This window comes from Polaribacter sp. (assembly GCF_039939415.1).
Taxonomy (GTDB): Bacteria; Bacteroidota; Bacteroidia; order Flavobacteriales; family Flavobacteriaceae; genus Polaribacter.
Window position 1 is genome coordinate 1 of the sequence record NZ_JBDVJE010000053.1, and the last position, 57,671, is coordinate 57,671.

The 57,671-nt window shown below is 28.7% G+C and carries 39 protein-coding genes and 1 other RNA gene (1 of these 40 running past the window's edge); 22 read left to right on the top strand and 18 right to left on the bottom strand.

Features of this window, described 5'->3' with window-relative positions; translation table 11 throughout:
- Together ABJG40_RS08825 and gyrB are read right to left on the bottom strand one after the other, a co-directional pair.
- A partial coding sequence (locus ABJG40_RS08825; RefSeq protein ID WP_348024223.1) for a DUF6588 family protein occupies window positions 1-612 on the bottom strand: 612 nt, incomplete at its 3' end.
- A gap of 186 nt (window positions 613-798) precedes the next feature.
- On the bottom strand, window positions 799-2,736 hold the full coding sequence (gene gyrB, locus ABJG40_RS08830; protein ID WP_348024224.1) for a DNA topoisomerase (ATP-hydrolyzing) subunit B: 1,938 nt from the start codon (window positions 2,734-2,736) through the stop codon (window positions 799-801).
- A 382-nt stretch (window positions 2,737-3,118) separates the two neighbouring features.
- Here gyrB and ABJG40_RS08835 point away from each other — a divergent pair, with 382 nt between their 5' ends.
- From ABJG40_RS08835 to ABJG40_RS08890, 12 genes are all read left to right on the top strand, one after another.
- Window positions 3,119-4,387: a porin gene (locus ABJG40_RS08835; protein WP_348024225.1), complete on the top strand. Its 1,269-nt coding sequence runs from the start codon at window positions 3,119-3,121 to the stop codon at window positions 4,385-4,387.
- A gap of 274 nt (window positions 4,388-4,661) precedes the next feature.
- Complete coding sequence (locus tag ABJG40_RS08840; protein ID WP_348024226.1) at window positions 4,662-4,931, top strand: hypothetical protein; 270 nt, start codon at window positions 4,662-4,664, stop codon at window positions 4,929-4,931.
- A 1-nt stretch (window position 4,932) separates the two neighbouring features.
- The gene (locus ABJG40_RS08845; RefSeq protein WP_348024227.1) at window positions 4,933-6,333 is read left to right on the top strand and encodes an amidase family protein; all 1,401 of its coding nucleotides are present in this window, start codon (window positions 4,933-4,935) and stop codon (window positions 6,331-6,333) included.
- A complete protein-coding gene (gene gatB/aspS, locus ABJG40_RS08850; RefSeq protein ID WP_348024228.1) occupies window positions 6,333-9,662 on the top strand; it encodes a bifunctional amidotransferase subunit GatB/aspartate--tRNA ligase AspS in 3,330 nt (1,109 codons plus the stop codon). Before ABJG40_RS08845 ends, gatB/aspS begins: the two co-directional genes overlap by 1 nt.
- A gap of 224 nt (window positions 9,663-9,886) precedes the next feature.
- Window positions 9,887-11,278: an anthranilate synthase component I family protein gene (locus tag ABJG40_RS08855; RefSeq protein WP_348024229.1), complete on the top strand. Its 1,392-nt coding sequence runs from the start codon at window positions 9,887-9,889 to the stop codon at window positions 11,276-11,278.
- Between the two features lie 85 nt (window positions 11,279-11,363).
- On the top strand, window positions 11,364-11,939 hold the full coding sequence (locus tag ABJG40_RS08860; protein ID WP_348024230.1) for an aminodeoxychorismate/anthranilate synthase component II: 576 nt from the start codon (window positions 11,364-11,366) through the stop codon (window positions 11,937-11,939).
- A gap of 92 nt (window positions 11,940-12,031) precedes the next feature.
- Complete coding sequence (gene trpD, locus ABJG40_RS08865; protein ID WP_348024231.1) at window positions 12,032-13,021, top strand: anthranilate phosphoribosyltransferase; 990 nt, start codon at window positions 12,032-12,034, stop codon at window positions 13,019-13,021.
- 269 nt (window positions 13,022-13,290) lie between these two features.
- Window positions 13,291-14,079 (top strand): indole-3-glycerol phosphate synthase TrpC, encoded by a 789-nt coding sequence (gene trpC, locus ABJG40_RS08870; RefSeq protein ID WP_348024232.1) that lies wholly within the window; start codon window positions 13,291-13,293, stop codon window positions 14,077-14,079.
- A gap of 1 nt (window position 14,080) precedes the next feature.
- Entirely contained in the window at window positions 14,081-14,788 is a 708-nt protein-coding gene (locus ABJG40_RS08875; RefSeq protein WP_348024233.1) for a phosphoribosylanthranilate isomerase, read from the top strand.
- Between the two features lie 57 nt (window positions 14,789-14,845).
- Entirely contained in the window at window positions 14,846-16,030 is a 1,185-nt protein-coding gene (gene trpB, locus ABJG40_RS08880) for a tryptophan synthase subunit beta (RefSeq protein WP_348024234.1), read from the top strand.
- A 92-nt stretch (window positions 16,031-16,122) separates the two neighbouring features.
- Complete coding sequence (gene trpA / locus ABJG40_RS08885) at window positions 16,123-16,890, top strand: tryptophan synthase subunit alpha (RefSeq protein WP_348024235.1); 768 nt, start codon at window positions 16,123-16,125, stop codon at window positions 16,888-16,890.
- An 88-nt stretch (window positions 16,891-16,978) separates the two neighbouring features.
- The gene (locus ABJG40_RS08890) at window positions 16,979-20,140 is read left to right on the top strand and encodes a S41 family peptidase (protein ID WP_348024236.1); all 3,162 of its coding nucleotides are present in this window, start codon (window positions 16,979-16,981) and stop codon (window positions 20,138-20,140) included.
- A gap of 72 nt (window positions 20,141-20,212) precedes the next feature.
- On the opposite strand, the gene ABJG40_RS08895 is transcribed toward ABJG40_RS08890, so the two are convergent.
- Entirely contained in the window at window positions 20,213-21,049 is an 837-nt protein-coding gene (locus ABJG40_RS08895) for an FKBP-type peptidyl-prolyl cis-trans isomerase (protein ID WP_348024237.1), read from the bottom strand.
- A 152-nt stretch (window positions 21,050-21,201) separates the two neighbouring features.
- Here ABJG40_RS08895 and ABJG40_RS08900 point away from each other — a divergent pair, with 152 nt between their 5' ends.
- The gene (locus ABJG40_RS08900; protein WP_348024238.1) at window positions 21,202-23,418 is read left to right on the top strand and encodes an FUSC family protein; all 2,217 of its coding nucleotides are present in this window, start codon (window positions 21,202-21,204) and stop codon (window positions 23,416-23,418) included.
- A gap of 16 nt (window positions 23,419-23,434) precedes the next feature.
- Here the strand turns inward: ABJG40_RS08900 and ABJG40_RS08905 are convergent, their stop codons facing one another.
- From ABJG40_RS08905 to ABJG40_RS08920, 4 genes are all read right to left on the bottom strand, one after another.
- Complete coding sequence (locus ABJG40_RS08905) at window positions 23,435-25,048, bottom strand: amidohydrolase (protein WP_348024239.1); 1,614 nt, start codon at window positions 25,046-25,048, stop codon at window positions 23,435-23,437.
- A 9-nt stretch (window positions 25,049-25,057) separates the two neighbouring features.
- Window positions 25,058-26,491, bottom strand: a complete 1,434-nt coding sequence (locus tag ABJG40_RS08910) for a M20/M25/M40 family metallo-hydrolase (protein WP_348024240.1) — start codon at window positions 26,489-26,491, stop codon at window positions 25,058-25,060.
- A 63-nt stretch (window positions 26,492-26,554) separates the two neighbouring features.
- A complete protein-coding gene (locus ABJG40_RS08915; protein WP_348024241.1) occupies window positions 26,555-28,318 on the bottom strand; it encodes a hypothetical protein in 1,764 nt (587 codons plus the stop codon).
- Window positions 28,318-31,389: a tetratricopeptide repeat protein gene (locus tag ABJG40_RS08920; protein WP_348024242.1), complete on the bottom strand. Its 3,072-nt coding sequence runs from the start codon at window positions 31,387-31,389 to the stop codon at window positions 28,318-28,320. Before ABJG40_RS08920 ends, ABJG40_RS08915 begins: the two co-directional genes overlap by 1 nt.
- A gap of 161 nt (window positions 31,390-31,550) precedes the next feature.
- Here ABJG40_RS08920 and ABJG40_RS08925 point away from each other — a divergent pair, with 161 nt between their 5' ends.
- The 3 genes from ABJG40_RS08925 to ABJG40_RS08935 are packed head-to-tail and all read left to right on the top strand — an operon-like array spanning window position 31,551 to window position 33,923.
- A complete protein-coding gene (locus ABJG40_RS08925; protein ID WP_348024243.1) occupies window positions 31,551-32,237 on the top strand; it encodes an ATP-binding cassette domain-containing protein in 687 nt (228 codons plus the stop codon).
- Complete coding sequence (locus ABJG40_RS08930; protein WP_348024244.1) at window positions 32,237-33,115, top strand: glycosyltransferase family A protein; 879 nt, start codon at window positions 32,237-32,239, stop codon at window positions 33,113-33,115. Before ABJG40_RS08925 ends, ABJG40_RS08930 begins: the two co-directional genes overlap by 1 nt.
- On the top strand, window positions 33,108-33,923 hold the full coding sequence (locus ABJG40_RS08935) for a 2OG-Fe(II) oxygenase (RefSeq protein ID WP_348024245.1): 816 nt from the start codon (window positions 33,108-33,110) through the stop codon (window positions 33,921-33,923). Before ABJG40_RS08930 ends, ABJG40_RS08935 begins: the two co-directional genes overlap by 8 nt.
- A 2-nt stretch (window positions 33,924-33,925) precedes the next feature.
- On the opposite strand, the gene ABJG40_RS08940 is transcribed toward ABJG40_RS08935, so the two are convergent.
- A complete protein-coding gene (locus ABJG40_RS08940; protein ID WP_348024246.1) occupies window positions 33,926-35,005 on the bottom strand; it encodes a glycosyltransferase in 1,080 nt (359 codons plus the stop codon).
- A 471-nt stretch (window positions 35,006-35,476) separates the two neighbouring features.
- Window positions 35,477-35,869, bottom strand: a transfer-messenger RNA (tmRNA) gene (ssrA, locus tag ABJG40_RS08945).
- A gap of 243 nt (window positions 35,870-36,112) precedes the next feature.
- Here ssrA and ABJG40_RS08950 point away from each other — a divergent pair.
- Window positions 36,113-37,321: an NAD(P)-dependent oxidoreductase gene (locus tag ABJG40_RS08950; protein ID WP_348024247.1), complete on the top strand. Its 1,209-nt coding sequence runs from the start codon at window positions 36,113-36,115 to the stop codon at window positions 37,319-37,321.
- Window positions 37,322-37,543 carry a DUF3820 family protein gene (locus tag ABJG40_RS08955; protein ID WP_348024248.1) on the top strand — a complete coding sequence of 74 codons (222 nt, stop codon included), beginning with the start codon at window positions 37,322-37,324 and terminating at the stop codon, window positions 37,541-37,543.
- Between the two features lie 279 nt (window positions 37,544-37,822).
- On the opposite strand, the gene ABJG40_RS08960 is transcribed toward ABJG40_RS08955, so the two are convergent.
- Complete coding sequence (locus ABJG40_RS08960) at window positions 37,823-38,350, bottom strand: hypothetical protein (RefSeq protein WP_348024249.1); 528 nt, start codon at window positions 38,348-38,350, stop codon at window positions 37,823-37,825.
- A gap of 34 nt (window positions 38,351-38,384) precedes the next feature.
- Here ABJG40_RS08960 and ABJG40_RS08965 point away from each other — a divergent pair, with 34 nt between their 5' ends.
- Window positions 38,385-38,756, top strand: a complete 372-nt coding sequence (locus tag ABJG40_RS08965) for a DUF1801 domain-containing protein (RefSeq protein WP_348024250.1) — start codon at window positions 38,385-38,387, stop codon at window positions 38,754-38,756.
- Between the two features lie 104 nt (window positions 38,757-38,860).
- On the opposite strand, the gene kdsA is transcribed toward ABJG40_RS08965, so the two are convergent.
- A complete protein-coding gene (gene kdsA / locus ABJG40_RS08970) occupies window positions 38,861-39,679 on the bottom strand; it encodes a 3-deoxy-8-phosphooctulonate synthase (protein ID WP_348024251.1) in 819 nt (272 codons plus the stop codon).
- Between the two features lie 68 nt (window positions 39,680-39,747).
- Here kdsA and ABJG40_RS08975 point away from each other — a divergent pair, with 68 nt between their 5' ends.
- Window positions 39,748-40,737: a M28 family peptidase gene (locus ABJG40_RS08975; protein ID WP_348024252.1), complete on the top strand. Its 990-nt coding sequence runs from the start codon at window positions 39,748-39,750 to the stop codon at window positions 40,735-40,737.
- Between the two features lie 56 nt (window positions 40,738-40,793).
- Entirely contained in the window at window positions 40,794-41,093 is a 300-nt protein-coding gene (locus tag ABJG40_RS08980; protein ID WP_348024272.1) for a TfoX/Sxy family protein, read from the top strand.
- A 32-nt stretch (window positions 41,094-41,125) separates the two neighbouring features.
- Here the strand turns inward: ABJG40_RS08980 and ABJG40_RS08985 are convergent, their stop codons facing one another.
- Together ABJG40_RS08985 and ABJG40_RS08990 are read right to left on the bottom strand one after the other, a co-directional pair.
- Window positions 41,126-41,572, bottom strand: a complete 447-nt coding sequence (locus tag ABJG40_RS08985) for a hypothetical protein (RefSeq protein ID WP_348024253.1) — start codon at window positions 41,570-41,572, stop codon at window positions 41,126-41,128.
- A gap of 50 nt (window positions 41,573-41,622) precedes the next feature.
- Window positions 41,623-48,228 carry an MG2 domain-containing protein gene (locus ABJG40_RS08990; protein WP_348024254.1) on the bottom strand — a complete coding sequence of 2,202 codons (6,606 nt, stop codon included), beginning with the start codon at window positions 48,226-48,228 and terminating at the stop codon, window positions 41,623-41,625.
- A 171-nt stretch (window positions 48,229-48,399) separates the two neighbouring features.
- On the opposite strand from ABJG40_RS08990, the gene ABJG40_RS08995 reads away from it, so the two are divergent.
- On the top strand, window positions 48,400-49,752 hold the full coding sequence (locus tag ABJG40_RS08995; protein ID WP_348024255.1) for a Mur ligase family protein: 1,353 nt from the start codon (window positions 48,400-48,402) through the stop codon (window positions 49,750-49,752).
- Here ABJG40_RS08995 and ABJG40_RS09000 read toward each other — a convergent pair.
- The 5 genes from ABJG40_RS09000 to ABJG40_RS09020 form a co-directional block, all read right to left on the bottom strand.
- Entirely contained in the window at window positions 49,736-50,830 is a 1,095-nt protein-coding gene (locus ABJG40_RS09000; protein WP_348024256.1) for a nucleotidyltransferase family protein, read from the bottom strand. The two genes, ABJG40_RS08995 and ABJG40_RS09000, sit on opposite strands and share 17 nt — an antisense overlap.
- Window positions 50,820-51,959, bottom strand: a complete 1,140-nt coding sequence (locus ABJG40_RS09005) for a hypothetical protein (RefSeq protein ID WP_348024257.1) — start codon at window positions 51,957-51,959, stop codon at window positions 50,820-50,822. Before ABJG40_RS09005 ends, ABJG40_RS09000 begins: the two co-directional genes overlap by 11 nt.
- A gap of 85 nt (window positions 51,960-52,044) precedes the next feature.
- Window positions 52,045-52,212, bottom strand: coding sequence for a hypothetical protein (locus ABJG40_RS09010; RefSeq protein ID WP_348024258.1), 168 nt, complete (start codon window positions 52,210-52,212; stop codon window positions 52,045-52,047).
- 25 nt (window positions 52,213-52,237) lie between these two features.
- The gene (locus ABJG40_RS09015) at window positions 52,238-56,245 is read right to left on the bottom strand and encodes a lamin tail domain-containing protein (RefSeq protein ID WP_348024259.1); all 4,008 of its coding nucleotides are present in this window, start codon (window positions 56,243-56,245) and stop codon (window positions 52,238-52,240) included.
- A gap of 117 nt (window positions 56,246-56,362) precedes the next feature.
- Window positions 56,363-57,671, bottom strand: the 3' portion of a protein-coding gene (locus tag ABJG40_RS09020; protein WP_348024260.1) for a potassium transporter TrkG. The gene runs 191 nt beyond the window's last position; only the last 1,309 of its 1,500 coding nucleotides appear in the window; its start codon lies beyond the right edge, outside the window; it ends in the stop codon at window positions 56,363-56,365.

The window sequence follows — 57,671 nt, forward strand, 5'->3', positions numbered from 1 at the left end:
TAAAGGAGTTTTGTCTAGTGGTCCAAACCAGTTTGTAATTTCTTTTTTAAGTCCTAAACCTAACATTTTTACAGAGCCATCATCTTCTCCAATATTAGTTTCAGGAACAAATCTTAACATTCCTTCTAATTTAAAAGGTAATCCAACACTTAGTTGAACGATTGGTGCAGGAACAGCTTTAGCAGGCAAGTCAGCTAAGACTCCTCCAGGAGAATTAAATGTAGCACTTACATCTTGACCGTCAATTTCTGTTTTTACAGTCATAGATGTTGTATTTGCTGGTCCTGCAAAAGTTGAAGCAGTTGTAGACGAGGAGCTTACAGAGGTTAAACCTAATGCAGAGATATTAAATAACTCTTTTTCTGATGGTATTGCTGCTCCACTAAGCCCTATTGCTAAATCAAATCCAAAAGTTTTATGAACTTTTGCTGTGTGATACCATCCGTTATTCATTGCATTTATAAAGCCCTCCATACCAGGTGCAAAGTAAGCTTCCATAAGTTTTTCAGAATCTGCTGCATCAGCTAAAAGAATAGCTTCAAAACCTTCTTGTGCATTTGTGTTAAATGATAAGGTGAATACACCTATAAAAATTATAAAATACTTTTTCATTTGTATAATGTTTAGTTAATATTTGTTTAGTGTTTTGGTTTTAATACGAGCTAATATATAAAAATATGTTAAAATAACTAAGGTTCAGTTATTATTTTATTAATAAGCTAAAAAATAAATGACTTTTCTGCAAAAAAAAACTCAACATTGTTGAGTTTTTTAGTAGTATATTAATAAGGTAATTTGTTAAGCATCAATATTAGCATATTTAGCATTACGTTCTATGAAATCTCTACGAGGAGGAACTTCATCTCCCATTAACATAGAAAACACTCTATCTGCTTCAGTAGCATTGTCTATAACAACTTTACGTAAGGTTCTAAACTCAGGATTCATTGTGGTGTCCCAAAGTTGTTCTGCATTCATTTCTCCAAGACCTTTATATCTTTGAATATTAACAGATCCACCCAGTTTTTGAGCAATTAAATCACGTTGGTTATCATCCCAAGCATATTCTCTTTTTTGTCCTTTTTTAACTAAATAAAGAGGTGGTGTAGCAATGTAAATATAACCTTGCTCAACCATTTCTCTCATGTATCTAAAGAAGAATGTTAATATTAAGGTAGCAATATGAGATCCATCAACATCGGCATCACACATAATAACTACTTTATGATATCGAATTTTTGATAAATTTAAAGCTCTTGGATCTTCTTCTGTACCTATAGAAACACCTAAAGCTGTAAACATGTTTTTGATTTCTTCGTTTTCAAAAACTTTATGTTGCATTGCTTTTTCTACATTCAAAATTTTCCCACGAAGTGGTAAAATGGCTTGAAAGTTTCTATCTCTACCTTGTTTAGCTGTTCCACCTGCAGAATCACCCTCAACTAAGAAAATTTCACATTGAGCAGGGTCAGTTTCAGAACAGTCAGATAATTTACCAGGTAAACCACCAATAGACATTACAGTTTTACGTTGTACCATTTCTCTGGCTTTACGTGCTGCATGTCTTGCTGTTGCTGCTAAAATTACTTTTTGAACAATTGTTTTTGCGTCATTAGGATTCTCTTCTAAATAGTCAGTTAACATTTCTGATACTGCCTGAGATACTGCAGAAGAAACCTCTCTGTTACCTAGTTTGGTTTTAGTTTGACCTTCAAATTGTGGTTCACCAACTTTTACAGATACAATAGCTGTTAATCCTTCACGAAAATCATCACCAGCAATCTCAAATTTTACATTTTTAAGTAATCCAGATTCGTCTGCATATTTCTTTAAGGTATGAGTTAAACCTCTTCTAAAACCAGATAAGTGAGTTCCTCCTTCATGTGTGTTTATATTGTTCACATAAGAGTGTAAGTTTTCTGAATATGAAGTATTGTATACCATAGCAACTTCTACAGGAATACCATTCTTTTCACCCTCCATAGAAATTACTGTAGCTGTTAATTGCTCTCTAGTAGAATCTAAGTATTTTATAAATTCTGGCAAACCTTCATCACTATGAAAAGTTTCTGAAATAAAGTTCCCTTCATCATCAGTAGCTCTTTTATCTGTTAAAGTGATGGTGATACCTTTGTTTAAATACGCCAATTCTCGCATACGAGTTGCTAGCGTTTCATAATTGTATTCTGTAGTTTGAGCAAAAATAGATTTGTCTGGTAAAAAAGTTACAATAGTACCTGTAAAATCGGTATCTCCAATTGTTTTTACTGGGTATAGAGTTTTTCCTTTAGCGTATTCTTGTTGCCAAACTTTTCCTTCTTTGTGTACTGTTGCAGTTAAATGGTCAGATAATGCGTTTACACAAGAAACACCAACACCATGTAAACCACCTGATACTTTATAAGAGTCTTTGTCAAACTTACCACCAGCACCAATTTTTGTCATTACAACTTGTAGTGCAGAAACACCTTCTTTTTTGTGTATTCCAACTGGAATTCCACGACCATTATCTTTAGTTGTAATAGAATTATCTTCGTTAATGGTAACTTCAATCGTATCACAATAACCACCCATTGCTTCATCAATAGAGTTATCTACAACTTCATATACTAAATGATGTAAACCACGTACGCCAACATCTCCAATATACATTGATGGACGCATTCTTACGTGCTCCATACCTTCCAGTGCCTGAATACTGGAAGCATCATAATTATTTTTGTTTTCTTCGCTCATTATATATGTATTATATTTCTGAAATTATCATTGGTAAATTGTATAAAATACAACCTATCAAATATAGTTAAAAACATAGGTTTTAAATCTGTTTTGTTAATAAAAGTGAAAATTGTTCATAATTATTAAAGTGGCTTAAACGCGTTAAAATGAGTTTTAAAAACGATTTGGAGTTAAATTATGTGACTAATTATTTGGTTATTGATTAAAGTGGCTTATTTGACTTAATTTGGGTTTTAGATTTTGTTTCAAAAATTCAAATTAAGTCAAATAAGTAAACGATTTAGTAGAAAAGAAGAATATTTGTTTAAATATGATGTTTGTCACTTTATACAAAATATTAACATCATAGTTTTGTGGTTAATTTAAGAATAAGATTAAAATGAAATTAGTACAGAGTAACATGAAAAAGTTTTTGGTAGCTATAGTTTTATTGTCATCAATATTTGTAAATGCACAAGAAAAAACAGAATTTAAACCTACAATAAAGTGGAATGTTAGAGCACAGATTTGGATGCGCTATTCAGAATTAAACGAAGGGTCTTTAATTAATGGAGAGTCTGCAAGTGGTTATTCAGATGTTTCTATAAGAAGATTAAGAATTCCTGTTACTTCTCAGTTAACTCCAAAATTATATTTTTATTCTATTATTGGTGGGAATAACTATAATTTTAAGTCGAAGAATTTTCCAATGAGAATTTTAGATTTATATGCAGAATATGCTTTTAATGAAGCTTTTGAAATTGGAATTGGTAAATCTGGATGGCAGGGTTTAAATAGATGGAATGTTCGTTCTAATAAAACTTTAATGGGATTAGATTCACCTATTTTTGCATTAAATACTGTTAATAAAGCAGATGAAATAGGTAGAATTTTAGGTGTTTGGGTAAAAGGACAAGTTGGAAAGATTGATTATAGAATTAGTTTTGGAAGACCAATTGCTGTGACTAGTGTGCCATCTGGTAAAGTTGATTTTGCTAATAATATGCCAAGAATTAAAACTTCTTCATACGTAAAATATCAAATTTTTGATCATGAATCAAATAAGTCTGCATACCAAACAGGTACTTATGTTCAAGATAAAAAAGTTTTTAATATTGGAGCAGGATTTCAGTTTCAAGAAAAAGCAATGAGTGATGGTGATGCTTTGTTAGCAGCAACTAATGTATATGACATGAAGCATTGGGCTGTAGACTCATTTTTAAACTTACCTTTAAGCAATGAAGCTGCAATTACTGCATATTTAGGTTTTTATGATTATGATTTTGGTAAAGATTATATTAGAAATGTAGGTGCTAACAACCCTACTTCTGGAGGAGGGTCTGATTTTAACGGTGCTGGAGTTGCTTTTCCAATGATTGGTACTGGTACAACTTGGTATACTCAATTTGGTTATGCTTTTAAAAAATCTAAGTTTTTAAGTTATCCAATGGTTATACAACCTAATTTTGCAATTCAAAGTTCTAATTGGGATGCTCTAAATGAACAAATGACTGTTTATGATTTTACAGTTAACTTTTTAATGGATGGTAAGCATGGAAGAAAATTAAGTTTAGGGTATCAACACAGACCTATTTTTGATGCAACAACTATAAAACAGAAAAATTCTAAAGGAATGTTTGTTATACAATATCAAATATCTTTGAAGTAAATTTAATAAACTATACATAGATTTCGTTATTTTAATGTATTCATACATTTATAGTTCATTTTTTAAGAATCCATTAACTATATATAAAAACTTAAAAAAGAAGTTTTTAAAAGAGATATTCTATCTATATTTGTCAGCATTAAATCAAAAATGACAAACAATAATAACAATCGTAATTTCAATAATCCTAATTTTTAGGGAAGGAAGGTTGTTGTTTAGAAATATATAAAGCCTTCCGAATTCGGAAGGCTTTTTTAATTTAAAAATCGAAAAGATGAGTAAAATGATGACAGTCGACGTTCTGTCGAGTATTAAAGGAGCAAAAGAGTCTGAAACTGTAAGTAAGTTGTTTGATGTAATTAAAAATGCAAATACATCAAATAATAACTCTTTTAATATAAATCATAACAATGCTGTGTCTTTAGATGATTTAAGAGAAGATATTGTGATTGATAGTCCGCAAATAGAAAAGGATATCATCAAAGAAAATTTTCCGAAAGAAAAAAACGGATTTTTAGTTGTTTCTAAAGTGATAGAAGAATAATATGGAGTCGCAAATACATAAAATTCATCAACAATTGGTGAACAAAGAAATTTCTTGTACACAATTAGTGCAAGAAAAATTAGAGTTATTAAAGCAGAATACACATAATACTGTTAATTCACTTTTAGGTAGACAAGCTTTAGAATTAGCCCAAAAGGTTGATGCTAAAATTGCAAACGGAGAAGAAATTGGTTTGTTAGAAGGAATTCCGTTTGGAATAAAAGATGTGTACATGGTACAAGGAACTTATACAACAGCTAGTTCAGATTTGTTAAAAAAATACAAATCGTCTTATACTGCAACTGCCATTCAAAAATTGTTAGATGCAGGTGCTATTCCGTTAGTAAAAGAAAATTGCGATTCTTTTGGACACGGGTCATCATCAGAAAATACCATTTTTGGAGCTGTAAAAAATGCAGTGAACCCAACTTTAGTTGGTGGAGGTTCTAGTGGAGGTTCTGCAGTAAATGTTGCCAAAGATTATACGGTTTTTTCAATTGGTGGAGATACAGGAGGTTCTATTCGTCAACCTGCAGGTTACAATAATGTCTACGGATTAAAACCTACTTACGGAAGAATTTCTCGTTACGGAATTATGGCATACGCATCATCTACAGATTGTGTTGGACCTATCGCAAAATCCATAGAAGATATTAGAATTGTTTTAAATGTGATGAGTGGTAAAGATGTAAAAGACCAAACTACATACAAATCAGAAACAATTTTAAAAGAAGCTGTTTTAAATGCTGATGAAATAAAAACCGTTGGTTATTTTAAAAACTTTATAGAAAATGATGCAATTGATGCAGATATAAAAGCCAATTTTTTAGCATCAATAGAAAAAATTAAAGCCAAAGGAATTGAGGTAAAAGAATTAGATTTCTTTGAGTCTGATACTTTAGTTTCTACCTATTATACTTTGGCAATGGCAGAAACGGCATCAAATTTATCTAGATTAGATGGTACAAATTACGGAAATAGAATAGAAGGCGATAATTTAAAAGATACGTATTCAATTACACGTTCTGATAATTTTTCTGAAGAAACAAAACGTAGAATTGTTGGTGGAAATCAAGTGTTATCACAAGGTTTTTCTGATGAAATTTATTTAAAAGGACTGAATTTAAGAGATCAGATTTCTGAGAATTTTGAAAAAGATTTTAAAGAAGTAGCTATTATTTTATCACCAGTTACACCACAAGCACCACCAAAAATTGGTGATAGTTTAAAAGATCCGTTGGCAATGTACTTGTCAGACGCTTATACGGTTGGTTTTAGTTTAGGGCAATTACCAACGTTAACAGTACCACAAGGAACTGCAACAGGATTACAAATTACCGCAGCAAAAAATAATGACGAACTTGTTTTGAAGTTTGCTAACTTCTTAAAAGATACGATATAATGGAATTGGAACAATTAAATGAGCTTATAGAAAAGCACGATTTAGAGTTAGTAATCGGTTTAGAAACACACGTTCGATTAAATACAAAAACTAAGTTATTCTGTTCTTGTGCAAATCAAGAAGTAGAAGAACCAAATCAAAATATTTGTTCTGTTTGTACAGGTCAAATGGGAGTTTTACCATCTATTAATAAAGAAGCAATTACCAAAGCTATTTATTTTGGTAAAGCAGTAAAATCTACTTTTAATAATGAAGTGATTTCTTGGGATAGAAAGCATTATGAGTATCCAGATAATCCTAAGAATATTCAAATTACACAGTTTCATAATCCTGTAATTCCAGACGGACAAGTTTCTTGTTATAGAAATGATGGTTCTCAATTTACAGTTAGTTTAACACAAGTTCATATTGAAGAAGACGCTGCAAAATTAATGCATGAAAAGAAAGTTTCTTTAGTCGATTTTAATAAAGCAGGTGTTCCTTTAATTGAAATTGTAACAGATCCTTGTATTCGTCATATAGAAGATGCATCAACATATGCACAATATATTCAGAGAATTGTTCAGAATTTAAAAATATCTGAAGCAAATCTTGAAAAAGGAGAGTTTAAATCGGATGTTTCTGTGTCGCTTCGTAAAAATCACACGTATGATTTAAACCCAAGAACAGAAATTAAAAACTTGAACTCGTTTAAGTTTATGGTAGATGCTTTAAAGGAAGAAATTGAAAAGCAATTAAACTATTATATAGAAAATAACGCGTTTAGACCAGATCAAACAACGGTTTTATGGGATGCTGACTTAAAGCAAACCAAAACAATGCGTAAAAAGGAATTTGAAGCAGATTATCGCTTTATTTCTGAACCAGATTTACCACTTGTAAATATTAAACAAGTTGTAGAAAGTATAGATGTAGATGTTAGTTCTTTACCTTTTGCAGTAGAATCTATTTTGATAAAAGGTGGTGTTTTACCTCAAGATGCAAAGTTTTTTACTGCTGATGCTTTACGCTCTAAAACATTCGTAGAAATTAATAATGCCATTAAAGATCCTTCTTTTGTTGCTAAAACTTTAGTAAATAATTTGGGAGCAGATGAGTATGAAAATATTCATAGTGTAGCGCAATTAATTGAAATTTTCCAATTATTTAAAGATGATAAAATTACATCTGTTTTAGTTCAAAACGGAATTACATCTTACTTAAAAGATAGAAATTTCGACTATAATAAATACTTTGAAGAGAATACAATATCAGAGGATAAAATTAAGGATGCTGTTTTAAAAGTAATTGTAGAAAATGAAGCAATTGCAAATGATATTAAAGGAGGAAACCAAGGTAAAGCAGGAATTCTTGTTGGTAAAGTAATTGGAATTATTGGAAAAGGAGCTTCAGGAAAGGTTATTAGACAAGAAATTTTAGATAACCTTAAAGGTGATACAGTAAGTGTAAAATCTGATGTTTCAAGTAATAAGAACGAAGTAAGTAGCAAGAAATCTGAGGATAAAGATGAAGAAACGCTTCCAGAAATCCCTATTATCATAAAAGAAGAATATAGAACTCATAAAATATCTCAATTATCAGAAGATACAATTAACGAAGAAGTTACTTTGTCTGGTTGGGTTTCTAGTGTTAGAGATCACGGAGAATTAATTTTTATCGATTTAAGAGATTCAAGTAATCAAGTATTTCAAGTACGTTTAAGTAGAGAAACTTTCCCGAATTTAGATGAATTGGTAAAACTAAAACCAGAAACGGTAATTATGGTTACTGGTATTGTGGTACAAAGAAATGAAGATGATTATAATGCAGGTTTAAGAACGGGTAAGTTAGAATTAGAAACATCAGCTTTAGAAATTTTAAACCTATCTAAAACATTGCCTTTTGAAATAAAAAGAGCCATGAAAACGAATGAAACTACTCGTTTTCAATACAAGTTTTTAGATCACAGAAACGATGAGGTTCGTAAAGCAATTGTAAACCGTCATAGAGTCATTAAATTATTGCGTGATATTTTAGATGAAGAAGAATTCTTAGAAATAGAAACACCTATTTTAACTGCTGGTACAGATGAAGGAGCAAGAGAATTTATTGTGCCAACAAGAAAACAAGCAGGTTCTTTTTACACATTGCCACAAGCACCACAACAATTTAAACAAATGTTGATGGTTGGTGGATTTGAAAAGTATTTTCAAATAGCTCGTTGTTTTAGAGATGAAGATTCTCGTGGAGATAGACAACCAGAATTTACACAATTAGATATTGAAATGGCGTACGCAAGTATGCAACAGATTATCGATTTAAATACCAAAATGTTTAATGAAGTTGTAAAGAAAATTTATGGTAAAAAATGGATTTTACGTCCGTTTGAAGTAATTACGTATAAAGAAGCGATGGATAAATATGGTTGTGATAGACCAGATTTACGTTATGGTTTAGAAATGCAAGATATTACAAACATTGTAAAAGATACTACTTTTCAAGTTTTTAGCAAACCGATTGAAGAAGGCGGAATTGTAAAATGTATTAAAGTTTCTGCAGAAGAACAAGGGAACAAAAGAATGTCTAAAGGTCAGATAGAAAACTTAACGGCTATTGCACAGCAAAATGGTTTGGGTGGTTTGGCGTATATTATTGTAAATGAAAACGATTTACAATCACCAATTATTAAGTTTTTAGGTGAAGAAATTGCAGCAAATATTATAAAAGCTACAGATGCTCAAATAGGAGATATTGTATTTTTCTCTGCAGCAGATTACGCAACAGCAAACAAAGCATTAGATGCTGTTCGTCAAGAAATGGGACGTTTATTAAAGTTGATAAATCCTAAGGAATTAAGACCTGCTTGGGTTGTAGATTTCCCGATGTTTGAAAAAACGGATGAAGGAAGATGGACGTTTACACACAATCCTTTTTCTATGCCAGCAGTGTATGATTTAGAAAAACACATGACTGGAGAAGGAGAAGAAATCGGAACTATCATCGCGCAACAATACGATTTAATCTTAAATGGTTATGAAATTGGTGGAGGTTCTGTCCGTGCACACAAAGCAGAAATTTTAGAAGCAACCTATAAAAATATGGGTTACAATAAAGAGGAAATGATGAAAAGTGTTGGAACCATGTACAAAGCGTTTCAATATGGAGCACCACCTCATGGAGGAATTGCATGGGGAGTAGATCGTTTAATGATGATTTTAGAAAAGAAAGCTTCTATTAGAGAAGTAATGGCTTTTCCTAAAACAGGTTCATCAGAAGATTTATTATTTAATGCACCATCTATTCTATCTGATAAGAAAGTTGAAGAGATGAATGTAAAAATTATGAGATAATTTTTAAGATAAAGTTTGTCTAATCAAAAATCTATGTTATTTTTGTTCCATCAATGAAGAATATTTTAAACAATACATGGTGGTGGAACTCTCTTAATAAATAAGTGAGAAAAAACCTATATGTATATAACATAACAAAAAAGGCTTATCTCACGATAAGCCTTTTTTTTGGTTCTTTTTTCAAGTACCAAAATCAATAGATACTGAAACAAGTTAAGCATAAAATGAAAAAAATACAATTTAAAACAATACATAAAACGAAAATGGCAGATACAGTTACACCTGTAGGGCTGTATTTACGTTTTAGAGATAAATACGCTAATACTTTGTTGTTAGAGAGTTCAGATTATCATAGTAAAGACGAAAGTTTCTCTTTTATTGCGATTGATCCTGTAGTTTCTATAAAAGCAGAAAATCATCATTTAAGTTTTTCTCATAAAGGAGTTGAGTTAGAAAATCAGAAAATAGGAAGAAATTTTAATTCGATTTTCGAAAGTTATAGTCAAGCAATAGATTTAGATTGTCCTGCAGAATTAAAATCATTCAATGGTTTGTATGGTTACACAACTTATGATTCTGTTCAGTATTTTGAAAATATTGAATTAAGTGTAGCTGAAGCTCCGTCTGCAATTCCATTAATGCAGTACAGTTTTTACAGATTCATTATTGCTATCAATCATTTTAATGATGAAATGACTTTGATTGAAAACATTGAAGAAGGAACTGATTCTCGTATAAAAGAAATTCAAACCATTATTGATGCTCAAGCATTTAATACACAAGATTTTGAAATTGTTGGCGATGAAACTTCTAATATTAAAGGAGAAGAATTTATAGAATATGTTAAGAAAGCAAAATCTCATTGTAAAAGAGGAGATGTTTTTCAACTCGTTTTATCACGCCAATTTCAACAGAAATTTCAAGGAGATGAATTTAATGTGTATAGAGCATTACGTTCAATAAATCCATCACCTTATTTATTTTATTTCGATTATGGATCTTTTAAATTAATGGGGTCTTCACCAGAAGCACAAATTAAAATTTCTGCAGGTAAAGCAACCATCAATCCAATTGCTGGTACTTTTAGGAGAACTGGTGATATGGCAAAAGACATTTTGTTAGGTAAAAAATTATCAGCAGATAAAAAAGAAACTGCAGAACATGTAATGTTAGTAGATTTAGCAAGAAACGATTTAAGTAAACACGCAGATAATGTAGAAGTAGAAGTGTTTAAAGAAGTGCAATATTTTAGTCACGTAATTCATTTAGTTTCTACGGTTTCAGGTCAGTTAAAAGGAAATCCAATAGAAATTGTTGGAGATACTTTTCCTGCAGGAACATTAAGTGGAGCACCAAAATATAAAGCAATGCAATTAATTGATACCTATGAGAATCAATCTCGTGGATTTTATGGAGGTGCAGTTGGTATTATAGGTTTAGATGGTTCTGTAAATTTAGCGATTGCCATTCGTTCTTTTGTGAGTAAAAACAACGTTTTGTATTACCAAGCAGGAGCAGGAATTGTAATTCATTCAGACGAAGAAAAAGAATTACAAGAAGTAAATAATAAGTTAGCAGCGTTAAAAAAAGCGTTGATTTTAGCAGAAAATATTTAGGGCGTTTTAACAGGCTTTCCACTATATCTTTTTTCAGAAAAAGAAAAAAGGATGCCGTTTCAATCCCTAACGCAAATTGAGAATTATGAAAATATTAATTTTAGATAATTACGATTCGTTTACCTATAATTTGGTACACATGGTTGAGAAAATTACAGGAAAATTTCCTGCAGTTTTTAGAAACGATGAAATCAGTATTGCAGACGTAGGAAATTACGACATGATTATGTTATCTCCAGGACCAGGAATTCCAGATGAAGCAGGAATCTTAAAAGAAGTAATTAAAACCTATGCAGGCATAAAACCAATTTTTGGAGTATGTTTAGGTTTACAAGCAATTACAGAAATTTTTGGAGGAACAATTATCAATTTAGATGAGGTTTTTCATGGAGTTGCCACAGAAATGAAAGTAACAGATGCAAATGCGACTATCTTTAAAGATGTTCCAGAAACATTTTTAGCAGCACGTTATCATTCTTGGGCTGCTACAGATGAAGGTTTCCCAGAAGAAATTGAAGTTACAGCAAGAGATGAAGATGGATTAATTCAAGCAATTGAGCATAAGATATTTCCAATTTCTGCAGTTCAGTTTCATCCAGAATCTATTTTAACAGATGTTGGTGAGCAATTGGTTACTAATTTTATCAATGCAAATTCATAGAATATAAAATGTCTCCTCTAGCGCAGTCGAGAGGTTAATTTAGTTCTCGACTGCGCTCGAACTGACAAAAAACTGAAATAAATTCAGCATAAATGAAAGCAATTTTAAACAAATTATATAATCACGAAAGATTGTCAAAATCTGAAGCAACACAAATCTTAAAAGATATTGCTGCAGAAAAATACAATGATGCACATTTAGCATCATTTATGACGGTTTTTATGATGCGTCCGATTACTGCTGATGAACTTTCAGGATTTAGAGATGCGTTAAAAGAACTATCTATAAAAGTAGATTTATCAGATTATAATACCATTGATATTGTTGGAACTGGTGGTGATGGAAAAGATACGTTTAACATCTCAACTTTAACATCATTTATAGTTGCAGGAACAGGACAAAAAGTAGCAAAACACGGTAATTATTCTGTGTCTTCTCAGTCTGGTTCTTCAGATATGCTTGAAAGTTTTGGTTACAATTTCACCAATGATGAAAGTATTTTAAGAGAACATTTAGAGAAAGCAAATATTTGCTTTTTACACGCTCCAAAATTTCATCCAGCAATGAAAGCTGTAAGTCCAACAAGAAAAGCGTTAGCATTAAAAACGTTTTTTAATATGTTAGGCCCTTTGGTAAACCCAAGTTCACCAAAAAACCATATGTTAGGTACTTTTAATTTAGAAGTTGCACGTTTGTATAATTACATTTTACAAGAAGAAAACATCAATTATGGTATTATTCACGCATTAGATGGTTATGATGAAATTTCATTAACAAGCGGATTTAAATTCTTTACGAAGAGCGGAGAACAAATTATAAATCCTGAAGATTTAGGACAAAAAAGAATTCAGCAATCAGAAATTTTTGGAGGAAGTTCTGTTGCAGATGCAGCAAAAATTTTCAAATCTATTTTAGAAGGGCAAGGAACTGAAGCACAAAATAATGTGGTATTAACAAATGCTGCTTTTGCTTTAACTATTGTTGATGAAACAAAACCTTTTGAGGTTGCTTTTAATGAAGCAAAAGAGTCACTTTTTGGATTGAAAGCAAAACAAACATTAGAAAAATTAGTAAGTCTTTAAGATGACAAAAAAGAAAAAAAATATAATTCTAATTATACCTGGTTTTTTAATAATGGGTGCAGCAGTTGGTTTGCAAACAAAAGAGGTTATAAAACAAACGTTAATTGGTCTGTTAGTGGGAATTATAATTTATTTTTTCTTAAAGTACAGAAATAAAAAAAATAGTAAATAATGTCACCTCGAACGAAATGGAATGAAGTCGAAAAATCTCTCGTTCATAATTTTGAGATTTCTCCATAAAGTCGAAATGACAAATTAGTATAAAAAAAATGACAATTTTAGATAAAATAATCGCATTTAAAAAGAAGGAAATTGCTAAGATTAAAGCAGAAGTTCCTGTTCAAAACTTAGTTAAAAGTCCAAGTTTTGGAAGAGAAACTTTTTCATTAAAAAAATCTTTGTTAGAAGTTGGTTCTACAGGAATTATTGCAGAATACAAACGTCAATCACCTTCAAAAGGAATCATTAATGACAAAGCAACAATTGCAGACGTTACAAATGGTTATTTAGATGCAAATGTTGCTGCGCAATCTATTTTAACAGATACTTCATTTTTTGGAGGAACCATGGCAGATTTAATGGAAGCAAGAATCATTAATCAACAAAAACCAATTTTAAGAAAAGATTTTGTTGTTGATGGATTTCAAATTGTAGAAGCAAAAGCGATTGGTGCAGATGTAATTTTATTAATTGCCTCTTGCTTAACATCAACAGAATTAAAAAACTACGGAAACTTAGCAACAGATTTAGGTTTAGAAGTTTTATACGAAGTGCATACACAAGAAGATTTAGATAAAATTAACGATTTAGACAATAAAATTATCGGAATTAACAATCGTAATTTAAAGACTTTTGAAGTTGATTTAGAACATTCTATAAAATTAGCAGGTCAAATTCCTGATACATGTTTAAAAGTTTCTGAAAGTGGAATTTCTGATCCAAAAATAATAACAGGATTAAAAGAATTTGGTTTTCAAGGTTTCTTAATTGGAGAAAATTTTATGAAAACAGAAAACCCAGGAGAAGCTTGTCTAGATTTTATCAATCAAATTAGATAATATGAAACTGAAAGTCTGCGGAATGAAATATGTAGAAAATATTCAGCAAGTTGCTGAATTACAACCAGATTATTTGGGATTTATTTTCTACGAAAAATCAAAACGAAATTTTGAAGGAATCATTCCAGATTTTTCAAATTCAATAAAAAAAACAGGTGTTTTTGTAAACGAATATATTGAGATTGTAATTTCTTTGGTTGAAGAATATCGATTAGATGCTATTCAATTACATGGAGACGAATCTGTTGATTATGTTATCAATTTAAAAAAACAACTAGCAGAAAATAGAGCTTTATTTATTGAAGAAAATAAGACGATAAAAAAGAAGAAAAATCAACATTATATTTCTAAAAATGAAGTTGAAATCATTAAAGTATTCGGAATAAAAAACGAATTCAATTTTGATGTTTTAAAACCTTATTTAGAAGTTGTGGATTACTTTTTGTTTGATACAAAAGGTAAAGAAAGAGGAGGAAACGGAACTAAGTTTGATTGGTCTGTTTTAGAAAAATATCCTTTTGAGAAACCATTCTTTCTAAGTGGTGGAATCGGATTAGAAGATGTTGAGGAAGTTAAAAAAATAATGAGATCTAATTTACCGATTTACGTTTTAGATGTAAATAGTAAGTTTGAGAGTAAACCAGGAGTTAAGAAGATAGAAGAATTAAAAGAGTTTAAAAAGAATGTCATTACGAACGTAGTGAAGTAATCTACTTATTAATTAAGAGATTGCTTCGTTCCTAGCAATGACAGAATATTATAAAATATGAAATCAAAATTTCACCCAGACAAAAATGGTTATTACGGACAATTTGGAGGAGCATTCATTCCAGAATTGTTATATCCTAATGTGAAAGAATTAGAAGATAATTATATTCAGATTTTAGAATCTGATGAGTTTCAGGAAGAGTACAAATCTTTATTAAAAGATTATGTAGGTCGCCCAAGCCCATTGTATTTGGCAAAACGTTTGTCTGAAAAGTACGGTGCTTTTATTTACTTAAAACGTGAGGATTTAAATCATACTGGAGCACATAAAGTAAACAATACCATTGGACAGATTTTAGTAGCTAAAAAGTTAGGTAAAACGAGGATTATAGCAGAAACTGGTGCAGGGCAGCATGGAGTGGCAACAGCAACAGTTTGTGCATTAATGGGGTTAGAATGTACTGTTTTTATGGGCGAAAAAGACATTGAACGTCAAGCACCAAATGTTGCTCGAATGAAAATGTTGGGAGCCAAAGTTGTGCCAGCTTTAAGCGGAAGTAGAACCTTAAAAGACGCTACAAACGAAGCGATACGTTATTGGATTCAGCATCCAGAAACTTTTTATTTAATAGGTTCTGTTGTTGGTCCTCATCCTTATCCAGATATGGTGGCACGTTTACAGGCGGTCATTTCAGAAGAAATGAAATGGCAGTTAAAAGAGAAAACAGGAAAAGAAAATCCGGATACAATTATTGCGTGTGTTGGTGGAGGTTCTAATGCTGCTGGTGCTTTTTATCACTATATGGATGATGAAGAAGTCGAGTTAATTGCAGTAGAAGCATCTGGTTTAGGAGTAAATTCTGGTGAAAGTGCAGCAACTTCTCAATTGGGAGAAGTAGGAATTATTCATGGTTCTAAAACCATTTTAATGCAAGATGAATATGGTCAAATAGTTGAGCCATATTCTATTTCTGCTGGTTTAGATTATCCTGGAGTTGGTCCTTTGCATGCTTATTTATTCGATTCTAAAAGAGCAAAATTTATGGATGCAACTGATAAAGAAGCATTAACAGCTGCTTATGAGTTAACGAAGATTGAAGGAATTATTCCTGCTTTAGAAAGTGCACACGCCTTGGCAGTTTTACCAAAAATAGATTTCAAAAAAGACCAAGTTGTAGTTGTTAATTTATCTGGTAGAGGAGATAAAGATCTAAGTACATTTATTAAACATTTAGAAGACTAATTTTTTTAAAATTGTCACCTTGAGCGCAGTCGAAAGGTTATGGCAATTTAATAAACAGTTCTCGACTGCGCTCGAACAGACAATAAATAATTATGAATTCAATCGAAAAGTTATTTCAGAAAAAAGATAAAAATTTATTATCTATTTATTTTACTTGTGGATATCCACAATTGGATGACACAACTAAAGTGATTTCAGAATTAGAAAAAAATGGTGTAGATTTTATTGAAGTTGGTTTGCCTTATTCAGATCCATTAGCAGATGGACCAACAATACAAGATAGTAGTCAGCAAGCTTTAGAAAACGGAGTTAACTTAGATATTATTTTTGAGCAATTATTATCAATTAAAGAAACCAACAAAACTCCTTTAGTTTTAATGGGATATTTAAATCAGATGCTTAAATATGGTGAGGATAAATTTTGTCAAAAAGTAGTAGATTGTGGAATTGATACATTAATTCTTCCTGATTTACCAATGGTAGAATTTGAAAATCATTATAAAAACTTGTTTGAAAAATACGGTCTGACAAGTGTGTTTTTAATTACACCTCATACATCTGATGAAAGAATTAGAAAGATAGATTCTTATTCAAAAGCTTTTATTTATGTTGTAGCTTCTGCGTCTATTACTGGTGCAAAAGGTGATATTTCTAATAATCAAGTTACATATTTCGAAAGAATTAAAAGTATGAATTTACAAAGTAATTTAATTATAGGTTTTGGTATTTCTGATAAGAAAACTTTTGCAACTGCTTGTAACTATGCAAACGGAACTATAATTGGTTCTGCTTTTATAAAAAATTTAGGCACCAATGGAATTGATGAAATTCACAATTTTATTAAACCTATAATTAGTTAAGGAAAATATAAAGTTTTCTTAAAGTATTTTAGTTTTAGTTTCTGATTTAATATAAAGTTTAGTTTTGTTTACTTAAACAAAACTAAACATGATTAAAAAAACTATTTTTATCTATTTGATGCTATGCAATATCTCATTTGTTTTAGCACAAACCTCATTAATTAGAACACCAAATCTAAGTCCAAATGGTAATGAAGTGGCATTTTCTTATCAAGGTGATATTTGGGTGTATAATCTAAATACAAAAAAATCTAACAGAGTTACTGTCCATGAAGCATATGAAAGTAATCCTATTTGGAATACAAGAGGAACTCAATTGGCCTTTTCATCTAACAGAAAAGGAGCTAATAATGTTTTTACAGTTGCAAAAATAGGAGGTATTCCTAACCAAATTACTTATTATCCAACAGGAGATACACCTTATGATTGGACCAAAGAAAACAATATTATATTTACTACAAATAGAGTAATGAAAGGCCCAGAATGGGATAAACAGACTTATCATGTAAACGCAAAAGGAGGAACTCCAGAAAGAACAATTACTGCTTTAGGGGAAATGGCTACAGTATCTCCAAATGGAAATTTTATAGCATATGTTAAAGGTGCTTGTAAGGTTTCTAGAGAAGATTACACAGGTTCTGCACAAAGAGATATATGGATTTTTAATAAAAAATTCAATAAATACATACAGATTACAGATACAAATAAGAATGATCATTCTCCAGTTTGGGATGCACAAGGAAACTTGTATTATATAGGAGCTGAAAGTGGTAGGTATAATATTTACAGACAATCTATTTCAGTAAATGGAACTAAAAATGGAGCACCAAAAAAAATAACAAGCCAAACAAAAAATGGTGTAGTTTCTTTTTCTGTTAGTAATGATGGAACAATTCTATATTCTACATTATTTAATGTGTATTTGTTAAAAAATGGAAAAGCAAATAAGTTAAAAATAAATTTAGCTTCAGATTATCGTTTTGAACTAGAAGAAACTGAAACAACAACAAGTGATGTTTCAACTTTTGATATTTCTCCAAATGGTAAGTTGGCAGCATTGGAAATTAAAGGTGAGATTTTTGTTAAAGAAAATAATAAAGATAAAAAGAACACCAAAAATGTAAGTAATCATCCTTTTAGAGATAGAAATCCACAGTGGATAAGTGACAAAGAAGTGTTATTTATTTCAGATAGAGACGGACATAATGAAATTTATGTTTCAACATCTAAAGATACTTTAGTTGGTTTAGAAAGAAGTTTAAAAATTGAAACAAAAAAATTAACCAAAAGTAAAGAAGATGTTTATAATTTGTTGGTTTCTCCAGATCATAAAAAAATATCTTATCAAGTTGGACGTGGTAATTTAATGGTTGCAGATTATAAGAAAGGAAAAATTACAAATATTGTTCCTTTTTCTGAAGGATGGTCTGCTCCATCAGGAGTAAGTTGGAGTCCAGATAGCAAGTATCTAGCATATTCACAACAAGACTTAGATTTTGATAGTGAAATTTTTATTCAATCAGTAGATAATCCAAAAGAAAAATTAAATGTTTCTATGCATCCTAGAAGCGATCGTTCACCTTCTTGGAGTTCAGACGGTAAAATGCTTTCTTTTGCTTCTAATAGGAGTGGAAATAGAGGTGGTGTAGATTATGATATTTGGATGATTTGGTTAAAAAAAGAAGATTGGGAAAAAACAAGATCTGAACGTGAAAATGGAGATTATTATAAACTAAAATCAGAAAAAAAATCAAAGAATAAAAAAATAGTAAAGGTTAGTATTGATAAAGATAAAATTTATGATAGATTAGTTAGGTTAACAAGGTTGCCTGATGATGAATTTGGAGGAACATTTAGTCCTGATAATAAATACGTTTATTATTCAGCTACAAATCCAGCAACTAATAGTAGAAGTTTTTACAAAGTAAAATTAACTGGAGGAAGTCCAAAAGAAATAAAAGGAACTTCAAGAATTAGTGGTTTTTCAGAGATAAATGGTAAATTTTATTTTACTTCTAGAGGTAGGTTAAATGAGTTAAACCCTAAAACAGATAGAGTTACTTCTATGTCTCATTCAGCAAAATATACAACTGATTTTTCTGCTGTAAACGCTCAAATGTATGAAGAAGGCACAAGGGTTTTAACAATGGGGTTTTATGATCCTAATTTTCATGGATATGATTGGAGTGGTTTAGTAAAAAAATACCAGCCATTAGCATTAAAAGCAAGTACAGCTCAAGATTATTCTTTTGTGTTTAATACTTTACTTGGTCAATTAAATGCTAGTCATATGGGGTATAGAGCAGGAGCACCAGAAAGAACTAATAGTGATCAAATAGGTCTTTTAGGTTTAGAAGTGAAAAATACATCAAAAGGTGCTGAGGTTGTTTATGTATTAGAAAATTCTGTTGCAGATAAATCTAACGTTAGTATTAAAAAAGGAGAAGTAATTGCTCAGGTAAACAACACAAAAATAACTAAGAATACAAATTTTTATAGTGCATTAAAAAACACAAGTGGAGACGAAATACTATTAACTTTAAGTAATGGTAAAGAGATTATTGTTAGAACATCTGGTAGTTTAAGAACTTTACAATACCAAGCTTGGGTAAATTCAAGAAAAAAATTAGTAGAAAAATTCTCTAAAGGAAAATTAGGGTATATTCACATTCAAAGTATGAATGAGCCTAGTTTTGAAAGTTTTGAGCGTGAGTTAAAAGCGAGCGGTTATGGTAAAGAAGGTATTGTTATAGATGTTAGGTATAATGGCGGTGGTTGGACTACAGATCGTTTAATGGCAGTTTTAAATGTGTATCAACATGCATATACTGTTCCAAGAGGAGCTGCAAAGAATTTACAAAAAGAAAATAAAAAGTTTACTAAACATTATCCTTTTAATGAACGTGCTATTTTATCTGTAAATACAAAGCCAACTATTGCATTATGTAATGAAAATAGTTATTCTAATGCAGAAATTTTTTCGCACGCGTATAAAAACTTTGGATTAGGTAAGTTAGTTGGTCAGCCAACTTTTGGGGCAGTAATTTCTACGGGAGGTTATGGTTTAACAAATGGATATGTTAGAATGCCTTTTAGAGCTTGGTATACAGCAAAAACAGGTGAAAACATGGAGAATGAAGCACCAGCTGTTCCAGATTATTTGATTAAAAATACTCCAGGTTGGGGAGATAGAGGAGAAGATGATCAACTTAAAAAGGCGGTTGAAGTTTTATTAAATGATATAAAATAGAACATAAATTTTTATATAAAAAAAAGCGAAACTTAATAAGTTTCGCTTTTTTTATGAGATTTTGAATGTTGTTTAATTTACAGAAATTAACTTTACATCAAAAGCTAAAACGGTATATCCAGGGATAGAACTATATCCGTATTCTCCATACCCTAAAGTATAAGGAATTAATAAAATACCATCACCACCTTCTTTAAAAAGTTGCAGACCTTCTGTCCATCCTTCAATTACTTCATTTAAATTAAATGTTGCTCCACTAACAGTACTTTCATCAAAAACAGTTCCGTTTAAGAAAGAACCTTTATAAGCAACAGTTACATTAGAAGTATTTGTTGGTTGTGCTCCAGTACCTTCGTTATTAATAACATAATATAAACCAGATTCAGTCTTTGTGGCAGTTAAATTATTGTCTTCAATATATTGTAAGATTGCTGCTTCATTTTGTTCTTTATAATTATCGTAAACAGCTAAAATTTCAATTTCAAAAATTAAAACAGTACCACAAGGAATAGATCCAGAAGAGTTTCCTGCTTCTCCAAAACCTAATTCATGAGGAATAATTAAAGTTCCTTTTCCTCCTTCTTTAAATAATTGAATTCCTTCACTTAGTCCTGGTATTAATGAGCTTAAGTTAAGTGTTGTAGATTCACTTTCGCTATTATCAGTACCATCTAAAAAATATGCTTTATATTTTAAATCTACAATTGAATTTTCAGTTGCAATTTTTCCAGTGCCTTCATTGTCTACAATATAATATAAGCCAGAATCCGTTTTTGTAGTAGTTAACTCGTTGCTATTAATATATTCAATAATATCTTCCTCTGTTTGAGGTGTACAACTAACTTCCTCTTCTTTTGTGCAAGAAGCAAAAAGAATTACCGATAAAAATAGTGTTAAATAGTATTTCATTTTATGTTTTTAAAATTTTTATGCAAATATAGAATAAATACAAATCATTATATATTTTGATAATATAAACTATTTATAATTTTAAAGTATAATTAGCATCTATTGATAGACTTCCTTAAAAATCTCCTTAACTTTGATTATTAATTTTATGTATGGTTAAAAATTTAATTAGGTATTTTAAAAGTATTCATTTTATTAAAGCATTTTTAGTTGCTTTTGCAATGGCAATTCCTGTTCTAGTTTCAATTTATTTTTTTGATAATTTTGAGATTGGGTTCAGCATTGCTTTAGGAGCTATTTTTGCTGCTCCATCTGATATTGCAGGAAGTTTAAAACATAAGTTTTACGGTATTTTAGCTTCTATAATTTTAGTATTTGCTATTACCTTATTAATAGGTTATTTCAGTAATTATCTTTTTGTAATTTTTCCTTTGTTAATTATTTTAGTTTTTTCTGTCTCTTATATTTCTGTATTTGGTTTTAGAGCTTCTTTGGTGTCATTGGCAGGTTTATTGTCATTGGTTTTAGCATTTGCATATCAAAGTACAGAGATTTCTATTTTTGAACATTCTTTATTTATAGCTTTAGGAGGTATTTGGTATTTGTTTTTAACAATTTTAACTCAATTAATATTTCCGCAGGTTCAAACAGATTATTTGTTTGTAGAGTTACTTAAAAAAACTGCTGAATTTATAAAGTTTAGAGGTAGAATTTTAGTTGAAAGGGATGATAGAGGTGCACTTTTAGAACATAACTTTAAACTTCAAACGGAGCTAAATGAACTTCATGAAACGATAAGAGAAGTTATTTTAGAAAAAAGATCAAGTTCTGGTTTTAGCAATAGAACAAGACGCCAACAATTGATTTTTTCTAAAATAATGGAAATATATGAACTAGCTATTTCAAATACTGTTGATTATGAAAAAATTGATGTTTTATTTAAAGAACATCCAGAGAAAATTGATGAGTTTAAAGTATTAATTTTTGAAATTTCTAAAAGATTAAATCATATTTCTAAAGTTATTTTAAAAGAAGAAAAACTTATTTTTAATAATAATTTTAAAGTTATACTTAAAAAAATACAAAACCATATTCAGATTTATAAGGTAAATACAGACTTGTCTAAATCTAGAGAAGGAGTAATACTTTTAATAAACTTTAAAACTTATCAAGAAAAACAAATAAGAAACTTAGTTGATATTGCAAGGATATTAAACAAATATTCTAAAAATAATAAAATTAGGGAAATAAAAGACGCACAACAGTTTATTACAGCTCAAGATTATGATTTTAAAAAGCTGAAAGAAAATTTTAGTTTAAAAGCACCAATATTTAGACATTCTTTAAGATTAACTGTTACCATGTTAATTGGTTTTATTATTGGCTTTGCTATAGAAATGCAACAATCTTATTGGATTTTGTTAACCATAGTAGTAATTATGAGACCCAGTTATAGCTTAACAAAAGAAAGGTCTAAACACAGGGTTATTGGTACGTTAATTGGTGCTGCAGTTGGTGTGGGTATTGTATTTTTAACTCAAAACCCAGTTGTATATGTTTTAATAGCAGCATTATCATTAATAATAGGTTTTTCTTTAGTAAAGCAAAATTATAGAAATGGAGCTGCTTTTATAACACTATATGTTATTTTTATGTACGCTTTAATTCATCCTGATATTTTAACGGTTATACAATTTAGAGTTTTTGATACTCTAATAGGAGCTTCTTTGGCTTATGTTGGTAATTATTTCTTTTGGCCTGCTTGGGAATCAAAAAATATCAAAGAATTTTTTATTCATTCAATTGAAGGTTTTTTAGAACTTTTAAAACAAATTGATTTATTATATCACCAAAAAGGTGAAGCATCTACAGAATTAAAATTAGCTAGAAAAGAAGCGTTTCTTCAGGTTGGTAATTTAAATGCAGCTTATCAAAGATTGGCGCAAGAACCAAAATCTAAACAAGAAAATATTGGAATAATTTACGAATTGATAACAATTTGTAATACTTATTTATCATCACTTTCATCTTTAGGAATGTTTATAAGAACTAATGAAACAGGTGATGTGCCAGATGAGTTTGAAGTATTTGTAAAGCATATTGTTTCTAATTTAGAAAAAACCATCTCTATTTTAAATAATACTGAATCTAAAAATAGTTTAGCAAATGAAAATTTAGAAGTTGCAACAAAGAATTATGAAGAATATTTTTACAAAATTTCAATACAAAGAACTAAAGAAATCGAAAAAGGAATACCAGTTTCAAATGATATGAGAGTTCAATTACGTGAAACGCAATTAGTTTTTGAACAAGTAAGATGGTTATTTAATTTATCAGAAAATTTAGTAAAAAATGTTAAAAAGATTTAAAACAAAAGAATAGGTTTTAATACACTTTTTCTCCATTAAGATAGGTTAAAATCACTTTTGTTTTTGGAATTTCACTTCCTTCAATTTCCATAATATTTTGATTCAGAATCACAAAATCTGCAAATTTACCTACTTCAATAGATCCTTTTTCGTTTTCTTCAAAGTTAGAATAAGCAGCCCAAATAGTCATGCCTTTTAAGGTTTCTTCTCTAGATAAAGCGTTTTCCATTTGAAATCCGTTTTCAGGGTAATTATTGATGTCTTTTCTAATAGTTGCTGCATAAAAAGTTAAAAACGGATTTACCTGTTCAACCGGAAAATCTGTTCCCAAAGCAATTTTCCCATAACTTTTTAGTAAATCTTTAAAAGCATAAGCTCCTTTTATTCTTTCTTCTCCAACTCTATCTTCTGCCCAATACATATCTGAAGTTGCATGTGTAGGCTGTACAGAAGGTAAAATATTATCAAACTTTGCAAAGTCTTCTTTAGCAATAATCTGAGCATGTTCAATTCGCCAACGTCTATTTTTTTTGTTTTTTAAAACGTTTTTATAAGTTTTTAGTAACCAGGTGTTTGCAGAGTCTCCAATAGCATGTGTATTCATTTGAAACTCTGAATCAGCAATTTGTTTTGCTATTTCTTGATATCTTTTTGGTGCATAAATTAAAGCTCCAAAATGATTTTCTCTATCAGAATAAGGCTTTCTCATTGCAGCTCCTCTAGAACCTAAAGCACCATCTCCATAAACTTTAAAAGAACGTACATTTAATCTATCTGTTTTTATTTTTCCATTATCAATGTAATAATCTATCTGGTTTTGTTTATCACCAGAAACCATAGCATAAATACGCATTTTTAAACTTCCTACTTGTTGTAAGCTGTCTATTAACTCAATTACATTTCTATCTAAACCTGCGTCATCTACAGTTGTTAGTCCGTAAGAAAAAGATATTTTTTGAGCATCTAGTAAACCTTGAATAGCTTCTTCTTTTGAAGTTCCTGGAAATTGAATAAAATCCATTGCAGTATCAATTAAAACACCTGTTATTTCTCCATTTTTCATTATTATTTCCCCACCAGAAACTTTAGTGTTTTTAGAAATTTTTGATAAATTTATTGCTGCCTGGTTAACCAAAAGTGCATGACCATCAACTCTACCAATTGCCACAGGAGTATTTGGGAATAATTTATCTAACTTCTCTTTAGTTGGAAACTCTTTTACATCCCAATCATTTTGATCCCAACCACGACCAGTTATAAAATTAGTTTGTTTCTCTTTTTGGAAAGCTACCAGTTTTTGTAAAACTTCATCATAACTTTTTGTACCAGTTAAATCTACCTTTTGTTGTTGTAATCCCATTCTGTAGAAATGACAATGTGCATCTATTAATCCTGGAATAATTGTCTGTTTTTTTGCATCAATAACAGTTGAAGAAACGTAGTTTTTTGTAATTTCTTCATTTGTGCCAATAGCTAAAAATTTTCCATCTTTAATAGCGAAAGCTTCAATTTTATCAAAATTATCATTTACTGTATAAGTGTTAGAATTGATGATAATTGAATCTACTTCTTGTTTTTTACAAAGTGTAAATAAACTAATCGTTAAAAAATAAATAAATAGTTTTTTCATACTCTAAAATTAAGGCTTAATAGGTGTGTTGTTGTATAAATATTTATCCATTAAGTAAATGATACTAGCCATAGAAGCACTCCCTAATTCTAGTTCACGCTTATTTACTTTGTCAAACGTATCTGTACTTGTATGATGATAATCAAAATAACGTTGAGAGTCTGGTCTGTAACCTACTAATGTTACATTTTCTCCCTTTAATGGACCAATATCTGCACCAGAACCACCTTTGTCTAAATCGTGTAAACCATAAGGAGATAAAAGTTTTTTCCAACTTTGTAAAAGTTTTGTATTTACAGCATTTGCATCAATAGAAAAGCCTCTTGGAGTATGACCACCAGCATCAGATTCTAAACCACCAATATGATTTTCTTTATTGAGTTTAGCTAGTTCAGCATATTTTTTTGCACCTCTTGTTCCGTTTTCTTCATTCATAAAAAAGACAACTCTTAATGTGTTTTTTGGTTTAATGTTATTTTTTTTGAATAAATAAGCAACCTCTAAAGATTGTACAATTCCTGTTCCATCATCATGAGCGCCTTCACCTAAATCCCAAGAGTCTAAATGACCACCAACAACCATAATGTTTTCTGGAGTTTCTGTACCTTTAATTTCACCTACAACATTAAAAGAAGGTGCATCTGGTAAGTTTTTACAACTTTGTTTAAAATAGAATTTTAAATTAGGATTTGTTTTTAAATCATTACTTAAAATATTAGCAGCTCTAGAGCTAATAGCTGCTGTAGGAATATATTTTTCTTTAGGTAAATCTCTATAGCTCATTGTACCTGTATGTGGATAATCATCAACTCCATTAGTCATAGAGCGTACAATTACACCTTTGGCTCCAAATTTTCCACAAATTGCAGCACCTGCAACTCTTTGATCTACACAACCGCCATAAGCTTTAAAAGTGTTAATTAATGTATTGTCAAAAGGACGATTGAAAAACACAATTTTCCCTTTCATTTTAGCTCCTAAAGATTTTGCCTCATCTAAACTTTTTACATCAAGAACTTCTGCTGTAACTCCATTTTTTTGGGTAGCAATAGAAAAGCCTAAAGCACATATTGGAACATTTTTTTTTGTTCCGTTTAAAGTGTAATTGGCAACTTCTTTTTCTCCACGAACCCAATGTGGCACCATAACTGGTTGTAACCAAACAGAATCTAAACCAATTTCTTGCATTAATTGTTTTCCCCAAATAACACTTTTAGCTGCTTCTGGAGATCCAGATAAACGACCACCAATATTTTGAGTTAAATCTCTTAACCATTCATAAGATTTACCTTCTGTTAACGCACTATTAAACAATGTTTTAATTTTAGTAGAGTCAATTTTTTCTTCTGAAGAAAAATTAGAAGGGTCAACTTTTTTTTCTTGATTTTGATTACAGGAAATAATAAAAATTGCTCCTAAAACTAGTAGAGATAGTTTTTTCATAAATAGTAGTTTATTTGATTTGATTTGATAAATCTACAAAAATGAAATGAGAAATTATTTTAATTAAAAATCAAACTTATAAGTAATACCACCTAAAACTTGAAAACCTTGTGTATTGTAATTTGCAAAACGTTGGTATTCTGTATTTAAAATGTTGTTAAGTTTTAAAAAAGCAGAAAACTTATCATTAAAATGGTAACCACCATTTACATTTACATCAACAAAAGAATCTATAGTTTCTATTCCTTTAAAGCTAGAAGGAAATTGTGCATTATATAATCCGTCTTTTCTTTCACTAACATAAAAAATATTTGTAGTTGCAAACCATTTATGGGTCTTATATTTTGCAGAGAAAGAAGCTTCTATTGTTGGTAAATTCCATTCTTCTAAAGCATTTTCTAAAGTATATACCTTATAATTTCCTAAAAGACCAAAAGTTAAGTTTTTAGAGAAGTTATATTCTACTTCACCAAAAATCGATGATGTTTTTACATCATCATAATAAACGCTAAACGAATTTCCATATTCATAATCTTTTAAAATATTTCCGTTAATTACATTATTTGTTCCATCAGATTTAGAATTATTTCTTAAAAACAAAGCTTTATCTTCTTCTGTTTTGCTACTTGCTTTTAAATTAAAACTCAAACTATTATTAATTTTACCATTGAAGCCTAAATAGAAGTTAGATTTTTCTAAAGTTTGAGTTATAAATAGCGTAGGAGAGATGTATGGATTTTCTTCTGAGAAATTTTTAAAAGTGTTTGTATGTAAATCTCCAGAAAGACCAGCATATACATTCAAATAGTTTTTTATTACAGAACCTTGAATAAAAATGTTTGGAATTATTAAGAGGTTATTTGAATCATTTTCAGTATCTAAAGATGCTATGAATTTTATACCTGTATTAATCTGAAAATTTGAAATTTTCATTTTATAAGTTGGATCAACACTAAAAGTAGTTGTAGAGTATTGTATTGAGTTTGCGTTTATATAATTATTTTCGAAACTTCCTTTTAAAAACTCAACACTTGTTTTTATTGAAATATCTTCTAAATTTTGATTGATATAAGATAAAGGAAAATCTAATTTAGAATCAAATTTTGCTAATATTTCAGCACTTTTAAAGCGATCTGCAAAATAAGAAGCACTAATTTTTCCATAATCTATGTATGAATCTTTAAAATTAAAATCTCCAATTAATTCAAAATAATTATACTTTTGCTCTGGATTAATGGCATTTGTAGCTGGTTCAGAAAAAGTTATTGCTGGTAATCCATACCAATTATATGTTTTTCTTTCAGAATTTAAACTTACTTTCCAATCAAAATAACGAACTTGATGCATGTAAAAAGCACCTGCTTCAAAATTAGAAAAATTACTTTTTAAAATAGAGTTTTTAACATTATTTTCTGACGCAAGATATTTTGCGTTAAAACCAAATTCATTTTTAAAACGAGTACTATGATGTAAGTAGGTTTCTAAATAAGGCGTTGTATAGTTACCGAAACCAATTGCTAAATAATTTTTGTAAATTCTTTCTTTTACACCTACTTCTATACCTTTAACAGTACCGCTTTTAGGAATAAAAGTAGAAGCTACAGGTGCAGAAAAAATTGTGTATTCTAATTTTTTCTTTTCGTTTTTTTGAAGCAGTTTTATTTTAGGGTTCTTTTTTATTTTCTTTGCATCTGCAATTTTAGGGTTGTATTTAGTTACAACATTAACAATTTCTGTTTTTACAGTGTCTTTAGGTTGCTCTTTTTGTTGGGCATTTAAACCCAAAAAAATAAAACATATTAAAAATATTGTGAAACCTTTTTTCATTAATTTTTACTCTTTTTAACGTCTTTTTTATTTGTTTCGTTCTCTTTAATAGGAGTTACAGAATTATTAGTTTTGGCTTCGTTTTCTTTTATTGATTTTAATTCTTTTTCTGCTTCTTCAATAATATCTTTAAATTGTTTAAAGTTTTTAATAATGTTTTCTAGCACAAAAGTTGCTTGATATACATCTCTTAATCCGTAATAATTTTTACCCATTATTACATAACTTTTTACAGCCCAATATTTATAAGAAGAATAGTTAGCAATTAAATTCTGAATAACTTTGTTAGATGCTGTGTATTCTTTTTGTTGATTTTTAAAGAAGGCATTATAGTATAAAGCTTCTGCTTTTAATTCGCCAGTAGCTGTTCTTTCAATTTCTGTATAATATTCTTCTGCTGTGTAAAAATCATCATTTTTAAATGAAGTACGAGCAATTATTATTTTAGCGTCGTTTTCTAATTTTGCATCTAATTTATTTCTTAAAAGTATCTTTTTAGCGTATTCTGCAGCAAGTTCGTAGGCTTCAGTTTTATAATAACCTTTCATTAAGTTACTTTGTGCAAATAGAATGTTTTCTGTTGTATAAGCTTCTTGTTCTAGTCTGTCTAAAAGAGGTAATGCGTTGTTAAATAGATTTTTTTCAAGGTATATTTGAGATAATTTACTAAGAGCATCTTCACTATATTCATTTTGCTCTTCTTCTAAAACAATTTCATAGTGCACAATACATCTATCAAATTCTTTTACTTTAAATAAAATATCTGCTAAATAATAATTGGCTTTTAATTTATGTATACCTGTTGGAAAAGAACGTGTATATTCTGTAAGTGCATCAATTATTTCATCTCCATTTTTAGATTCAAAATATTTTTTTTCTGCCACAGCAAATGAAGTATTATCTAAATCTGAATTGGTAATATTAATAAATTTTAAAGTACTTATCCAATTTACATAGTCATCTAAATTACCTTCATCTATATAAACGTTTCTTGCATTGGCTACAGCTTCAAAAGCATCTGGAGAATTAGGAAATCTACTTGCTGTTTCTTTAAATTTTTCTAATGCTTCAAAATTCTTATTTTCTTTATAAAATAACAATCCTTTTCTTACTAAAACTTTAGGAAGAAATACACTGTTTGGGTGTTTTTCTATGATTCGATTATAAGCAAAATGTGCTTTTTCATTATTTTTAAGTAATGTGTAAGTATTGGCAAGCTGAAATAAGGCATCATCTTTTAGTGTTGATATTTGATATTCGTTAACAACTTTAGTAAGTGCTTTTATTTTGGCATTATTATTCTCTATAAATCCATAACTCATTCCTATTTGATATTGAGCATAATCTGAATTAGAACCAAAACTATCTACAACTTTTGTATAATAATTGATTGCGTTTTTATAATTTCTAGTAGCAAAATAACTATCAGCTAAACGTATAAAGGCATCATTTTTTGTTTCTGAATCTATTGTGTTAATTTTTAAAAAACTCTCAAAATAAGTTGTCGCCTTTGTATAATTTTTAAGTTTAAAATAGCTGTATCCTATATTATAATCAATTAAAGATAACTCTTCAGTTTTAGATTGTAACCCTTTTTTTAGTGTAATAAATTCTTGTAAAGCTACTTTATAGTTGTTTAATCTATATTCTGTTTCTGCTTTCCAATAGTGTGCTTTTTCTTTAATTAAAACATCATCTGCTTTTTTACTTTCTATAAAAAAAGGAAGAGCTTCTTTAAGTTTTACTTCATTAAATAACTGAATTCCTCTATACATTGATATTTCAGGAATTAATGCAAGGTTAGTTTTTGATTTTTTCTTCTTTAAAAATTCTAAAGCACCAACATAGTCTTGCTGATGTAAGAAAGAAGAAATTACTAAACCATTAATTTCTTCATATTCTTTAGATTTTGGATATGCTTTTAAATAATCTTGTAAAACTTCGGCAACACTTTTAAAAGGGTTACCTGCTTCGTAACTTAATTTAGCATAGTTAAGAGCTGCATCTTGTTTTATTTTTTTGTTAAAATCCATTTCAGAAGCAGTTTTAAATGCATTTAATGCTTCTGTTTTTTTATCTATATTAAGATAACATTCTCCTAAATGGTAATATGCATTTTGAGAAACATAATTTTTTTCATCTATAATTTTATTAAAATTACTAATAGCATTTTTAAAATCATTTTGTTTGTAGTAAGCAAAACCAAGTTGATAAAAGTCTGTGTTTATCCATTTTCCTTTTTTACCTGTGTAAGCTTTTAAATAAGGTATTGCTTCAGCATATTTTTTTAAATTAAAATAACTTTCACCTACAATTTTAGAAATATCAGATCTATCTTTTCTTTTTACTGTTTTAAGAAGTGATTCTCCTACAATTACACAACGTTCAAATTTACCTGCTTGAAAACTGATATCTAATAAATAATAAGAAATCTCTAAACGATAAGTATCGTTATCTGCAATCTTTTTTAATGTAGATTCTGCAATACCATAATCTTCTAATTTATATGCAATATATCCGTAGTAATATCTAGAGTCATTACCATATTTGGGATCATTAATTAAAGGAAGAAATTGCTCTTTTGCTAAAATTAAATTTTTGCTTACCAGATAACAATACCCCATTTTAAAGTTTAGTTCTTTTCTATCTTCTTTAGAAAGCGTATCAACATCAATTTTTAAAAACCATTTAAGCGCATATGCCGCTTTTTTATTTGCAAAATAATAGTTAGCAATATTATAAAATGCTTTATTTTTTTTATTACTATTAGGGTTTTCTGCAATAAAAGTTAGTATTTTTTTATCTGCATCTGTCTGGTTTAATCTTACTGCACATATGGCATCATAATAAGCAGCATCAGATTTTAAACTAGAATTTAAAGGTGCATTTTTATTGATGTTTACAAAAACCTTTTGTGCAGCAGCATATGCTTTATCATTAAAATGCTTTGTAGCATCATTATATTTTGTTAAAGTATTAGCATCTATAACTGTTTGTTGGCTATAACCAACAACAGATATAAGAATTATAAAACTGCGAATTAAAAGTTTTTTAATAAAAACAAACCTCATACAATTATTTTTGGTACTCAAAATGAATAACGAACTTTTTTAATTTTTGTTTGATGGGGGATGAAAAAAGTACAAATATTTTAAATCAAAAGTAAGAATTGTTTGTATTTCATAGTATAAAATCATTCAAAACTTTTAAGTTTGTAAAAACAAGTTATTTTATGGAAAAACCAATCTTACATTTAGAAAATGCAGATATTTATCAAAGAGATAATTTGGTCTTGTCTAAAGTTAACTTAACTATTCAAAAAGGAGAGTTTTATTACCTTATAGGAAAAACCGGAAGTGGTAAAAGTAGCTTAATGAAAACCCTTTATGGTGATTTAAGATTGCAAAGAGGTATAGGTAGTATTGTAGACTTTGACTTAAAAAAAATTAAAGAAAAAGAGATTCCTTTTCTAAGAAGAAAGATAGGAATTGTATTTCAAGATTTTAAACTACTAAATGATAGAACTGTTTTTGGAAATTTAGAGTTTGTTTTAAAAGCTACTGGTTGGAAAGAAAAAGAGAAAATAAAAGAAAAAATAAACGAAGTTTTAGATAAAGTAGGCATGAAAGCCCAATATTATAAGAAAACTTTTGAGCTTTCTGGAGGAGAACAACAAAGAGTTGCAATAGCAAGAGCTTTATTAAATGATCCAGAATTAATCTTAGCAGATGAACCTACAGGTAATTTAGACCCAAAAACTTCAATAGAAGTAATGGAGCTTTTAAATGAAATTCATAAAAGCGGAAAAACTATTTTAATGGCTACTCATGATTATCAATTAATTGTAAAGTATAAGAAACGAACTATTAAATGTGAAGGAGGAGAGTTGTTTGAAGTTACTCAAAAAGCTACTGTTTAATGCTATCTGTTTTAATACCAATATATAATTACAGTGTTTTTGCCTTAGTATCAGAAATTCATCAACAGCTTTTAAAAGAAAATATTTTTTTTGAAATTCTTTGCTATGATGATGGTTCTCACTCTAAATTAAACATAGAAAACAAGAAAATTAACTTGTTAAGTAATTGTGAGTTTAAAATTTTAGAGAAAAATATTGGTAGAAGTGCTATTAGAAATTTATTAGCAACCAACGCCAAATATGATTGGTTATTGTTTTTAGATGCTGATGTTTTACCAACTTCGTCTAACTTTATAAGTAATTATATAAACTATTTTAAATCTAAAAAAACTGTTTTCTGCGGAGGATTAAAATATCAAAATAAAGAAAGTATTAAAAATTTATTAAGGTATAAATACGGTAAAAAACACGAAGAAATAAGTGTTGATGAAAGAATTAAAAATTCTAAAAAATTTTTTTTTACCTCAAATTTTTTAATCGAAAAACAAGCTTTTTCAAACATACAATTCGAAGAGAAATTATTAAAATACGGTAGAGAAGATTTTCTTTTCTCAATCGGGTTAAAAGAAAATAATTACAAAATAACACACATAGAAAATGAAGTTTTTCATTTAGGGATTGATAACAATAGTGTATTTGTAGTAAAAACTAAAGACGCTATGGAAAATCTTATTTTTTTATCCGAAGAAGGTTTTTTGCAAAAAAAAGAATCATTAATACTTAAGTTTTTAAGCTTTTTATCCCTGATTAAAATGGATGTTCTTTTAGCTAAAATGAGTCCGTTTTTCGAAAGAAAAGCCATTGATAAAGGATCTGTCTTTTTCTTAAACTGTTTAAAAGTTTGTTACTTGTGTCAACTAAAAAATAAAAATGAATAGAATTGAAATAGCTGATTTATTGTACGATAATTTGTGTAAGAATAAGGAAAACCTTAAAACACAATTTATTGAAAGTAGTAATAAAATTGGCTTTTTTTATTTAGATAATTTGTTGCCTAAAGAGATTGCTTTATTAATTTATAAAAGTTTTCCTGAGGTAAAAGAAACGGTTGAAAGAAACAGTTTAAGAGAACATAAATTTACCGCTTTTCAAATGGATAAATACAATCCTATTTTAGAAGAAGTTATTTATAGTTTTCAAGAAGCTAAGATTGTAGATTTAGTTTCTGAAATATGTGATTTTAAAGAAATTTCTGCGGATGAAAATTTATACGCAGGCGGATTGTCTTTAATGGGAAAAGATAATTTTTTGAATCCGCATTTAGATAATTCTCACGACAAAGACAGAAACAAGTGGAGAGTTTTAAATTTATTGTATTACGTTACACCTAATTGGCAAGAAGAGTTTGGCGGTAATTTAGAAATTTGGCCAAATGGTTTAAAAGAAAAACAAACCACAATAGAAAGCAAATTTAATAGATTGGTTGTAATGGCAACTCACCAAAAATCTTGGCATTCTGTTAGTAAAGTTGCTGTAGATAATGTAAGGTGTTGTGTTTCTAATTATTATTTTTCAGAAAAGGCATTATTGCCTTCAGATAGCTTTCATGTAACTACATTTAGAGGTCGGCCTAAAGAAAAAATTAAAGATGTTGTTCTTCAATTAGATAACAAAATTAGAGCTGCAGCTAGAGTTTTATTTAAAAAAGGAGTTAGAGAAAATCCACATCAATATAAAAAGAAATAAGATTAATTTTTAAATATTTCTACCAACTTTTCTTCTTGTTTTTCCCAAATTAGTTTTTCTTTTGCTATTTTTAATTGTGCAGAAAAATCTTTGTTTAATAAGTTTGTAATTTGATTGGCAAGATCTTTAGGGTTTCTATTTTTTACAATTTCACCAACCTTATAGTCAATTGCAATTCTTTTCATTTCCGGTAAATCAGAAACTAAGATTGGTATTTCTGCTTGTATATAATCAAAGATTTTATTTGGTAAAGCAAACCTGTAATTTAAACCTAAATCTTCTTCAACACTAATTCCTAAATTAGCCAAAGGAGTTAGTTTATGTAATTTTTCTGGTGACATTTTTCCAAGAAAATGAATTTTATCACCTAGTTTTTTGTCTCTAACAGAGTTGTATAAATCGTTATAAATATCACCATAACCAATAATAACAAGTATACAATTATTTAAAAAAGGCATAGTTTCAATCATCAATTCTAGGCCTCTACCAAGGTTAATTGCTCCTTGATATAATATAATTTTTTTTCCTTCCGTACTAAAAGGAAAAGAATCTATTTTAATTTTCTTTTTATTTGGTAGATTCATAATTACATTAAAATTAGTACTATATTTTTTATCATAAAAATCAGCTATACTCATACAAACGGTATAAGAGTTTTTAAGTTTAGGAAGTATCCAACTTTCTATATAAGACCAACATTTTTTCACAAAAGGTTTATGAATTAGTTCTGGTATTTCTGGAAAAAGTTCATGACTATCATAAATTAACTTTTTCTTTTGTAATAAACTTATTAAATAGTTTGGTAAAAGAGTGTCTAAATCATTAGATAAAAGAAAATCTTTTTTTGTGAAAAGTAAAATAAAAAATAGTCTTAAATTAAACTCAGCATAAAACAAAAAACCTTTATTAAAAAATAATCGAATTCTTTTTGTTTGATAATTTCTGTTTAAGTTTTTGCTGTTTTTTAGTTTTCTTCCTACAAGTATAATAGAATAACCATTATTATTTAAAGTATTACAAACTTTGTCTACACGTTGGTCTGTAGAAAGATCATTGGTTACAGAAACTATTATTTTTTTCAAAGGAATTAATTAAAATATTAAACAAAAATATACTTTTTAAGTTATTTGCTTGTTTTTAATTTAGATAAAAGAAGTCTTTAATTTAATAAAAATGATTTATTAAGGATTTATTTTTACTTTTTTAATAAAATAATTCATAAAAAAATAATATTATATAAATTATTTGTTATAAATTTAGCGTATAAATAATTGCACGAAAAAGTTAAAAGTATTTATTAACTTTATTTAATCCCCCTAAAAAATGTGTAAATGTCCCACATGTAAATCTAGTTCTAGAAGAAGACTAGAAAGAAATTTTATTTTAAAATTAGTACCAAAAGCAAAGTATTATAAATGCTATAGGTGTAAAACAAAATTTTTAAAAGTTCCTTTTATTTTAAATTCTTTTGTAGTAAAAAGAGAAATACCAAGAGAAATTCAAATAGTAAATTAAAAAATAAAAAACCTCCAGATATTGGAGGTTTTTTATTTTTGTGGAGACGCCGAGAATCGAACTCGGGTCCAAACAAGCAGCCAAAAAGCTTTCTACATACTTAGTTCTTTCTTAATTTTCGATCTAAAGCTGATTAAGAACAATCCACTTTAAACTTATCTTTTTTAGTTTCAAAAACTTGTCAAAGATCCAAGTTTTCTATATTTACTTTTACGATGCCCAAAAATGAAACGCCGTAAATCAGGGCTTTTCGTGGACATAAAGCTTGCACACCTTGTGTGCCTAGGCCAATCCTACTATAATTCGGATTAAGCAGCTAAAGCGTAGTTATCTTCGCCGTTTAAAAAGTTGAAATCAGTTTTACAAGTATTATTTCATGCCTTGGTATGCTTACAAATTTACTGTCCTCGCTGTCAAAACCAGTCGTCCCCAGTTATTTATAATTTGGGCGTTACTTTGCTCTGAAAGCATTCAGAGCTAAAGTCAGGCTTTCACTACTCGTTTTTTGTTCCATTTTATTTCACAAAAGAACTAAAACAAGCCGTTCAATCCTTAACGCGGTTTGCAAAAGTATAAAAAATACAGTTGCTTAGCATTATAAATTCTAATATCTTCGAGCAAATATTATACCAATTAAATTGTACACGTTTCAGTAATATTAAAAACACAGAAATATGAAGTTTGGCATCATTAAAGAACGTAAAAACCCACCAGATAGAAGAGTAGTTTTTTCACCAGAAAAATTAAAAGAATTTAATAATAAATTCTCAAATGCAACTATAAAAATAGAAAGTTCAGATATTCGATTTTTTTCTGATGAAGCATATAAAAACACAGGATTAGAAGTAACAAATAATGTTTCTGATTGTGATGTTTTAATTGGTGTAAAAGAAGTGCCAATTGAAGCATTAATTCCAAATAAAAAATACTTTTTCTTTAGTCACACTATAAAAAAACAACCTTATAATAGAAAGTTGTTATTAGCAATTTTAGAAAAAAATATAGAATTGTATGATCATGAAACCATTGTTGGTGCAAACGGAATGCGTTTAATTGGTTTTGGACGTTATGCAGGTATTGTAGGTGCTTATAATGGTTTTAGAGCCATTGGTTTAACCAAAGGAACTTTTAATTTACCTAAAGCAGAAACTTTAGATAGTCAAAAAGAATTGATAGACAAATTGAATAAAATAGATTTACCAAAAGGATTTAAAATTCTTTTAACAGGAAATGGAAAAGTTGCCTATGGAGCTAAAGAAATGCTAGATGCAATGCATATTAAAGAAGTTTCTGTAGAAGAATATTTAAACAATTCTTTTGATGATGCTGTTTATTGTTTGGCAGATGTTTTAGATTATAATAAACGTAAAGACGGAAAAGTAATAGATAATTTTGATTTTTATAATCATCCAGAAAATTATGATTCAGATTTTATGCGTTTTGCAAAAGTATCAGATTTCTTTATAGCGGGTCATTTTTATGGTAATGGAGCACCTTATTTATTTACTAGAGAAGATGCAAAATCGAAAGAATTTAATATAAAATTTGTGGCAGATATTTCTTGTGATGTAGATGGACCAGTTGCATCAACTATAAAAGCGTCTACAATTGCAGATCCTATTTATGGTTATAATCCAGCAACAGCATCTGAAGTAAATTATAAAGAGAATAATGCAATAGTTGTAATGGCTGTAGATAATTTACCATGTGAATTACCTAAAGATGCTAGCGAAGGTTTTGGAGAGATGTTTTTAGAAAATGTTATTCCAGCTTTTTTTAATAATGATAGAGATGGAGTTTTAGAACGTGCTAAAATGACAGAAAATGGAAAACTAACAGAACGTTTTTCTTACTTACAAGATTTTGTAGACGGAAAAGAATAAATGACACAAGACAAACAATTTCTTATTGATTTAGCTAAGATGAAAATGCCTTTTGGTAAATACAAAGGCAGATTCTTAATTGATTTGCCAGAGCATTATATAGTTTGGTATAAAAATAAAGGTTTCCCTAATGGAAAATTAGGGAAACAAATGGAGCTCGTTTACGAACTTCAATTAAATGGTTTAGAAGATATTGTTAGAGAAATTAGGAAGAAGTTTTAGCTCTTCTTAAATAATTTTCGGTCATATAAATTGTCATTATACCTAATGTATATGCTACTAAATCTCCAATACTAATTAGTTTGAAAGTTTTTGTATACTCAGAAGGATACCAATTTTGTAAATCTGATTCTTGTAGAAACTCTATAAAATAATAACTACCGTTTTTGGTATTAAATTTTTGTGCGTTTAAATTACTATAAACGTTATTAATATCAACTAAACAAAAAGTAAAAGATAATTTTATAAATGAGCAATAAATATTTTTTTTTTTTTAATAATTTACCTAGTTACAACTCCATAAGCAATATGAGCAATACCAATTATAGAGATTGAAGAATACCAATAAGAAGGAATTAAAAAGCACATTGTAGCTAATAATAAACACAAACCAGATAAAACAAGTAAGTTTTTACGTTTATTATTTTTAAATAAAAATAATAAAACTCCATATAAAATTAAAAAAGTAGGAGTGAGGTATGCTAAATACTCTAGATTTAAAAGTAATGCTAAAATAGAAAGGATAAAAGCAAAACAGATAAGGTATTTTTTAGTAGCTAATTTGGTTTTTGTATTCCAAAGAGTTGTTTTGTTTTTATTTGCTGTTTTTTTTCCGTCAACAAATAAAATTAGAGTTGATAATACAATAAGAGTAATAATAAACCCAAAAATGACATTATTAACACTGTCATCTAAAAGAATAGCATCTAAAGTTGTTTTTAAAAAGTAACTAAAGGCTAATATTAAACCTCCTATTAAGATGCTAGTAAGGTTTTTTAATGTGAAATTATTTTGTAAATTATCCTGCATTAATTTGTGTTTTTTAATTCAGCTAATATACAAAATGAAACCAGCAGAAGCATATATTTTAAATCAACCAGAACCTTTTAAATCTATTTTATTGCATTTGCAGATTTTAATTGAAGGAAGTTTTCCTGAAGTAGATTTGCAGTTTAAATGGAAAATTCCTTTTTATTATTTAGATGGTAAACCTTTCTGTTATTTAAATCCGTCTAAAAAGAAAGGCTATGTAGATGTTGTGTTTTGGGTTTCTACTCACTTAACAAAATACAATGAGTTTTTAATTTCTGAAAACAGAAAAGTTGTAAAATCTCTTCGTTATACTTCTATAAATGAAATTAACGAAGAAATATTATTAACCGTTTTAGAAGAAGCACATCAACTAAAAGATAAAGGCTTTTATAAAAGAAATTAATTCTTTCTAAAATTGAGTAAGCGCGTTAAGGATTGCAATGGCATCCTTTTTTGAGGAACGAAAAAAAGATAGAATGGAAAGCCTGTTAAAACGCCCAAAAAAATCTATAATTTATTAATCGTTTTTCTAATGGCAACAAGATTGGTTAATAAACTTTCTAAATTATTTAAATGTAACATGTTTGCGCCATCAGATTTTGCATTTGCAGGATCAAAATGAGTTTCAATAAATAGACCATCAACATTATTTACAATTCCAGCTCTGGCAATAGTTTCAATCATATCTGGTCTTCCACCTGTTACACCAGCTACTTGATTTGGTTGTTGTAAAGAATGCGTAACGTCTAAAATAGTTGGCGCAAATTCGCGCATTTCAGGAATTCCTCTAAAATCTACAATCATATCTTGATAGCCAAACATGGTTCCTCTATCTGTTATCCAAGCTTTATCTGAACCAGCATCTTTTACTTTTTGTACTGCATGTTTCATTGCGCCAGGACTCATAAATTGTCCTTTTTTTAAGTTGACAACTTTACCCGTTTTTGCAGCTGCAACTACCAAATCTGTTTGACGAACTAAAAAAGCAGGAATTTGTAAAACATCTACAAATTCTGCAGCTTTTATAGCATCAGAAACTTCGTGAATATCTGTAACAGTTGGTACCTTAAAAGTTTCGGAAACTTTTCGTAAAATTTTTAAGGCTTTTTCATCTCCAATTCCTGTAAAACTATCAATTCTACTTCTGTTTGCCTTTTTAAAACTTCCTTTAAAAATATAAGGAATTTCTAATTTATCAGTAATTGTAATTACTTTTTCAGCAATTCTTAAAGCCATTTCTTCTCCTTCAATAGCACAAGGGCCAGCTAGTAAAAAGAAATTATTAGAATCTGTATGTTTTATATTTGGTATTAGAGATAAATCCATTTTGAAAAATTTTCAGCAAAAATACGAAATAAAATTAGCTATATTTAAGCTTTTAAAATCAAATAAGAATGAAAAAAATATTCGCTTTAGTTTTATTAGCAACATTTGTGTTTTCATGTAAAACAAAACCTAAAAAAGAAGTTTTAGCAAAAAAAGAAGCTACAATAGATTCTGTAACCGTAAAAAAACATTTATATACTTTGGCTGATGATGATATGGAAGGTAGAATGACTGGAACTCCAGGAATTGAAAAAGCGGCAAAGTATATAGAAAATGAGTTTAAAAGAATTGGTTTAAGTACTTTTGATACGTTAAAAAATTACAGACAGACGTTTACTTTTACAGATAGAAGGTCTAAAAAAGAAATTACAACCAGTAATATTATTGGAATTCTTGAGGGGAAAAGCAAAAAAGATGAAATTGTTGTGGTTTCTGCACATTATGATCATTTAGGAATCAGGAAAAAAGAAGGAGAATTAGATAGTATTTACAATGGTGCTAATGATGATGCTTCTGGTGTTACAGGAGTTTTAACTTTAGCAGAGTATTTTAAAGCGAAAGGAAATAATGAAAGAACCATTCTTTTTGTTGCGTTTACAGGAGAAGAAATGGGGTTAATTGGTTCTACTCATTTTGGAAAAGGAATTGATGCTTCTAAATTTGTTGCAGGTATTAACTTAGAAATGATTGGTAAAGTGCCAAGTTTTGGTCCAAATACTGCTTGGTTAACAGGTTTTGAGCGTTCTGATTTTGGTGAAATTGTTCAAAAGAATTTAGAGGGTTCTGGTTATACTTTACATCCTGATCCTTATGTAAAATTCAATTTATTTTTTAGGTCAGACAATGCATCCTTAGCAAAATTAGGCGTACCATCTCATACTTTTTCTACTTCTCCAATAGATACAGATAAAGACTATCATAAAGCTTCAGATGAAGCTGAAACATTAAATATGACTGTTGTTACTGAAACAATTAAAGCAGTTGCAAAAGGAACTGAAAGTATTATTAGTGGACAAGATACGCCAACTAGAGTTGTATTAGAAGAAAAGAAGAAATAGTGGCTTATTCAGAATATTTAGCCGACAGAGTTTCTTAGTTTTTTAGAGAGAAAAGCATCCATTTTGAAGCAAAAAAAATGTTTGGAGGTTTTGTTTTTATGGTTGATGAAAAAATGTGTATGGGTGTTATGAAAGACCAAATAATGGCAAGAATAAATCCAGATATTTATGAAGAATCTTTAGAGAAAGAAGGTTGTAGAAGTATGGATTTTACTAAAAAACGGATGAAAGGTTTTGTTTATTTAAGTGATGAAGCCATAGATTTAGATGAAAACTTAAATTATTGGTTACAATTAGCTTTAGATTTTAATCCGTTGGCAAAAGCTAGTAAAAAACGAAAATCCTCTAAAAATTAATTTAGAGGATTTTAGTAATAAAAAATATTGTTTTAGAATTGGTATCTTACTGATAATGCGATGTCAGAATTTAGACCATCTAATCCACCTGCAATTCCTATTTCTGGTCTGTAATCTAAAGAAAGTAAAATAGGAGCATCAAAATTATATTCTAAACCAACTACACCAGCAGCGTAAACACCTGTTCCGTTAGCAGAAACAACTCCTCCACCAGCACCAGCGTACCAATTAAATTTATCTTCTAAAGTCCAAACCCATTCATATAAACCAGTGGCTTTAAAATTTGTAAACTCATTAGCCAAACCTAAATTAATTTCTAATCGATTGTTTTCTCCCAAATATTTTTGATAAGAAATTTCTCCACCAGCTCCATTTCCACCTCCAAAACGAAGTCCAATTGTATTGTCAGATATTTCTTGTGCGTTTATAGTAAATATAGAACCAACTAATAAACTGAAACCTAGTACTATTTTTTTCATAATTTAAAATTGTTTTTAAAATTGAATTATTTACAACAAATATGCCAAAATTATTTTTCTTGAACAGAAATTTTAACACCCTCTGAATGACTACTGAATTCTGGAGCATACATGCTTTGTATTGTTGTAATTCCGTTGCTAAAATTACCAGCATTATTTACTCTAACATCATATTCAAAAACATAAATTCCTTTTGGTAAACGATCAAAAAAGAAATTGGTAGCTGCATCTTTTGTACTTTCATAATAGCCTAAATTGTCTTGCCATTTGTATTTAGAAAGTACATTTATAGGTTCAACTCCAGAAGCTCTCATGTCTTTCATATGTATGAATTCCATGTTTCTATCAGATTTTAATTCTATTCTAACTGTAATTAAATCGCCAATTTTTAATTGCGTTTTATCAGTAATTTCTTTTAACTCTTTACCTGAATCAGAATTTACTTTTAAGAACAACTTTTTATTCAATTTTAAAGGAGTTTCAGCCGAAGTAATTTTGTCTAAATCTTCAAAATATTGCCAATATAAACTTCCCCAAGCAATTCCATTTCCTTTTTTATTGATGGTTACATTTGCCATTTCTTTTTTAATATCATTTCCATTCCATGAAGTTTTAAAATAACCTGTTCCTGCTTCAACTTTTACATTTTCTAATTTTGTTGGTTGAATAATTTTATTACCAACTTTTATATCAACCATTTCTGTTACAGAAATCCAATCAGTCCCATTTAACAATAAAGCATATACAGCTTCTGTAGTTGCTTTGGTAGTTTTCCATCTATTTGTTTGTTTATTTTTAAGTAACCAGACTTTTAAATTGTCAATTGTTTTAGTATCATTTTCAATTTCAGAAAAAGTTTCAATTAGTAAAGCTTGCGTTTCTATAGGAGCTTGATAATAATAGTAACCTGCAGTATTTGTTTTCCAATACATTCCTAATTCATCAGAAGTAATACTATTTTCCTTTAAAGATTTTAAAATCTTGTTTGCAACTGTTTTTTCATCACTTCTAAATAGTGATAAAGCAATTTGACCTTTTGCATATAAGTTGTAATCATTCCAATATTTTATAGTTTGCTTTTTGTAATAGTCAACTGCTTTTTGTAAGTTGTCATCTAAAGAAATAACATTATAAAAACTACGCATATATAAATACTGAATGGTAAAATATCTCAGATTATTTTGTGCCAAATATTCAGTATAAACTCTTTTTTCTTCGCTTTTTGTTTTGGCTCTTTCTTTTCTTTCTTCAGCTCTTTTAATTAGTTTGTGGTATTGTACTAATAATTCATCATCTAAATATTTTACAGACTTTTCAATCATTTTTTGAGTCGATTTATCAAAATTTGTAACTCCTAATTTTTGAAGATGACCAAAACCAGTTGCAATATGTTGTGTGATAAAATTACTTGCATATCTGCTACCTTTAAACCAAGGAAATCCACCAGAATTCATCTGCATATCTTTTAGCTTATTAATGGCTTTTTCCTTCATATTCTTCATTTTATTCAAATCGAATAATAAAGCAATACGTTTCTTTTGCTCGGTTTCTGACTGTGCATCTCTTAACCAAGGAGTTTCTTGAATAATCAACGATTTTAATTCTTGATTTTTTTCTAAATTAGAAAGTAAAGCATCAGAAGATTTCCAAGCATTAAATACTTCTTGAATTCTAGGATTTGAATTCGCAACAAAACTCGCCAATGTATTTGCATAATATCTAGAAAATGTTTGTTCTGCACATTCATAAGGATATTCCATTAAATATGGCAAAGATTGAATTGCATACCAAACTGGATTTGATGTCATTTCTAAAGTCAACTTATGATTTTTTAAGGTTGAAGAAGTATTGTTTTTTAATTTATTTAACGTAAAAGTCTTAGTTTGATTAGAGCGAATCCACATTGGTAATGTTTCTGTAACCAACATTCTGTTGGATAAAACTGGTAATACATTTTGCTCTCCGTCAGAAAAATCGCCAGCTTTTGCTACAATTTTATATTGAACTGCTTGCACAGTTTCTGGGATTGATAATTGCCAAGAAACATTGGTGTTTCCATCTTTATCAACTGTAAAGTTTCTATTAGAATTTGTATTTTCTAAATCAAGATTTATTTCTTTTCCTGTAATTGCATCAGTTAAAATCAATTTTGCAAAACCACTTAAAACGTTGTTTGTTAAATTGGTGATTTTTGCACTTAGAGTAATTTTATCTCCTTCACGTAAAAAACGAGGTGTATTTGGCACTACCATTAACTCTTTTTGAGTAACAGTAGTTAATGTTTTTGTTGCCGATTTTAATGCTGTTGTATGTGTCAATAATTGCAATTTCCAACGAGTTAAAGCTTCTGGGATTGTAAAATTAAAACTTACTTGTCCGTTTTTATCAGTTCTTAATTGTGGAAAAAAGAAAGCTGTTTCTTTAAAGTTTTTTCTTGCTTTTACTTTAGATAATTCCTTGTCTAATTTGGCTAACCCAGATTTAGTTGTAATAATAACAACTCCATTTGCTGCTCTTGAACCATATAAAGAAGTTGCTGCAGCATCTTTTAAAACAGACATTTCTGCAATTTCATTTTGATTTATATCGAATTTATCAACAATAACTCCATCTACTACATATAATGGATAGTTAGAACCAGTAATATTTGCAGCACCTCTTATTTTTACTTTCTGAGAAGATTCTAAAGCTTTTTTGTCTCTCATGATTTGAATACCTGCAACAGAACCTTCTAAAGCCTCTGCGCTTATTTTACTAACAGCTCCAGTAAGAAAAGATTTTTTTTGAGTGCCATAACCAACTACTACAATTTCATCTAGTTGAGAGGCATCTTCTTCTAATTTTACATTTAAATTAGTTTGATTTTCAATTAAAAATTCTTGAGAATTAAAACCTATGTAATTAAAAACTAAAGCATCACCTTTTTTTATTTTGAGAGAATAGTAACCATCAAAATCTGTTTCTGTACCATATTTTGTTCCTTTAATTGTTATTGAAACTCCTGGTAATTCCATTCCACTTTCATCTTCAATATAACCAGAGATCGTTCCATCAAAATTAGTTCTAATACTATTTATTTTTCTTTTGGTATTTCTTAAATATTGTTGATTTTGCCATTTGTTTCCGTTTAAACTAAACCCAAACCAATTGTAACGGTTGTAAGAATTCGTAATAAAATTATAATATCTTCTTTGGTTGTTTCTAATATTAAAAAAAGTGTTTTCAAAACTTTGATTTGCATTACTAGTACTGTAAGAATAATAAGTGGATTTTGGTGTAATTGGATTAAAATTCCAGTTATGAGCTTTAAATTCATCTAATGAAGCATCATACATAGAAGCTAAAACTTCTGCGGTAACTGCGTTTTTTTTATCATTTTTAATAGTAAAACTCCAAGTTTCATCTTGTCCTGGTTGTAGTTTATCTCTAAAAATATTAGTTTCTATATCTATAGAATGCTCTTTTTCTGGGACATTAATTAGCATGCTTCCACTTTCAAAATAATTGTAATTTACAAAATGATATTTTATAGCAAAACCACCAATATCATCTTTTTTTACAGGAATTTTTATGGTTTTAGTAGAGTTATTTATCTTCACTAAATATGTCTGTATAATTTTATGGTTTTTTTCAACCTGAATAACAACAGTTATGTTTTTTGATGCAGAACCTATGCTTACTTCAACATCATCTCCAACTTGATAAAAAGACTTATCAGTATTTATGAGAAATAATTTATTGTCTGCTACTTGTTTTTCTTTTGATGAAAAGAGTGAAAACCTATATTCATCTTTTACTTCCATTCCAAATTTATCTTTGCTTTCTAAAGTTGCAATGTATTTTCCAGAAATCCAGTTATTTATAGTGTTAAGTTGAATTTCTTTTGAGTTTTGTGTATCAAATTTAGTGCTAAAAACTAGAGTTCCTTTTTTCCAATTTTTTTCATCAGTTTCATCATCAGTATAAGGATCATTAGGAAATAATGTTCTAAATGTGTTTTCAGAAATATCTTGATAATTAGGTGTAGACCAAGGTCTCTTTCTTAAGGGGCTTGTAGGAGCTTTTAATTTGTATATTTTTAGGATTCCTTTTGCAGGAACAAACTCACCATTGAGATTTTTTGTATCAATATTTAAATTTATTTCATTTTTGCTTTTATCAATTTTATCATCCAAAGAAATTGTTGCTAATAAAGAATGATAACCAACTTTTACAGTTGTTGTTGCGCTTCTTGTTTCTCCGTTGATGTCAGTCACATCTGCAGTAATTTGATAAGTAAAAACAGGAAGATTTTCTTTTGAAACACTTTCATCTGGAATTGCTTTAAAGATAATTTCAAATTCTCCATTTTCATTCGTAACACTTTCTCCATGTGTGATTTCTTGAGAACTAGAACTAGGATTTGGTCTTCGCCAATAATACCAACTTGGGTATTGCACTTTTCTATGCACTCTATATACAACTGTTGCATCTGTAATTTTTGCACCAGAAAAAGCATTTGCAAAACCATTTACAGTAACAGAATCATTAATTTTAAAACTTTTAGTAACAGGTTTAAAAGCTGTTTCAAATTTTGGTCTTTTGTATTCTTCTACTAAAATTGTGGTAGAAGAATTGTAGTCAAAATCAAAATCTTCATTATCATAAAATTCACTTTTTATTTCATAACCCCCTTCTTCAATTTCGATCGTAAATTCACCTGTTAAACCATTGTTTGGCAAAATAAACTCTCCTGCCACAGAACCAAATTCGTTTAGTTTTAAGTCGAGTGTTTTTACTTTTTGATTATTAACATCGTATAAACTAATTTCGACAAATTCGTTTTTAAAAACTTCAGATGTATCACCTTGTTTTTTTATTACAATCGCTTTAAAATAAACAGTTTGTCCTGGTCTGTAAATACTTCTATCAGTAAATATGAAAGGTTTTATAATAATATCATCATCTTCATTTTTATTATAATTTCTTGCATCAATTTTTGATAAAAAGCGATCGCCAAAAGAAGCAAAATCATTTTTTGTTTTAACTGTAATCTCTACATTATTATAATCTTTATTACTTTTATAAGAAGCAAAACCATTTTTGTTTGTGGTTAATGTTTTGTTGATGTATTTATCTTCATGAGAATGATTGTTTTTGAGAATAATTCTTGCTTTTTTAATAGGTTTACCTGTATTTCTATCTACAACTTGATAATTGTGTTTTCCATCAAAAGAGTTTTCTATTAAAGATAAATTAGTAGCTTGTAAATTTGCTGTTCCATAAATAAAACCTTCTTTTAATTCTTCACTTTCTGAAGTTACAATTAAATAATTTCCATTTTCAAATTGAGGAACGATTACTTCTGTAGAATGTTGTATGTAATCATAGTCGTTTCTAAGTTTAGATTGCCAAGTTTTTACTTTTTCTAAAGTAGCAATAATTTTAATTTTATCTTCTAATTTGTATTTTCTATTGAATTGATACAGTTCATCAGTTGTAATTTTATATGCAGAAAAATATAGACTATCAATATTTTTATAATTTATTAATAATCTAGAATTAGTATTAACAGGAATGTGTTTTTCTGCAGTGATTGAAAGTGATTTTTCTTTAATTTGATTTTTAAGAATTGTACAGTTTTTTGATCCTAAACTTTTTGGAAATTTTTTGATGATTTTATCACAAATAGAAATTGCAATTTTATTTTCTGATTTATTTCTATGAATTTTAGCAATTTCAAAAGCATAAATTCCGCTAACTTCATTTTTATCAAATTTGTTTTTTGATGAGCTTAAGGTTGCTAGAAATACAGTTTCTTTATCATTAAAAGTTGCATTTCGATTTACAAAGTTTAACCTATGAATATCAATATCTACTAAAGCATCAATGTTATTTTCTTTCGAATGAAATTGAATTAAATTCTGATAGATTTTTAAAGCATTAAATTGCAAAGACAAACTATCTTTAGAAACTAGTTTTAAATTAGAAAACGTTTTGTAATCTTCTAAATAAGAAGGATTATCAATTATAAATTTATAAGAAGGTCTAGTAATAGACGTTTCAGATGATTTGTAAAACTCTAAAGCATTGTTTGCTAGAAAATCATATAAAGTTGGTCTGTATTTTTTAGAATCTTTTTGAATTGATAAAATATCAGCAAAATCTAGAATATTTACTTTCTGTAAAATTTTTGCTTTTGTTAATGAAGCATTAAAATAAGTATGAATTTCTTCAAATAAAGTGTCTAAATCCCAAGTTCTAAAATCATTTTCATCAACTTTATTTTCTGTTTTTGTTCTGTTGTAAAACTTGTATCTATTTTGCGTAAAATATTGCCAATATAAATTAGCTAAAACATTTTCTAAAACATTTTTAGTAGGAAATTTACTCTTAGAAATATGTTTTGTAATGTTTTCAATTACTTTTAATTGAGCATCTTCTTCTAAAATTAATGAAAATTTACTTTTATAAAAAAGCGTTTTTATTATTTGTGCAGCATTATTTTCCTGTTCTGCTTTCGAGTATATTTTATCTACACTGTTTAAAGCGGATTTAGGCAAGTTATCAATTTCAAATTTTTCTACCTCTAGCCAAAGATTCTCAAAAGAATTTTGTGCTTTAGAAATAGAAGAGAATGTTATAATCATTAATAAAGTTGTTATAATTTTTTTCATAGTCAATAGATTTAATGCTATCAAAGCACGTACAAATCAGTCTGTAAAACAAACATAAATTAGTTAACGCATTGTTTTATTGTGTAAAACCTTTTTTTAATTGAGTTTCGTTCTAAAGATACTTTATATTGTATAAAGCTTTTGTATTTTTACTTTTTTAAATTTTGTTCGATGAAAATTCATTTTATTGCTATTGGTGGAAGCGCAATGCACAACTTAGCAATTGCTTTACACCAAAAAGGATACCAAGTTTCAGGAAGTGATGATACAATTCATGATCCTTCTAAATCTCGTTTAGAAAAATACGGATTATTGCCAAATGAATTTGGATGGTTTCCTGAGAAAATATCATCTGAATTGGATGTTATTATTTTGGGGATGCATGCTAAAAAAGACAACCCAGAATTGTTGAGAGCGCAAGAATTAGGATTGAAAATTTATTCTTATCCAGAGTTTTTATATGAACAATCTAAAGATAAAACGCGTGTTGTAATAGGAGGTTCTCATGGTAAAACGACCATAACTTCTATGATTTTACATGTGTTAAATTATCATGAAAAAGAAGTAGATTACATGGTTGGTGCACAATTAGAAGGTTTTGAAACAATGGTGCATTTAACTAAAGAAAACGATTTTATTGTTTTAGAAGGAGATGAATATTTGAGTTCGCCAATAGATATGCGTCCTAAATTTCATTTGTACAAACCAAATATTGCTTTGTTAAGTGGAATTGCTTGGGATCATATTAATGTTTTTCCAAATTTTGAGGGATATGTAGAGCAATTTAAGATTTTTACAGATTCTATGATTAATGGAGGAATGATGGTGTATAATGAAGAAGATACAATTGTAAAAGGTGTTGTAGAGTCATCAGAAAATCATATTAAGAAATACCCATATTCAACTCCAGAATATTTTATTGAAAACGGAACTACTTTTTTAGTTACTGAAGAAGGAGATTTGCCTTTAGAAATTTTTGGTAAACACAATCTTCAAAATTTAGCAGGAGCAAAGTGGATTTGTCAACATATGGGAATTGATGAAGATGATTTTTATGAAGCAATAGCTAGTTTCTCTGGAGCCAGTAAACGATTAGAAAAAATTGCAGAAAGTGATTCTACAGTTATTTTCAAAGATTTTGCACATTCACCAAGTAAAGTCGAAGCAACTACAAAAGCAGTAAAAGAACAGTATTCTGAAAGAACTGTTTTGGCTTGTTTAGAATTGCATACCTATTCTAGTTTAAACGCTGAGTTTTTAGCAGAATATAAAGGAGCATTAAATGCAGCTGATAAAGCTGTTGTTTTTTATTCTCCTCATGCAGTAAAAATTAAACAACTAGAAGAGGTTACAGAGCAGCAAATAGCAAATGCTTTTGAACGTGATGATTTGATTATTTATACAAATCCGCAAGAATTTAAAGACTTTTTGTTTAGTCAGAATTTAGATAAAACAGCAGTTGTTTTAATGAGTTCTGGTAATTATGGTGGTTTAGATTTTGATGAGGTTAAGCGTTTGGTTTAGGTTTAAAACCTAGTTGTTTTAGATAAAAATTTAAACTATTTAATCTTCTAAAGGTATAAGTACGGTATTCTTTGTCTGTAAAAGAATATTGTAAAACTTTAAGCTTATTTTTTAATGTAATAAAAGAGTTAATTAATTTAATTTTTTTGAGTTCTATTTCAGAGTTTTCTATAGTTTTAATATAAGACTCTAAATATTTTTTTGATAGTTCGTTTTCTGTAAATTGTATGCTTTTGGGAAAGTTTAAGAGCTCAGAACAACATCTTTTATAATTGTTAAGATATTTAATAATTGTACTGTTTTTTATATGTCTTTTATTTAAAATTATTTTATTTGAAATTAAAAAACTATCGTAAACATTTCTTAGAGTAATGGTTTTAGAATGATAAAGATTATCATTAATCTGTTTTTGTAAAATAGTTATTAAAAATTGATTTTCAAAAGAGGCTACTTTACAATTATTAATAATAATTGCATTTTCTTTTAGAGTTGTATAATCTAAATATTTAGTATAGGGTTTTTTTAAAACTTTATTATGAACTTCTACAGCAGCAATTCTTTGATCTTTTACCATCTTTGGATAGTGCCAATGATAATCGATATAAACTTCTGCTTTAGAAATGTATTTATCATTTTTTAAAATAGCAATAGTTTTTTTAAAATCTTTATTAGAAACTAAAAAATCAATATCACCAACCATTCTTTCTGCAATGTTATCATATAAACCTTCTAGTAAATTTCCTGTGCCTTTTAAAAAAATAGGTGTAATGTTATTAGCTAATAAAAGAGCATTAATTTCTTTCGCTTGTTTAATAATTTGAAGATTCCTTTCTCGGTTTAAATCGGTAATATGAACCATGTAATTAACAAGTTCTTCAGGAAGGTAAATAAGAAATTTTGCTTTTTTAAAATTGCAGTATAAAGCAGGAAAAACAAAATGAGCTGTACTAACTTTTACAACAGAATCCCAATCTATATTTGAAGATTTTAATTTTTCTTCTATTATTTTTTTGTTTTTTTCTTCATGATTTATAGTCAAACATTTTCCTATAAAAAACAAGGTTTCTTTATAATTCATTATTGAATATTTTTGAAACCGTTTTTATCATTTCATTATTATTAGAATAAGTTAGTTGGTAACAAGTTAAAGAATCGAACCAATCTAAAAATATTTTAGCATTTTCTTTTTTAGGTGATAACCATGAATCAGGAACTAATTGTTGAAAAGCATCTACCTTAGATATTTCTTTACAAATTAAGTTAGAATCCTTTTCGTATTTAATAAATACCAAATCATTACAGGGTAAGTGACTAAAGTAATTATTGTTATTGGGCTTTAAATATCGTACAATTTTGTTTAATCTTTTAAAATTATATTCTGCAGATGTTTCTAATTCTGGATAAATGGGTAGTAGTGTTTCTAAACTGTTTTTCTTTATTGATATTGCAGAAGGAAAACTGTAAACTTCTCTTTTTTCGATATCTATAGGTACAAAATCATCAGCTAAACAAGTAAAACCATTTGCTTGTAAAAGAGCTAAAGAAGTGCTTTTTCCATTACCAGAGTCTCCTAAAAAAAGAATTGATTTTTTTTGATTACTTACGGCAGATGCATGAAAAACACCCATCCATTCACTTTCTTCTTTTTGATGAATTTTCTGTATTAACAACATAGAGAATTTACCTTGAAAATAATGAATATTTTTATAACTCCAAGCTCCAATTAATTTCTGATCAACAAAAAGAAATATATATTTATTATTGATAAAAACATCAAACTCTACATCAAAAATTTCTGATTTTTCAATAACCAAATGAGAAAATTTTGGATGTACTAAAGAAAGTTCTTTTTCACTTAAAAAAGATACTTTAAAAATAAGATTATTTATTTTATAATATTTAATGTATTCAAAAGATTTAGGTATTTTTATATCTCTATAATCGTTTATAATTTCTAATTCTTTACTATTTTTTGGCTCGTAAATTCTTTTTTCTAAGTCTAAAATAAAGTCAATAGTTTTTTCTTTTGGAACAGATAGTTTTTTTGATAAAGCTTCTGCAATTTCATTAACAGAAATACCTTTATTTAATCTTTTTAAAATATCTGCAGTTGTGTTTTCTAAAATTAGGTATTCATTGCTGTTTTCGAACCAAACAATTGTTTTGTTTTCAGCTGTTTTGTATAAAAAATTTGTTTGTTTATTCATGAAAAATAAAAGTAGTTATTTTATTATTTATATAAAAAAAAACACCTCTAATATTGAGGTGTTTTTTTAAACTATTTTAAAATTATTAGAAATCAGTTCCTGGTTCTTCCATACTAGCAGCTTGCGCTTTTTGTGGGTTTAAAATCATATAAGTACCTAAGGCAGTTAACGCTGCATATTTACCGTAATTACCAATTTTTTTAATAGCTTCTTTACGAGAAATATTTTGAGTATTATTTATTTGTTTTTTCATGATGTGTTGTTTTATAATTCTCGTTTTATTCTAAAATAATTTTTTTGTTCAATTTACCTTTTTCCGTTTCTAATTGAACAATATAAACTCCTTTCGCTAATTTTGGTAAAGAAATTTCTTTAACTCCGTTAGATAGAAAAGAAGTATTTATTATTTGTTTTCCAAGAATATTAAATAATTTGATATTTGTAGCCCCATTATGTACACCAACAACTTTTAAAGTTGAAAGACCAGACTTATATATACTTATATTATCTAAACTAAAGTTTTCAGTTGATAAAACACTAGAAGCTGTATGTAAATAAAATCGACCTATTCCATTTAAAGCTTCTGTTAAAGTTATTTTATATTTGCTATTAGTTTCGTCTAAACGTGTATAAGTGTTTAATTGTCTATCTTCTAAATACACATTTATATTTGTAGGTAAATTAGAAACATTTGCTGTAAAAGTAATTTCTTTACCACCAACAGCATTAATACCAATAGGAATTATCATATTTTCATAATCAGAGTTTGGTAAAGATTGTACTTGATATTTTTTACCAATATTATCTTTTATTAAGTTGGTATATATATTAAGACTATTTTTTATACCTCCAAATGTTTCTCCATCATAACCATTGTCAAAAGCAGTTGTTGCATTTTGTAAATAACTAATTCTTGTATATCTTTCACTACTTCCATCTGTCATAAATAATTTTAATTCTGTTTTAGTAGATTTTTGGAAAGTACCAGTTGAATTAGTTTGATAAGTTTCTGCTAAACTCAAATTAGTATCAGTATTTGCACTTATAAAAAAACCTTGAGTTGGAGCAAGAATAAAACTATCTTCAGTTACATATGTATCATAAGAACTTGTTGCTTGATTCCAAACCCAAATAGTTTCATTAGTTAAGTTAGCTGTGTTTCCTGATAAAAACATAGCAGAAGAAAGGTTTGTAGTAAAAGGGTTTCCTATTAAGTTATAGCCGCCATTACCACCAGTAACAACAGATGTTGCTACATTTTCTGTGTTTAACGATCCTGTAAAATATAGATCTCCAGAATAATTTTGTTTTACAGAATAACCTACTCCATTAGAAAATGTACCACTGCCACCATCTTGTAGGTAAGACCAGGTATCATTAATAGTAGAGTAAGTTGCAATACCAACATTGTTATCACTACCATTTGTATCATCTATATTACTAGCATCTACCCAATCTGAATCATAAGTTTCACCTGAAACAGGAGAAGATATTAAATACCAATTTGTTGTTGCTAAGTTTCTTTGGTAAGTTACTGTACCTGTAAATGTAGATTGAGCTGTTAATGTTGCTCCAGATTTAATTAAGCCTTTATTTATAGTAACAGCTACAGAAGCTACAGGGTATTTTGTTAATCCGTTTGAGATTACAAAATTTGAATTTGAAGTTGGTATTCCTATAGCATTCCAGTTTGTTGCATCAGACCAATCTGTACTAGTTGCTCCTGTCCAGTATGAAGAGCCAAGAGTTTTAGGAGAGCCTCCAAAAATGCCACTTTCTTGCCAGTTACTACTTGTTGCTGAATTGTCTACAGAAGTATCTACTAACTCAAAAGAACTACCATTAGAATCAGCACCATTAGTATCTGAATAAGTAACTGTATCTAAAATTGTACCACTTGTATTTTTAAGTTCAATAGTTCTTGAAGAATTTGTTAGATTATTTGTGTCTTCTGTATTAGCAACAGTAGCATTAGCAACAGATAAATTATTAAAGTCAGGAGTAAATGGACTATCATTATTAAAAGTTCCATCTCCATTACTACCAACAGCAATAACAATGTATGAGTCATTAGTAAAAGTTGTTGAGCTTGGAAATGTAAAAGTAATACTATTGTATTCTAGTGTGTAATTAGAAATATCTATATCTGAACCACTTCCATTATATATTTCTATCCATTCATCATCACTTCCATGAACTGATCGTGAGTCATACATGATTTCTGTAATAAAAATAGCAGGAATATCATCATCTGTGATGGTAACTGTATGTTGGCTAGTTGTTATATCTGCTGTACCACTGGTAACAGTAATATCAAGAATGATAGTTTCACCTGTAAAGTCTGTATCAGCGTTAATACTTAAAGGAATATTTAAAGTTTCATTAGTATCAAAAACTAACGGAGTTAAATCTATAACATAGTCTCCAGCTTCTGCTGTACTAGTTCCATTTACAGTTGCTGTAACAGTAACATTAGCATCATAATTTGTTAAAGTAATCGGTATACCAGATGTTGCAAATGTTGCGTTTGTTTCGGTTTCATTACTTGTTGCAGTATCGAAAGTAATTGTTGGATCTGAAGATGCAGGTGTGCCCTCTACCAAAATATCATCTAATCTATGATATTCTGTACCAGCGTTATTATTTAATGTAACTCTAATTTCTAAGGTACTACCATTAAGATTAGTTTCAGATACAGTTGCACTTGAAAAATCATCATTTAAATTACCATTTGTAGAAGCTTCAGTCCAAGTACCTCCATTAATTCTGTACTCAGTTAAAAAAATATCAGCACTTTCCATATCTCCACTTTCAATAGCAGATAAACTAAATTGTACATTAGTAAATGAAGAAATATTTATTGAAGGAGATAACCAAAAAGCATTTCCATCTATATCTCTTGCTTCAAAAACTTCATTTGCTACTTGAAACCAATCTGTTGTTGCAGAAAGGTCTACACTAGATACGTCAATAGTCCAATCAACATCAGATAGATCTATAGTAGGTGAAGAACCTCCTGGTCCAACAGCTCCTTTACTATTTTGTCCAGAAAAATTTTCTGTATAAATTGAAGTTGGACCTTCATTATCAGTAACTGTAATAGTATGGTTAGCTTGGGATATTGTTAAACCTGTTACACTACTAGTTTCTGTAATTGTTAAAATAATTGTTTCATCATCTGAGTCTGCATCATCATTTATGTCTACTGTAATATTTTGGGTTCCGTTTGCACTAAAAGATAAAGCTGTAGGAGCTGTAAAAGAATAATCACTAGCTTCTGCTGTTCCTCCTGTAACACTTATGTTAATATCTATTTGTATACCAGAATAGTTGCTTACAGTAATTGGAATATTTGCACTCGTAAAAGTTGCATCGGTTTCTGTTTCTGAACTTGTTAGAGTATCAAAAGTTATACTAGGTGCAGTTTCATCTTCAGTAATTGTAACAGTGTGTGTATTTTGAGAAATAGCTAAACCTGTAACAGTACTTGTTTCCGTTAAAGTTAAAATAATTGTTTCATCATCAAAATCATCTGAATCAGGATTTATATCTAAAGAAATGTTTTGCGAACCATCTGCTGTAAAAGATAAAGAAGTTGTATTTAGAGTGTAATCTGTACTTTCTGCAGTACCAGAAGTACTAACAGAAACATCTATTTGATTTCCATTGTAATTAGAAACGGTAACAGGTATATTAACATTAAAAGTTGCATTAGTTTCTGTTTGAGAACTTGTTGCAGTATCAAAAGTAATAATTGGAGTAGAACTTGAATAAGCAGTCCAAGTGATATCATCAACAATTACCTGTTTACTAGTTATATTTCTAATTTCTATATCGAAATTGCCTGAAATATTAATATTGTTTACTGTAAATGTATACTTGTCTTTATCATCAGCATCATCAAATGCTACTGATGTTCCTTTACTATCTCCATTAATAAATAATTCTACTTGTCTATTTCCAGAACCTGAAAACCCTTTATATAGTGTTACAGAAAAATTACCAATACCACCAGATATAGATGTTGCAGAAACAGAGCTAGGTTCTGTAGATCGTCTAAGCATTAGCGCATTACCATCAATACCAGCGCCATTACCGTCTGAGTTTTCATCTCTACTTGCTACATAATTCCAAGTAATTGAATTATTACCGATGAAACTTCCATCTGCATAAGAAGAAGTTGCAGTAGAGTTTGTGAAATTTTCAGAGCCTTGTCCGAAAAAAGAATTTGTAATCATTACAAATGCAAAAAGCAATGCAATTTTTAAAAAGTATTTTTGTTTCATGTTAAATAATTTAGAGTTCTAAAATATGAAAAAAGTAAATTAAAAAAAAAGCGTAAATATATTATTAACAATAAGATAAAAAAGAGAATGTATTTTTAATGATTTATTAATTTATGTTTAATTTTTTCTCCAAAAGAAAGGAGTAAATAAAATTAAAACGGTAAAAAGTTCTAATCTACCAATTAACATTAAAAAAGAACAAAACCATTTAGCTGTAGCAGATAAATGAGCATAACTATCAACAGGACTAACAGAACCAATTGCAGGTCCAATATTTCCTAATGACGATGCAGCTGCTCCTAATGCAGAAATAAAGTCTAATCCTAATAGAGTGAGTACAACAGAAGACATTATAAAAATAAGCATATAGATTATAAAAAAAGAAAGTATGTTAAATACAATAGATTTATTTACAGATTTTCCATCATATCTAACTGGTAATATTGCATTTGGATGTAATGCTTTTTTAAATTCTAAAAAACTGTTTTTAAGCATTACAATATGCCTAACAATTTTTACCCCACCACTGGTTGAACCAGCAGAACCACCTGTAAAAAATAATGCAAAGAAAATACCTGTTGCAAAGAAACTCCACATTGTAAAATCTGCAGTTACAAAACCAGTTGTGGTTACAACAGAGGTAACCATAAATAAAGAATGTCTAATAGCGCTTTCTGCTTTACCAAAAATCATTGGATGATTAATGGTTGTGTGTAAATTTGGGTCTTGAAAAAAGTATATAATTACTGTAACTAAAGCAGAAACCCCTATAATTCCAAAGAAATAATATTTAAATTCTTCACTTTGAAATACTTTTTGAATTTTACCTTTTAGAGCAAAATACGTAAGTACAAAATTGGTACCTGCAATTAGCATAAAAATGATAATTATATATTGTACAAAAGGTAAGTTATTATAAAATGCAACACTACTATTTTTTGTTGAAAAACCACCAGTACTCATAGTTGCCATTGCATGGTTAATAGCATCAAACCAAGACATGCCAGCAACTTTTAATAATAAAAATTGCACTAAAGTTAAAGTTACATAAATAAGATATAATCTTTTAGCAGTATCAGTAATTCTAGGGTGTAGTTTGTCTGCAGAAGGTCCTGGAGCTTCTGCCATAAATAATTGCATTCCTCCAATACCCAATAGTGGTAGAATTGCAATAGTAAGAACAATAATTCCCATTCCACCAATCCAATGTGTTGCACTTCGCCAAAATAAAATTCCTTTTGGCATTGCTTCTATATCTGTTAAAATTGATGAACCTGTTGTAGAATATCCAGAAATAGTTTCGAAAAAAGCATCTGTAACACTAAGTATAGATTCTGATAATAGGTAGGGTAACATACCTGTTAATGATAGAGTTAACCAACCAAGAGTTACTATAAGGTATCCTTCTTTTTTTTGGATACTTGTA

Excerpts from the sequence above, each read along its gene's own strand:
- trpD (WP_348024231.1), top strand. The coding sequence starts at position 12,032 with ATGAAAGCAATTTTAAACAAATTATATAATCACGAAAGATTGTCAAAA.
- ABJG40_RS08915 (WP_348024241.1), bottom strand. The coding sequence starts at position 28,318 with ATGAAAAAAGGTTTCACAATATTTTTAATATGTTTTATTTTTTTGGGT.
- ABJG40_RS08875 (WP_348024233.1), top strand. The coding sequence starts at position 14,081 with ATGAAACTGAAAGTCTGCGGAATGAAATATGTAGAAAATATTCAGCAA.
- ABJG40_RS08855 (WP_348024229.1), top strand. The coding sequence starts at position 9,887 with ATGAAAAAAATACAATTTAAAACAATACATAAAACGAAAATGGCAGAT.
- ABJG40_RS08835 (WP_348024225.1), top strand. The coding sequence starts at position 3,119 with ATGAAATTAGTACAGAGTAACATGAAAAAGTTTTTGGTAGCTATAGTT.
- ABJG40_RS09000 (WP_348024256.1), bottom strand. The coding sequence starts at position 50,830 with ATGAATTATAAAGAAACCTTGTTTTTTATAGGAAAATGTTTGACTATA.
- ABJG40_RS08895 (WP_348024237.1), bottom strand. The coding sequence starts at position 21,049 with ATGAAATACTATTTAACACTATTTTTATCGGTAATTCTTTTTGCTTCT.
- ABJG40_RS08910 (WP_348024240.1), bottom strand. The coding sequence starts at position 26,491 with ATGAAAAAACTATCTCTACTAGTTTTAGGAGCAATTTTTATTATTTCC.
- trpB (WP_348024234.1), top strand. The coding sequence starts at position 14,846 with ATGAAATCAAAATTTCACCCAGACAAAAATGGTTATTACGGACAATTT.
- ABJG40_RS08965 (WP_348024250.1), top strand. The coding sequence starts at position 38,385 with ATGAAACCAGCAGAAGCATATATTTTAAATCAACCAGAACCTTTTAAA.
- ABJG40_RS09010 (WP_348024258.1), bottom strand. The coding sequence starts at position 52,212 with ATGAAAAAACAAATAAATAATACTCAAAATATTTCTCGTAAAGAAGCT.
- ABJG40_RS09005 (WP_348024257.1), bottom strand. The coding sequence starts at position 51,959 with ATGAATAAACAAACAAATTTTTTATACAAAACAGCTGAAAACAAAACA.
- ABJG40_RS08925 (WP_348024243.1), top strand. The coding sequence starts at position 31,551 with ATGGAAAAACCAATCTTACATTTAGAAAATGCAGATATTTATCAAAGA.
- ABJG40_RS08995 (WP_348024255.1), top strand. The coding sequence starts at position 48,400 with ATGAAAATTCATTTTATTGCTATTGGTGGAAGCGCAATGCACAACTTA.
- ABJG40_RS08860 (WP_348024230.1), top strand. The coding sequence starts at position 11,364 with ATGAAAATATTAATTTTAGATAATTACGATTCGTTTACCTATAATTTG.
- ABJG40_RS08935 (WP_348024245.1), top strand. The coding sequence starts at position 33,108 with ATGAATAGAATTGAAATAGCTGATTTATTGTACGATAATTTGTGTAAG.
- ABJG40_RS08955 (WP_348024248.1), top strand. The coding sequence starts at position 37,322 with ATGACACAAGACAAACAATTTCTTATTGATTTAGCTAAGATGAAAATG.
- ABJG40_RS08950 (WP_348024247.1), top strand. The coding sequence starts at position 36,113 with ATGAAGTTTGGCATCATTAAAGAACGTAAAAACCCACCAGATAGAAGA.
- gatB/aspS (WP_348024228.1), top strand. The coding sequence starts at position 6,333 with ATGGAATTGGAACAATTAAATGAGCTTATAGAAAAGCACGATTTAGAG.
- ABJG40_RS08840 (WP_348024226.1), top strand. The coding sequence starts at position 4,662 with ATGAGTAAAATGATGACAGTCGACGTTCTGTCGAGTATTAAAGGAGCA.
- trpA (WP_348024235.1), top strand. The coding sequence starts at position 16,123 with ATGAATTCAATCGAAAAGTTATTTCAGAAAAAAGATAAAAATTTATTA.
- ABJG40_RS08845 (WP_348024227.1), top strand. The coding sequence starts at position 4,933 with ATGGAGTCGCAAATACATAAAATTCATCAACAATTGGTGAACAAAGAA.
- ABJG40_RS08975 (WP_348024252.1), top strand. The coding sequence starts at position 39,748 with ATGAAAAAAATATTCGCTTTAGTTTTATTAGCAACATTTGTGTTTTCA.
- ABJG40_RS08920 (WP_348024242.1), bottom strand. The coding sequence starts at position 31,389 with ATGAGGTTTGTTTTTATTAAAAAACTTTTAATTCGCAGTTTTATAATT.
- ABJG40_RS08930 (WP_348024244.1), top strand. The coding sequence starts at position 32,237 with ATGCTATCTGTTTTAATACCAATATATAATTACAGTGTTTTTGCCTTA.
- ABJG40_RS08985 (WP_348024253.1), bottom strand. The coding sequence starts at position 41,572 with ATGAAAAAAATAGTACTAGGTTTCAGTTTATTAGTTGGTTCTATATTT.
- trpC (WP_348024232.1), top strand. The coding sequence starts at position 13,291 with ATGACAATTTTAGATAAAATAATCGCATTTAAAAAGAAGGAAATTGCT.
- ABJG40_RS08990 (WP_348024254.1), bottom strand. The coding sequence starts at position 48,228 with ATGAAAAAAATTATAACAACTTTATTAATGATTATAACATTCTCTTCT.
- ABJG40_RS09015 (WP_348024259.1), bottom strand. The coding sequence starts at position 56,245 with ATGAAACAAAAATACTTTTTAAAAATTGCATTGCTTTTTGCATTTGTA.
- ABJG40_RS08960 (WP_348024249.1), bottom strand. The coding sequence starts at position 38,350 with ATGCAGGATAATTTACAAAATAATTTCACATTAAAAAACCTTACTAGC.
- ABJG40_RS08890 (WP_348024236.1), top strand. The coding sequence starts at position 16,979 with ATGATTAAAAAAACTATTTTTATCTATTTGATGCTATGCAATATCTCA.
- gyrB (WP_348024224.1), bottom strand. The coding sequence starts at position 2,736 with ATGAGCGAAGAAAACAAAAATAATTATGATGCTTCCAGTATTCAGGCA.
- kdsA (WP_348024251.1), bottom strand. The coding sequence starts at position 39,679 with ATGGATTTATCTCTAATACCAAATATAAAACATACAGATTCTAATAAT.
- ABJG40_RS08900 (WP_348024238.1), top strand. The coding sequence starts at position 21,202 with ATGGTTAAAAATTTAATTAGGTATTTTAAAAGTATTCATTTTATTAAA.
- ABJG40_RS08905 (WP_348024239.1), bottom strand. The coding sequence starts at position 25,048 with ATGAAAAAACTATTTATTTATTTTTTAACGATTAGTTTATTTACACTT.